We start from the raw sequence: 56401 nt of genomic DNA, 5'->3' as shown, positions 1-56401 counted from the left end.
AACGTATATCAGTAAAATCCAAAAAAGGCGAATTTTTGTTTGTTGCCACCAAGTGAGCTTATTTGTAATTACTGGAATTTCTTTACTCACAAATATCTTTTCGGTCTCGTGTGTTGACTTCCATTGTGCAAATAGCTCCTGTGCTCTTGCCTCACAATCGACTCGTAATTTGTTGTTATCAATCCGAACCTTTGGGCTTTTTAAAGTGCGCCCTGGTTCGGCGTTGATAACTTCTTTTACCACGACCTTTCCGTTTTGACAATCTAGTAATGCCTGATAAGTCGAGCTATCGGCTTCTATTTTGAAAATTGTATCGTGAACGGTTTCGGTGATGGTTTTCTCTGTTGCTGTGTTATTCTGCACCACAGCTGATTTAGTGCTTCCGCAGGAAATCAGCAAAATGGTGAGAACAAAAAACAAACAACCTTTGCTAATTATGTTTTTCATTTTACTTCAGTAAATGTTTATACTCTGGTATGACATCAAAAGAAGGGCACTCTTTAATTCTTTCCCAACTTTCAATAATGCCGTTACCGTTTTTGTCTGGAGACACATCTCGGTGTCCTCTAATTCTTAATTGTGATTTAGAACCTCCGTTAATCTCAACCCATTTAATCGCTGTTTTAATAGCGTTTAAAAGAGCTTCTTTTTGTTTTGGCGTTCTTGAATCTAATGCCTTGGTTACGTTTGTTTTTTCAACACCTCCTATATATGAAATATTGATTGCGTTTGTATTGAAACCTTTTACGCCGTTAGAATACTTAGTAAATGGTTGTAATTGGTGTACTTTCCCGTCTAAGTCAATAATCAAATGATAACCAGGAGAATTCCATCCTAAAGACTTCCAAAACTTTTGAATCGATTCAATAGAACCATATCCAGCAGAGCAGTGAATAAATATGTCTTTAATGTCTTTTCCTGTTCTCATTAGACTTTTCCGTTTAATTGTTTAAATTTTTTCAACTCATCGGTTAGATGTTCAATTTCACTAAGTAGCATTTGTATTTTTGCGTCCTGATTATTAATCGTTGTAATGGCGTTTTCTAAACGTTTCATTGCGTCGTCTAATAAACTTTTGTAAAACTCGGCGGCTTTTACTTCAGCATCAATCTCCGCCATTTTTGCCTCTGCGTTTGTTTTTCTTCTTGCAAAAAACCAAGTAACCAGTGCGGTTACAATTGTTCCTATAAATGGTAAAATATATTCTAACACGTGTGATAAGTTTTAAAGAAAACTGCCGCCTAAAGACGGCAGTTTTGGTTTATACTAATAGATAGCTCCGATTGCTTTTGAATCAAAAGGCATCGCAATAAAGTAATGTCTGTAATTGATTAAGTTCGTTTGAGCTTCAGGATCATTCTTAGCCTCTTTAAAGTATTGCTTAGTCATTCCCGTTTTCTTAGCAATTTGACCTATCCAGAAAGCAAAAGAACCTTGACGGTCTCCCGCATCTTTAACTGCTCCAAATGCTTTTTTAACTCCAGTACTGGCGTATAATGGGTTACCGTTATACTGGTATAATTCAAATCCAGCAATAACTGGAGCGGGCATACCTGTGTTGTAGTTCACTAATTTGTCACCGAAGTTTTTACGGTCAACTAACAAATCATTCCAGTGTGCAGTTGATAAAACTAAACGTCTTCCTTCAACTGGAACTTCGGCTGCGTCTAAAGCATCTTTTAAGTTTACTAAATCGTCGTAAACTAAAGAAGCTGGACCTCCTGAAACTCTAGGCGTACCCGTTGCAGCAATTACTGGAGTATTCGCAGTATTTGAAGCTGGTGCAATTGCGTGAGCCGCTTTTTGGAATTTCTTAGCATTAATAGACACCGTGTGCGATTTTGTTGCTGGATCAATAACATCGTAAGACGCCCCAATGATTTTATCATCAGAAATTGATGTTGCCTTAGTTTGGAATTTATCTAAACTAACAACAGTTTCGTCGTCTGTGTACGCTTGAATCGCTAAAGGATAAGCCGTATTATTGATTAATACATCAGGGTTAAATGATGTACGTGGAATGTGGATAACATTCAATTCTGACGCATCTCCTGAACCCATTTCTAACACGTTTGTGTCAAGTTCTGGAATACCGTCCAACCATGGAGCTACGTTTTGAGTAGTCAAGTTTTGGCGCACTCTAGCTAACCAAACATCTGCAAAATTTGCTGGCATCTCTTCTCTTTTTAGTTAAATAATTTTTTGTACTCGTCTGGGTTGTCGTTTTTGAATGCTAACTGAGCATCAAGTGATAACTTTTGGAAGTCGTCCATTGTTTTAACTTCAGTTCCTACAGCTCCAGTTGGTGATGTAACACCAGCAGAGAAGTTTTGTTTTGGCATAATAGAACCAATAACAGTGTCAAGCGCACTTTCAGAGGCTAAACCTAAAGCAACCATTTCGGCTTCTTTATCTGCTCCAAATTTGCCTTCTGTAATGGCTAATTTTACCTTTTTCTCAATAGCTAACTTTGCAGCTGCTTCTTGTGCTTCTTTAGCAGTTTTTGCCGCTAATTCTAAAGCCGCATTTTGTCCTTTAACTTTCTCTAATTCCGCAGAAAGTGAAAGAATTTTTGACTCCACTTCGGTTGCATCTACACCTTCAGCAGGTACTTGGTCTTTAAAACCTAATACCATCAAAGCGGCTGCGCTTAAAATGATTTTTTTCATGTTATCGATTTTTAAATTTAATTCGGGATTAATGATGCTAGGAATAACCGAAAGGCTTAGCTCTTGGATTTCTTTTTCGTCCATAACTTTACCATCTTCATAAAATAGCCTTACCGAGTTTGCGTTAGATGGAACTGGAACCACCGACACTTCAACAAGCTCGCATTTGGTTAAGACAACTTTACCCCCTATAAGAGATAAGTTTTCACGGTCAAACACAATGCCCATTGAACATCCTTTGATAAATCCACGCTCTACCTTTCCAGCAATTAACGCCGCATCCGTGTCTTCGGTGTCGAACTCAGGTAAACCAGTAAGGATTGCTCCTTCTTTTTTAACATCATTCCATTTACCGATAACATTCCAGTTGCTGTTCCAGTGATCTGATAACATTACTGGGTTTTTCATAAATCGAGTTAAATCAATACCTTCAGTTAGGATTGAAAATCCGTAGCTGTTCTCTTGAGTTTCGTCGTTAAAAATGAATGCTTGTAGTGGTTTCGGTTTTGGCATCTTATTTCAATTATTACTAAGCTTTTTATCGCCTTTTGAGATGACAAAGTTTAGTTAGATAGATTTCTTAAAAAAACCAAAGTGCGGAAGTCGAACGCTTGTGTTTGCAGTACTTACAAAGCTGTAAAGCTATTAAACGACTGTTTTTTAAAAGTGGGTATTTTTTGGAGTTTTGGGGTAAATATTAGAAGTATGGCTAGAAAAAAACAAGTGGAATATGATTTAGCAAAACGCTATTACATCAATGATGGAATGTCTCAAAAAGAAATTGCTGAGCGCTTGAATATATCTGAAAAAACAGTTGGTACTTGGGTTAAAAAAGACAATTGGGAAAAGGAAAAAACATCTTTATTGGTAACTAAAGACAAACAAATTTCTGATTTATACAATCAACTTTCTGCAGTAAATGAGGAAATAAAAACACGTCCTGTTGTTCGTGATATTCCTAGTCATTTGACAAAACCATATAAGTTGAAAGATTCTGATGGAACAGAACGTTTAGAGTATCCTGTTTATGAACCAAAAGACTTTCCGATATTAATTGGAAACTTTCCAAACTCAAAAGATACCGACATGATTAGTAAGCTTACTACGGCTATTAAAAGGCTGGAAACAGAGACTAACATCGGTGAAACGATTAATGTTTCTAAAAACTTAATTCTATTTATTAGAACTATCGATTCAGCATTTGCTAATGAATTAACAAAATATGCGGATGCCTTTATTAAACAAAAAATGACAGATGGCACTAAGTAGAAAAGAAAAAGAGCATTTAATTGGATGGGATGATTTTGTAATAAATCAGTATAGGGCTACGCCTGTTGATTTGAACGAAAATGCTTCTGATAAACTTAAAAGAATTTCAAAGTTAGAAGCAAATCCAGAAGAATGGTTTAAGTTTTACTTTGCAAACTTCTACACCTCAGAACCTGCGCCATTCCATGTAAAAGCAACTAAACGGGTTCTTGCAAATCCTGAGTGGTATGAAGTTCGTTCTTGGGCACGTGATTTATCAAAGTCTGGTAGAACAATGATGGAAGTTCTGTACTTGACAATGACAGGTAAAAAGAAAACCGTTGTTCTTGTTTCCGCTACTAAAGATGACGCCGATCGTTTATTAAAACCTTATAAAACCATTCTTGAGATTAATGACCGATTAAAGAATGATTATGGTGAACAAAAAGCATTAACTGGTTGGGAAGATGGTGATTTCACGACAAAAAAAGGTGTCTCTTTTCGTGGTGTTGGAGCTGGACAATCGCCTCGTGGAACTCGCAACGATGCTGCACGCCCTGACCTTATATTGATTGATGATATTGATACAGATGTTGACTGTAATAATCGAGAAACTATTGAAAAAAAGTACAGTTGGATTGAAACTGCCTTGATTCCTACACGTTCCATTTCAGTACCGTTATTAATAATTGCTTGTGGTAACATTATAGCAAAGTACTGCTGTATAACGGAAATGGCTAAAAAGGCAAACATTCACGAAATAGTCAATATTCGAGATAAAAACGGAAAATCAACATGGCCGCAAAGAAATACTGAGGAGTTAATCGATTTAGCTTTCAGAACAATGACAACAAGCGCCATTCAAAAAGAATACTTTAATAATCCAATTCGTGTCGGTAAGCTGTTTAAAAAAGTGTATTGGGGTAAATGTCCGCCATTAAAAAGTTGTGAATTCGTTTTAACTTATTCCGATCCAGCAACTAGCAATAAGGACAATAAAAATAGTTCTAGAAAGTTTACAGGTGTGATTGGTTACAAAGCTGGAGTTTTCTATTTATACAAGTGTTGGCTTGATAACATGACACAACGAACATTTGTAAACAATGTTTATGCGGCTAATGATTGGGTAAAGCAAAATAAAGTAGATACTTTCAAAAACTGGATTGAAAACAATTCTCTTCAGGATCCATTTTGGGAACAGGTTTTAAAACCGTTATTCAAAACGGTTGCTAAATTAATGAATAGAGTTCCTTTGTTTATGTCCTTAGACAAAAGAAAAAAGGACGATAAATACACTAGGATAGAGGGTACACTAGAACCAATGTATAAACAGGAATGTTTAATTTTTAACATTGATGAAAAAGATAATCCAAGTATGAAGTTGATGGAGGAGGAATTCCTAGGGGTTGCGCCAAATTCGAAAATGATGGACGGACCTGATGGATTAGAAGGAGCAGTTTGGATTATTCAAAATATTTCAAATAAAGAAAATACTGATTATCATGTTGGGCACATTCCTAACAGAAAATTTTAAAAACCATGTTTATAACAAAAGAAGACTTAGGTAACGTTATCTACGATTACCAATTAGACCAAATAACAGAAGGCGACGACGATATTGTGGCACAAGGAATTGCGGCTGCTATTGAAGAGGCTAAAAGTTATTTAACACCAAACCCAGATAACAAAAAGTGGTTGGATGGGCGTTTGCTTTATGATGTTGATGCAATTTTTGGAGCTACTGGATTAGACCGCAATTCCTTAATTCTACAGCATTGTTGCACATTAGCAAAATGGCACATTGCAGAGCTTTGCAATGCCGACTTCATTTACGAAAAGGCAAAGGAACGCTACGACAGAGCCATTGCATGGTTCACTAAAATAGCAAACGGAACAATTAACCTTTCTTCACTTCCGCAACTAGATAGAACCGAGGAAAGTGCTGGCGACACACAACCATTTCAATTTGGATCAAGAGCAAAATTTAATCATGATTATTAATTATGGAGAATAATAACAATAAAATACCTGTATTCGAATTAGCAGGGCAAGGCGTTTGGAAGGTTAAAGGAACAGGCAAAAATTATGTTTCTGGAATTGTTCCAAAAACAATTACGCAAACTCGAAAAGATATTAAAGAGTGGCTGTCTGCTCAACAATTAGCAACTGCAGCAGAAAACGCCAAACGTTATCCGTTGTATAATTTGTATGCCGAAATTCAAAAGGATTTACACCTACGCTCGCAAATTAACAACCGTATGTTAAAGTCGCTTTCCAGAGCCTTTGTAATTAAAGACAAAAACGGAAAGATTGACCAGGAACTTACCGACCTTTTGAACAATCAAAATTGGGTGTATGGAATCAACAAAGCTATTTTAGAAACAGTTTACAACGGACACTCTTTAGTTGAGCTAAACTATGAAAATGAAAAGCTTACTACTACATTAATTCCACGTCAAAACGTTGACCCTGTAAATGGTTTGATATTCTTTGATTATACTGATGACGGTAAAAAAATAGAGTATCGAAAACAAAAGGAATACGGCTCTTGGTTGATGGAGTTTGGAGATAATAAAGACTTAGGACTTTTGAATGGATGCGTGCCACACGTTTTATTCAAAAGATTTTCTCAAAGTTGCTGGAGTGAACTAGCCGAAATATACGGAGTTCCGCCTCGTGTGATGAAAACAAACACACAGGATAAAGTAATGGTTAACCGAGCTAAACAAATGATGACCGACATGGGTTCTGCTGCTTGGTTCATTATTGACGACTCTGAAAGTTTTGAGTTTGCGAAAGGCGTTACGACAAACGGAGATGTTTATAAAAACTTAATTACGCTTTGTAATAATGAAATGTCGATGGGCATTTCTGGAGCTGTTGTGGGTCAAGATACTGCCAACGGTTCCAATGCAAAAGAAACGGCAAGTATTTCAATTGTTCAGGATTTAGTTGATAGTGATTTAACACTATTGGAGCAACACTGGAATACAACCGTTATTCCTGGTCTTGTACTTTTAGGAATTATTCCTGAAGGCGTAAGTTTTGGTTTTGATCCAACGGAAGATTTAACAGAGCTTTGGAAAATGACAGTGCAGGCTGCTAACTTTTTTGAGGTAAACCCAACTTGGGTAAAGACTAAATTTGGAATTGAAGTTGTAGGGGCTAAAAAAGCGGAACCCGCTAACAAATTATCGCTAAGTATCGAAGACGGTTTTTTCGTTTAAGCCCTGATTATTTCGGGGCATTGCATACACGATTAAATTATTTATATGATTGTGGTTGTAACGACTGTCAAGCCGAAAAAAAGCGTTTAAATCTTTCTTTAAACGATACGTTTAAACGCTTTTTAAACACCTCGTTAAAGGCTTTTAAACAGTTGCACAAGAACAAAGGCTACAAACCTGAAGACCTGAAAAAAGAAAAAGCATACCAAAACCTAATCAAGGGAACGTATGATATTTTAAATTTAGGAATCAAGGACAACGATATGCCCGAGCAAATGAAAAAGGCTTTACAAAGCGATGCTTTTTTGTTTGGAGGTTTAAAAGCCAATGCGCAACTTTTTGAAGCTTCGCAGTTGCTATTAAATGAGGACGGAACAATTAAGCCGTACAAAGAATTAGCGAGCGAGTTCGACAGATTAAACGTGTTGTATAATCAAACGTACTTGGAGGCAGAATACCAGTTTGCAATTAACTCGTCGGAAATGGCTGCCAAATGGTCTGAGTTAGGAACTTCGGAGCGTTACAACTTACAGTATAGAACAGCGAGCGATGACCGTGTGCGTGATAGCCACAAAGCATTGCACGATATTACGTTACCAAAAGAAGACGCTTTTTGGAATAGCTTTTATCCTCCAAATGGTTGGCGTTGTCGATGCACAGCTGTGGAGGTTCTAAAAGATAAGTACGAGGCGAGCGAATCGGATAAGTCAATTAAAGCGGGAGAGAAAGCGACAACCGAAATTGGAAAGGACGGCAAAAACCGACTTGAGATTTTTAGATTTAACCCGGGCAAAGAACAAAAGTTAATGCCGCCAAAACATCCATACAATAAAGTAGCTGGAGCAAGTAAATTGAAAGATGGAAATTAAAGACTTTACTAAAAATATTCTCTCTGATATTCGAGTGGACTTAACGGAAGAGTTTGACCGAAACTTTGAACGGAAAGGATTTTTTACAAACAAATGGCGAGGTACAAATTTACCTAATAGACGTGGCTCTTTAATGGTTCGCTCTGGGAACTTGCGTCGCTCAATTAGAAGTAAGCAAAGTTCAAACGATATAAACTGGAGTAGTTCTTTGCCTTATGCATCTATAAATAACGACGGCGGAGAAATTGAAGTAACTGAAAAAATGAAACGCTTTTTTTGGGCAATGTATTACAAAGCTTCAGGAGCGTCAAAAGGAAAAGGAGAACGTGCGCAACGTTTGTCTGCAGAGGCGCAACAATGGAAAAACTTAGCACTTCAGAAAGTTGGTGCTAAAATGAAAATAGAGCAACGACAGTTTATTGGCGACCATCCAATCGTAAGGCAAAGAGTTGAGGATATTGTGGACTTAAATGTACAAGAATTTAAAGATTATATTTTTAACCAAATGAAAAAATAATGCAAGATATTATACAAGCTATACAGAACAAAGTTGCCGAAGTAACGGCGCTTAAATATGTAGACGAGGATTGGGGACAATTAGACGACTACAGTCCAAACCCGCCCGCACAGTTTCCTTGTGCGCTTATTGATATTGCTAGTTTAGTTTTTGAAAACATAGGTCGTGATAATAGTGCTACTCCCGTTAATAGACAAACTGCTGCAGGAAGTATAACCATTACAATTGCGAACCTAAAATTATCAAACACTAGTAGTAGAGCACCGCAAGGTCAAAAGGATAATGCGTGGTCGGTTTTTGGTCTTCTTGATGATGTGCATAAAAAAGTGCACGGATGGAAACCTACGGCAAATACTGGGGCATTAATGAGAAAAAGCCACAAACGAGTGCGCCGTGATGATGGAATACAGGAGTATCAAATTGTTTACGAGATAAGCTCGGCAAATATTTAGTCGGGAAATAGTCTTACTTGTGCTTTTTGAATGGCAAGTTGTTTGGTTTCCATTTCTTCCAGTTCTCTAAGTAGCTTATTTATTGGCGTACAAAGAACCTCGTATAAAGTAGTGCGGGAAATTGGGTAAACAGGGTAAATGTATTCACTAAGAATTTTAGTCGTAGGCACGTGCGGATGATCCTTAACTGAATCCTGATACAATTCTTTAATTTTTTTGTATCGGAGTAGCTTATTCTTTTGAATACCAATTGCTCTATTGTTGTTCCCTACTGACATATAGCAAAAGTAAGAAAATATTTCACACAAAAAAACCCGACGTAATCAGTCGGGTTTTTAATTTATTAAAATAAAAGTTCAATGTTTTGTTTTATTTCTTTAAATTTAATACTTCTAAACATAGGTTTGTCTTTTTTCTTTTCAGTAAGTGTGGCCATTTTTACTGATTCTTTTCTAAAAGTCAACTCTTTAATTAAATTATCCACTATAAATTTTTCTATTTCTTCTGTACTTTTTGAAAAATCAATATCAAAACCTCCAGCCATTTCTATTGTTATTGTTGCCGTTTTAGAGTCCATTTAATAAGATTTTAAAATACTGTAGGTTTCTTCATTTCGGACTATTTTATACTTGAGCTCTTTATTCACTCGGTATTGTGTGTCGGTTGTGGTAAATGTTTGGTTCCAGAAAGGTTTAAGGTTTTGCTCCGTACTTGTTACATCATAAAATGTATATCCGCTTTCAGTTGCTTTCCAAACTACCAATAAGCACTTTGCTTTTTCTTCGGGTGTAAACTCTTGCTTTTCCTCTTCGGTCATTGATGCGGGAGTATAAACCACAACTTTAAATTTGTCCTCTCGTAAAGTTCTATCAGTTACTTTGTAAAAGTTAAATTTATCCGCTGCAAGAACTGAAATTTTGTCGGAGGTAGCTTTTATCTCTTCAACTGTATTAGATTGCACCATTGCGTTAATGGTTGCTTTATCTTGTGCAAATGCTCCAAAGGTTATGAGCAATAAAAGGGAAAATAATTTTTTCATGGTTGTTTTATTTTTGATTTTGTATTATTATTGGAGGCATAGGAGAATTAGTAATCACTTCATTTAATTTTTTAATTAGAATGTCTTGATTAATAACAAGTTTTTCAATAATATTATATGGATTTTCATTTCTAATTAAACTTTCAATAATTGCCATAGTATAGGCATTATTATTATATGTTTTATCAATAAATCCTTGAGTGAAATTGTTTATTATTTCTTCTCTTTTTTTTTGGTATTCTTCTTTAGTTAATTCCATTTTTTTTGCTTTTGACAAATATATTAAATTTCTAATAACTCTTTAATTACTTTTCCAACATACGGTCTGGGATGATATACAGATTCGTATTGTTCAAAGCCAACGTTTTTAGCAATTTGAAGTTCTTGCTTTACTTGATCCATCATTTGCTTACGTCTGTAGATGCTTTGCGTTACTTTTTCTAGTTCCTGAAAGGCTTTTGTTGCCTCTATTTGTTGCGATGTTATCATAATTAGTATTTAAAATCTGTCCAGTGAATAATTTTACCCGAAAACTCGTCATCTTTCATTACCGAAATAAAATAATTTTCAAATTCCTCTATAGAGTCAAAGCCATCATTAATTGCAAGTATTTCTATTTCGTTTGGTGCTAGCTTTCTTCCGTTAATTGAAAGCTCAAACCCATTACCACATTGTGGTAAATATGTCATAAAAACCCTTTGAATACTCACTACAGGCAGAACTGGAGCAAAGCGAAACATATCTTTTTGACGGCAATTGATAAAGAAATCAATTTTAGTACCAACCTTCCATCGGTTTTTTTTGTCTTCTCTGATGGTGTGGAATTTTGGCTTTACTTGGTAAATATTTTCAAGTGTCCAACCATAAGTTGCATCGCTTTTTCTAGCAAATTCAACTACGCTTGTCAGAAGGTCGCCTGATGGATCTATTTCTTTTCTTAAAAGACCGTTTAATACTTTCTCTACAAAGTAGGTAGGCTTTCCGTTTAATTGTTGGCTAAATGGTAGAATCATTAATCAAAAAGTTTAGACGTTGAATCAATCATATTTTGAGCCTGTTCATCAGTAAAAGTATCAAATACTTTATCTCTGGAAATTTCATTGGTAAAACTATGGGTTTTGTTTATACAACAACTTTTCAAGTTAAATGTAAAAATTAAACTAGGTTTGTCGTCATCTTCATTCCATGATTTTTGTAATAAAACTTGATGATTTTCTAATTCAATAATTCTGAAGTAAATTTCTTTTTGCATGTTGATTTATTTTAATTTGTTAAATGCTCTACGAACTACATAAGAGCGAGTGAATGAAATAATAAAGAATATCAAGGTTATTTGAATATTCGTGCTGTGGCTTATTTGTATGCCGTATAGTGGAAATACTAATAGCTGTACTAGGTAACTTACCACTAAGCCAATTATCGTATTGGCAACGCTTTCTAAAATGCTGTGTTTTTTACTTTGTTTTGTCATCTTCTTTTTTAGCTTGTTTAAATCCGCTTATTTTAACCCCGTTTATTCGGTTCTGGAAGCGTTGGGATTGTATTAATAAATCAATTTCTTTTAGTTCGTTATCAGAGCAGTTGTCCAGGAACTGCTCTGGTGTAATTTCAATGTGCATTACTTTGGTTACTTGTGGCATCTTTTATAAAAATTTGTTGGCACTACGTTTCTTGTTTGGCTCTGATAGTTTTTAATTGCGTAACAACTTCCCGTTAGCTCTTTAATAGCTGGATTTAATTCATCTAATGAGTTTCCGAAATCCTTAATTGCCGTTGCACCTTTTTTGAGTTCTCCAATTGCGTTACAAATGGCTTGCATTTTCTTTCTTTTAAAGTATTCTGCTCTCATTTTTTTCCAAAATGTATCAACTTGCACGCTCGTTAATCCTGTTTGAAATAGAATAGCATTAATTCTATTTACTTTGGCTCTTAAATCTTCCTGTTCCATAGTTATTGTACTTTGTTATAATCGTCCTCAAAATATCTGCGGTTGATAAATGTTGATAAATGCGCTTTTGCTATTTGTTTTCGGTATAGGTATTTGTTGTATCCTGGTATCGATGTAAAGCACTTTATTATTTCATGTTCTTTTAGCTTTTTAAATGACTTCTCAGCGTCAAAACGTTTTACTTTATAGTCGTATAGGTTCCAGAGAGCATCAAAGGTTATAACGGCGGGCGATGTGGTTATTTCAAATACTTTCTTGTACTTATCTAGCTTAATCCACTTGGTTTTTATTATTTCTTCAGTTGCTGGAAAGTTGCTACTAAATAACCAAATCATTTGCTCCGTGTTTAGCTCTCCTTCCACAATTTCAAAAACCTTTAAATTGCCGTTTAAGTCGTATTTAAACAAGAACTCGAGACCTATTGTTTTGCCTTTTGCTCTGTATGTGGTTTGCAGTTCCATTACGCTAGCTTTTGATTTAGTTGATCAATTGTTTTTTGAATTTGACCTTTGATGTATGGCTCAGTCGCATACTGAATTTGGTCAATTAATAATAATTCTAACATATCCGCTTCATGATGTTTAAGTGAAAGTTTGACTTTCTTTTTTTGTGAAAACAAAGATGTTTTACCTTTTAAGCTACATACTTTACTATCAACTTTTGCAACAACATCAAGGGCAATTGATAAAGTAGACTTTTCTCTTCTTGTGTGAGATTTACTGTTATAAACTGGCTGTAAGGCTCCCGCAATTATTATATATGTTTCTGCCAATAGGGATAGTTCTACTTTCATTTAGTTTGCTTTTTTTGGTGTCGACATATTCATCAACTTGGGTTTGTAGCTGTGAAAGTGTCATTGTGTGAATCTTTTTTATTTGGTCGTTAATTCTTAGCATTTCCTCCATTAACTTTGGTTTGTTTTCTGAAGGGCAAAAGGGCAAATAATCCTCGTAGGATTTGTATTGCTCCAGTAGTCGGTTACGTTTGGTTATGTTGTTCATCATAATTGATTTTACATGCACAATTTTTACAGTTTCCTTTGCAATTGTTGGTTGCCTTTTTAATTGGTTTGTCTTTTAAGAGTAAAAACATTAAACTTGAAACGCCAAAGCATAAAAGGCTTATGTGTTGAAGCGTGCAAATAAACTGGAGTGCAACTCCAAGTGTAAAAATGATTATTGCGGTTATTAAAAAAATGGTTCTTATCATTACATTAGTTTTATTAGTGTTTCAATATCGGCAAGTGTGATAATTTTGCCTTTTAGTTGCTCTCCGTTAAACTCCAAGTAGGCGTTTTTTACTTTATTATTATTGTCAAACTCGTAGGTAATGTCTAACTCGCAGTCGTTTTTTTTAATTTGCCACCATCGGTAATATTCGTTGTTGTCTAACTTATCTCCTTTGAGTTCTTTAAATCCTAACTCAACGATTTTCATAATTGATAAAAGGTGCATTTTCATCTGCATTCTGTTTTAGGTTCTGTTAGTGGTTCGTTACAATCGGCACAAACTTCGATAGTGGTTTCGCAAGTGGCGAAGGATTCTAAAACCTGAGTTAATGTATTTGGATGTTTACACTCTTCAGTAATTTTATAGGAAGTTGCCCGTGTAAAAAGTTCCTTTGCGCTGCACCATTTCTCGCATTGGTTTGGATCTGTGCAATCGCATTTATCGGGGTCATTTGCAGCCGAAATGAATAAACATCCCATTATAAAAGTGAATATCCCGAATAGTGCCAATAAAATGAATATTATTATAAAAAACTTTTCCATACTACTTATATACTGATTTAACGATTCCTTTAAATGCTTTGATAATCTTTTCTAGCTCTTCGGGTTCCATAGTCTTTAAAGGCTTTTTAACTGGCGATTTATTACTCTTTAAAAAGGCATCTAAGCGTTCCAAGTCTGGAACCTCTCCGTGGCGTTCGTGTGGCTTTACCCACTGCGCCTGTCTCATTAATGAAAGAACTGTTCTGTGCTTTGGGTTGTTATTGTCAAAAATTGCCCAGTTTTCTGCCTTGTGTGGCTTTTGTCCTATTTGAACGAGAATTTTGTTTGCCTCTTCAAAAGTTAAGTCGTTTGTGGAGGTTTTTTTTACGTCTTTTGTTGCCCATTGCACAAACTCTTCTTTGATGTCCTTGTTTGCCGTATTTATGGCAATGGCTCGCTTTTGTTCTTTAGTTGCGTTCATAAGCCTGTATTACTTGAAAGGTTAAAAAGTGAAAGCCATTAATCATATAACCGTTTTTAGTGTACAAATTAGAAAAGGACAGCACTAAAGGTTGACATCGTTTGTATTTTTCGTTCAGCTCTTGTGCTTTGGCTCTGATTTCGTTTTGTAATTTGATTAACTCTTTTGCCTTTACTAAAGTTCCCTGAAGGCTTTTTAAGTAAGCCATAAATTCCTCTTGGAGTTTGTTTTTTGTTTGGGTGGCGTGCCCAGTGTAAACAAAGTAATGCGTTGCGTTCATAGTTGTTTGTTTTTAAACGGCGGAGTGTTGCGGTTCCCAATTTTTATGATGTTTGTTTTTTTATCATTTGCAAGCTCCGCCGTTGGTTATTATTTTACTCTTTAGTTGAATTAACAAGTGATTCATCTTGCTCCTGATTATAGATTCCTATAAAAACTATAATCCAAACTATTACACATAAAGTTCCATAAATACCAATTAGCCAACTTGGTGCATTGAAATAGTACAATAGGAAAGCGTGTAACATAGTTGGAGTAAGAGGCAATTTAATGCTGTAATACTTTCTAGGTATTATTTTTTGAGTTCTCATTGTTGTTTGATTTTTAAAGTTTTGTTCCCGAGACAGGATTCGAACCTGTACGATAGTCGTATTCCACGATTGCAAGGAATTGAACCTTCCACTATCTCGCCCTACCAGTGGGCTAGCGTCTACCAATTTCGCCACTCGGGAGACCAATTAACCAACTAAACTTTCTTATTGCCGTAGAAGCGCTGGTTGTCTTCTGCGAGCTTATTGTGTCTTCTGAAGGTTACGAATTCCTCTTCGGTTAACTCTTCACGGGAAATCCAGTTGTTATTGGAATCTTTGTACACGTTTTTGCCGTTTACTTCATATTCCTCGCCCTTTCTTATTTCTCTAATTTGAACTGCCATCTTCTTTATCTTCTTTACTGAAAAAATCGAACTTATAACCCTCTGCAAAATCAACACTTGAAATATTCAAAGGAATTGGTGTCTTTTTACCCTCTTCTATAAGGCAAGCCTCAATATACCACGATGAGCGAACAGGCTTAAATGCTTTTGATATGATTTCCACTCCATCTGAGAACTCAGGGTTGTTAAATTTTTGGGTTAACTTTTGAAGCTCCAGCACTCGGTTACTTTTTAAGTTTCCGTTGGCATCTTTTTTCAATAAATCAAAAACCATTTCTACAAGTGCTGCAGTGTCTGTGTCCTTTGCTAACGATGTGATAAAGTTTTTAACTTTTTCAACTCCTGCGTGTGCCGTGTCGTCCCAACCATCGTTCACTCGGTAACCAATAGTAATTTGAGATGTATCCGTTGAAAAGGTGTGCGAGCGTTGTTTTTCTTTTAATTCGTACACCTCATTTTTAAGTGAAAGAATGTTTTCAAAAAATTCAAAGGTTTCCTTTTTGGCAACTGATAGAATTTCGGAAGCGTGGCACAATCTAAAAATTGCTTTTGGAACAGTCTCTGCAACTAAAGCTTTGTAAGCCTCACGTTGTTCGTTTTTGTGGTTTTTCTTTTTTGCCAATGCGTCTAATAGTTCCTGCTCTGTTAATTGGCTTACGTCGATTGGTTTTTCTAATGTTTCTGTGCTCATTTCTGTTAAAATTTGTGGTTCGATTACTTCGATGTTATTAATTAAATTCATTACTTTAATTTTTTTAGTTTGTTCTCTATGCTTTCTGGAACATTGTATACGAAAACTTCCTTAAGTTTTTTTTCAGAAAACAAGTACTTTCTTCTATCTAGAAGCGATGCAATTTCCTGATTGATACAAATTCGCTCTCCTGGAGTAAAAATTGTTTTCTTTAGTTCTGTATCTATTACAAGGGCATCCTGTAGTTCCTCAATACGTTGGCTGATTTCTTCTAAATGCATCTTATTGTTTTTTTTGTTGTTCCTTTAATTCTCTAAGGTCGCTTTCTACGCATGTTCTAAACGGGTTATCGTGGTTGTGCTTTAGCCATTCCTCTAACTCCGTTATTCGTTCGCTGAGTGTTTTTATTTTCTGTGGCATACTAGTTTTGATTTAATGCTGTGAAAACTGGAACTCCGTTGCTTCTTATGCTTTTAGAACCAGAACATTTTAAACTATCCAGTAAAGCTGTTGGCTTAATACTAAACAATCGATATGTTGTTTCTTTGTAGCAATTTTTTAGGTCTTGTGTTGATATTGTAGGAGAGCCAACATATCTATCTGTTAAGTTGTGAAACTCCTCTTCGCACTTTAATAACTCGATGATAAACCATTTGTTTACCATTGCATTTGCGAGTACGGTTTGATATTGTTTGTGATTTATGGTAACGCTTTCGCACCAACGAGAGTAAATCCCAAAAATCATTAATTCGTATTGGTCCTGGTCTAAATTTAATTTTGCTAAGGTTGTCATGATGTTGTTATTGTTTTAAATTGAAATCGTATTGAGCAGCACCTTCCGCCCAGATAATGTATGGTTCTTTATCTCCTCCAAGTCGACTTAAACACATCGCCTTGTAACCTTCTACTCGTATTTTGATGTCAGCATCATATTTTACGAAGTTTGCCAATGCTCCCTTTGGGTTTTTTCCGTCAGCGTGGCTAATGAAAATGAATAACTTGTTTGGGAACTCCTCTTTTAAACTTTGATATTCTTTTTTTGTCATTCCAGTGTACTGGATGGAGTCAATAAAAATTATATCAGGTGATTTCTTTTTGCGTAGCCTTTCTTTTAAGTTGTCAATGTTTTCTCGATTTCCAATTACGAACTTTCGAGCTACTTCTTTCATGTTGTTATTTATAACTGCCGTTTGAAATGATTTACGAGCTCCCTCTTCCAGTGTGTTATAAAATACTTTTCCTGACATTGTTAGCTCTTTAGCAAGTTGAAGCGAAAAGGCTGTTTTTCCGTTAAAGGATTCGCCCCAAACAATCCAAACGCCTGAGCATTCGGGGCTGCCTAATAACTTGCCAAAAAAAGGCGACAATTGTAATTCTTTGAACTTCATTTTCTCTATTTCGTCAACCGAAATGGCTCTTTTAATCTTGCTCATTTACCTTTCGATTTTTGTAAGCGTGAATAGAACGTTTAACTCTTCTTAAATCTCCGTCGCACTCGTTAAAGATTTGTTTTATTGCTTTTGTTTCTTCCACTCCGTTTGCCATACATATTTGCGCAACGTCTGTGGCATTAACACCTCTTAACTCGATGAACTTTCTACCTATACGTGAGTTAATTTCTTTGTATCCTTTTCGGTTTAACTTGATGCCTTTTTGGATTCGTTTAGATAAATGATCCGTTGCACAAAGAATGATTCCGCAGTGGTCTTCTAATCGGTTGTAAAGTGTGATAAAGAAGTAAAGCACTGTATCTGGTAATTTGTCCGCCTCGTCTAAAATGATAAGCGGATTTTCAGAAGATTTTAATTTCTTAACAATTTCATTCATCATCTCGGCAACTGTGTACCCTGTATAGTCAACACCCATCGCCGTTAATAATTGCACTAAGAACTCTTTACGGTTCCAATATTCTGCACAGCTCAATAAATAGGCGTTTTTGTGGTCTTGTATGTAAAGGTCAAAGGACTTAGACTTACCAGAACCAGCATCGCCAGTCATTGCAAAAACGTTGGCGTTTTCTTGAGCATCTGTTAAAAGCTTTGTGATTAGTTTGTAGTCTGTAGTTTCAACAAAAGACCAAGTTTTTGCACTGGCACCTATTTGGCTTGCGATATTTCTCCACATTGCCTCAGAGATGTTGTCCCAGTTATCGTTCATAATTTGTGAAAGCAATGCAGATGATACTCCAGCTAAAGAGTTTGCCGCTTTGTTTTGGCTTCCTTTCTGCGCGATGAAAGTTCTAAGACTTTCCTGAACTTGTTTTTTAAAATCTGTTGTCATACTTTTGTTTTAGTTTAGTTATTAATTCGGACTGCAATCCGTGTTTTTTACATAATGTTGTAGATGTCTACGTCTCCGTTTTCGTCTAGTAAAACCGCTTCGCTCACTTTCTTTTGATAGGTACCGATTGCGGTTTTTTGCTTTTTAGCTCTAGAGCTTTCAATTCCTGCAAGTGCTGGCTCATTCAATCCGTAGTCTGCATTTCGTCTGCCTTCTTGCTCTAAAATCTCTTCGACTTTATCTCGGTTAGCTATTCTAATTTCTTTTAGCTTATCGCCAACTGTTTTAAAGTAACCCGCTTCAAACTCTTCCTGTTCTTGTTTCGCTCTATGTAGCACAACTTTGGTTTCGGCTTCTTTAACCAGTCTTAAACCTAGAGGCGTTTTTTCGTAAAGCATAATCAAACTCATGTCGTCTGGATCAAACTTGATTGTGAACTTTTTATTGATGTTCTCATTTAACCACTGTAAGTCTGGCGTTCTATCTCCGTTGTACACCATATAGTCAAATTGTACATTTTTCTCTTTGAAGGTTATGCCTCCAGATGTACAGGTAACTTGTTTTTCTCTTTCAATCCAAAAGAAGTCTACCATTTGAAGTGGCGATACTTGAGGTGTGTCAGGGTTTTCAGAGTTATAGTACATTTCCAATCTTGACACTCCTGTTTTTGGATTTGGTGCCGAGTTCCATTGCTCACGACACTTTGTATAAATTGACATTATTTCGCTTAGCGTTGGTAAGTTGTGAATGTTGGCTCCAATCATTTCCGAGTTTTGACGGCTCGAAACTTTTTTCGCTGTAATGTTTTGTCCTGTAAAGAACCAGTACTGCGCTAAATATTGTTGTTGGAATCTACCAAATGCACTTTCAATTGTTTTAGACTTACCGTTATATGGTTGCGTTTTGATTGCTAAATGTGAAATCTTATTTAAGAAATTACCACTTTCTAATTTTTTGTGTCCGCCCTGGTTATCAAATGAAATTTGGTAAGGTTTAACTCCCGCCGTTTTCATTGCCATTTTATAAGCGTGGTATTGTGCTTGGTAATCTTCCGTTTTTGAAATATGGTAACCCAAGAAAACCTCAGAGTAAGCATCCATAACTTCATACACTTGCATTGTAGCCGTTTTGCCGTTTTCGTCTTGGTAGTAGAAGTTTAGTTTTGTACCATCTGAATACCAAAGTGAATCTCTCATTGATGGAAGAGCCGTTTTGTGGTGATACGTAAACTTTTCTTTTGCTTTTAGCTCTCCGTAACGGTAACCATACCACAAGTATTCTAAAGGCGATAAGTAATTGATCAGTGACTGTTCCGTTTTCAGTTCCTTCCATCCACGCTCTTGTGCCTCTTGGTTATACTCACGTAGTAATTGATTGAAGCTCGTACACTTTTGCACTCTATCGCACCAACGTGCAAATATCCAACGACCTGCCTCCTCATTAATTTTCTCGGCGTTTTTAGAGCAAAAGTTTTTGTGTATTAAAACTGTGTAACCATCGTTTAAATACTGATTAAGCTTGTCTTTAAGTCTTCTATGGTTAGTTGGTAACGTATGCGGATAAGTGTGCTTTGGAAGTTCAGAAACAACCTCTGCAATTTTTTGCCAAACGTTTAATTTTGCTCCAGCTAATGCTTTGCGTTGCATTGCTTTGTTTTGATAAATAGTGTTGATTGCGTTTAAGATGTTCGCATTAGTGCAATACTCTTTGATATTCTTTTCAGGAAGTGCCTCGCCAGAATCTAACGTGTAATTTTTAAAGAACTCGTAGGCTTTTTGGTCTTGCTCGATATAATCAATAAATGAAATCGTGGTAACCTTTGCGTAAGGGTCGCCCGCTATTTCAATTACTTTATTTTTTATATCTGTTCTCATTGTGTTAAATTCGATTAATGCTTTTCTTCCGTTTCCGCCTGTTTGTAGTTTTATAATGTGACCTCTTGAACAGAGCTGCTTATAATTTGGCTCGCTGACTATTCCAGAGGATGTAAGCCAACTGGCTTGCACACATAAAACTCTATTTTCAAAATATTCAAACATGGTTTATCCTTTTTGTTCTAAAATTTCCAACATTTTTTTTGCGTCTTCAACTATTGACTTAGCTATGTCCGTATTTTGTTCTCTTTCTCCTTTTAAAACAAGTCTTACATAAGCATCTGTGCATTGATACTTAGAGGCTAATGCAGATTTATTTATTAATTTTCTTTGCTTTGATGTAAATTCTGTCATAATATTTAGTAGCTTTGTTTTGAAATCTGAAACAAATATCGAAAGTTCTTTCGAATTAAAAAAATAAATTCGAATATTTTTTCGATATTTTTTTCTAATTGCCTATTTATGAGTATAATAAATGATAAAATTAACCAGATAGCCATCCAGTACTACAAAGGAAACAACTCTTTGTTCGCTGATGCTATGGGAACAAGTGAGGCAAACATTAGAAATTACAGGAAATCAACAACCCCTAAACTTGATTTTATATTGAAAATTAAAGAAGTCCTCGAAATAAGTTTCGACTATTTGTTACAAGATGATCACGTGCCTAATAATGTTCTTTTAGAGCCTAAAGCCGTTTATAAATTAAAGACCGACAAAACAATTGATTCCCAGAAGGTACCATTGTATGATATTGAGGCAACTGCAGGAGTGGTTGGACTATTTAAAAACGATAATGGAAATAAAAAGCCTATCGATTTTATTTCAATACCTAATCTTCCAAAATGTGATGGCGCTATTTATGTAACTGGAGATAGTATGTATCCGCTTTTAAAAAGTGGTGACATCATTATGTATAAAGAGCTCAATAATAGTATAGAAAGCATATTTTTTGGAGAAATGTATTTGCTTTCAATAAATTTAGAAGGTGAGGAATATGTAACCGTAAAATGGATCCATAAATCAGAAAAGGGAGAAGAGTATATTAAGATTGTTTCTCAGAACTCACATCATCAGCCAAAAGACGTGCATTTAAACTCAATAAAGGCACTTGCGCTAATAAAGGCATCTATTAGAATCAACTCAATGAGCTGATTTTTATATAAAATTTACTCAAATAACACTTAAACCTCTGATAATTAGCGGTTTTTGTTGTTTTTATATGTTTTAATAAAGGCAATAAGTATTACTTTAAACTTGTTTTTGAATACTTTCATCTTGTTTTTTTGTAATACATATCTTTTAAAAGTTAATTTTTTTTATTGTTTTGTAACTGCAACTGTAACCCCAACTGTAACCGCAAATCAAAAATTTAATAAAATGAATTGTTTTTGTTGTTCTTTTGATTCCAACTTTTAAAAGCCAATTAAATAGTTGTTAATTGGTGTTTAAACAGCAAAAAAAGAGCCTTATTTATCAATAAAATAAGGCTTTTTTGTATGTTTGTACCGTAGAGTAGTAGTAAAGCGTTTAAATGCGTTTAAAATGCTTTTGTGAATGGAACTAAAATAGTAGTAGATAGAGTACTAATGCACGTTTTATTTTATTGCACATTTTGACCTTTTTTGGTCTGATAGCCTTATTTTATTAGACTTTTCGACCTTTTTTATATTATTTATTTATGTACAATTTATTTTATAGCCCTTATTTAGATAATGAATTAAGCTACTCTTTTGAGTAGCTTTTTTTTATTCGTAATTTTGAAAAAAAAAATACCATGCTAACGGTTCAGAATGTTTCCTTTTCCTATATAAATAAGCCCAATTTGCAATCCATCTCATTTGGCTTAACTAAAGGGAAGAATTTAGCGATAATTGGCGAAAGTGGTTGTGGGAAAAGTACTTTGTTAAAGGCAATTTACGGATTATATGATTTGAATGAAGGACAAATTTTTTGGAATACTACTGAAGTTTTAGGTCCAAAATTTCATTTGATTCCAGGAATGCCTTTTATGAAATATTTGGCACAAGATTTTGATTTAATGCCTTTTATTACCGTAGCAGAAAATGTTGGGAAGTATCTTTCTAATTTTTTTCCAGAAGAAAAACAAGCTCGTATAGCTGAATTATTAGAAATTGTTGAAATGACCGAGTATGCCAATGTGAAAGCAAAGTTATTAAGCGGTGGTCAAATGCAACGTGTAGCTTTGGCAAGAGTATTAGCATTAGAACCCGAAGTTTTATTGCTTGATGAACCGTTTAGTCATATTGATAATTTTAGAAAAAACAGCCTTCGGAGAAAATTGTTTGCTTATCTAAAAAATCGAGACATAACTTGTATTGTTGCCACACATGATAGTACTGATGTGTTAGCATTTGCTGATGAGGTTGTCATCATGAAAGAAGGTAAAATTATTGAAAGTGGTATTCCAAAAAATATTTACAATCATCCTAAGAATAAGTATGTTGCTTCTATGTTTGGTGATGTTAACGAAATTATTTTCCACAATGAAACGCTTTTGGTTTATCCGCATCAATTAAAAGTGGTTTCTAATTCGGATTTAATGGTAGAAATAATCACATCTTACTTCAGGGGAAGTCATTATTTAATTGAAGCTAAATATGGAAATCAAACGTTGTTTTTTGAAAACGAACAAATTATTGAAAAAGCACAAATGGTTTTTCTTACCATAAAATAGACCTCTAAATTTTTCAATTCAAAGGTCTATTTTCTGAGTTTTTTCCTAATTTTTTAGATATTTTTCTAAAAATTGGTCTTGTTCCCAAAGCAAGTGTAAAATATTGTCTTTAGCTGCATAGCCATGAGATTCTTTTGGTAAGATAACCATTCTCACAGGTGCACCTAAATTTTTCAAAGCCTGAAAATAACGTTCTGTTTGTAAAGTAAACGTTCCTGGATTATTATCAGCTTCCCCATGCGTCAATAACAAGGGTGTTTTCATTTTATCGGCATTCATAAAAGGCGACATAGTGTTGTAAATTTCAGGAACATCCCAATAATTGCGTTGCTCACTTTGAAATCCAAATGGTGTTAATGTTCTGTTGTAAGCGCCACTTCTGGCAATTCCACAAGCAAATAAATTAGAATGTGTTAATAAATTTGCAGTCATAAATGCACCATATGAGTGACCGCCAATTGCTACTTTTTTGCGATTAATGTATCCTAATTTATCCACTGCATCAATTGCGGCTTCTGCATTGGCAACTAATTGCGGAATAAAAGTGTCATTTGGTTCTGTAGTTCCTTCTCCAATAATCGGGAAAGCGGCATCATCTAAAACGACATACCCTTTGGTTACCCAATAAATGAAAGAACCATAATTTGGAAATGTAAATTCGTTAGGGTTTTTATCGTTTTGTCCAGCTGAATTCTTGTCTTTGTATTCTGCTGGATAAGCCCAAATTAATAAGGGTAGTTTTTCTTTTTTTACTTTATCATAGCCAACAGGTAGGTATAATGTTCCCGAAAGTTCAACACCATCTTTACGCTTGTACTTAATAACTTCTTTGTGAACATTTTTGATGCTTTCAAATGGGTTTTTGAAGGAAGTAATTGGTGTTAACTTATTGTTAGATTTAATGTTTCTAAAATAATAATTTGGATATTCGTTTTTAGATTGAATCATTACTAATACATCACCTTTCTTAAAATCTTCAATAGATAACAAGTCTTCTTTTTTGTCTTTCATTTTTGAAGTGTAAAGTCTCTTTTTTTGCAGAGTAGTAAAGTCATATTCATCAATAAATGGGAATTGCCCATCTTTTGTAAATCCAGCTCCCATTAAATAACCTTTGTTGTTTTCAACTGCAATTACATATCTTCCAAATTTATTTTTTATCATTTCAAAATTTCCAGGATCAGAATAGATGTCTTGTGAATTACGGTCTTCAATAATTTTTGGAGCAATTGTTAAATTTGAGGGATTAAATAAATAGGCTTTTGTATTTCTCGTATCATACCATGAATCAGCTACAATTGCAATTTTTTCGTTAGCCCACATTATTCCTGCATAACGTTGTTTTGTTTTTATTAATGAAGTTGGATTAGAAGAAAAAGGTGCTTCCCATACAAATACTTCATCTCTAAATTCAGCCGGTTTTGCTTGGTTTCCACCATCTAAAGCTTCTACAAAATATAAAGTGGCTGGTTGATCAGCTCTCCAATTCATGTTTCTTCTTCCTGTTCGTACGGATGAAAAACCTTTTGGCATAATTTCAGTTAGAGGTACTTCGTTGACTAGTTTAATTTCTTTTCCATTCAAATCATAAACTACCGATTTTTGAGGAAAACGACTAAGAGGAACAATATAAGAATAGGGCTTTTGAATCGTTGTTAACATTAAATAATTTCCGTCTGGCGAAAAGCTTTCACCTGCATAAATTGCTGCCGATTTAAATAAAGTAGCATTTCCAGAAATTGAAATTTTGTATAATTCAGACGTTACTAAAGCGTCAAAATTAGCTTCATCGGTTTTGTTTTTTAATAAATCTTGATAGGTTCTATTCTGCGATTTTGATCCATCACTTACTGATACGGTTGGTCCTTTAGGTAAATCTTTTTCACTATCAATTAAAGCAGGGCGGTTTTTAGGCAATATTTTTACTAATAAAGTTTCATTATCTTTCATCCAATTATAAGGACTTCCTAAATTAGCATTCAAATTATCCGTTGTGATTTTTTTGGCTGAAGCCGAAACAACATCAATAATCCACAATTCAACGCCAGTCAATGTGGTATTTGTAAATGCAATTTTCTGTTCATTTGGCGACCAAGAAACATTCGTAATTAATGCATTTTTTGGTAATCCACTCACTTGCATTTCAACTTTATCTTTAATTTTTCTAATTTTTAAGTTATTGATATAAGTTACTGTACTTGAAATATTCGTAATTGGATTGATACGTAAACCACCCAAACGCATCTCTTCTTGACTCAAATCTTCAAGGGTTTTATAAGTGTTTCTGTAACTTAAAAGCATGTATTCTTTCTTTGAATCCATACTTACGGATGGTGCTCTTTCATAATCCGCTAAAGCTAAAATTTCAGCTGATGGTTTTTGATAAGTTAGGTTTTCTTGTGCAAAAGTTAAACCACTAATCAATAAGAAAAGAAGTATTATTTGTTTTTTCATTGTGGTAAGAATTAGTAAAATTAGTGCCACTAAAATACTTTAAAAAAAACATCCAAAAAGTAATTTCATGTTAATTATTTTGTAAATTTATACATTGTGATTTTGTCATTTTTTTTAAAATATACATTTCTTTTTTAAGAAATCGATAAATTTGCATCTTGTTTTTTAATTTAAATTTAAAATATGTACCACTCAAAAATATCAGGATTAGGTTATTATGTGCCAGATAATATTGTTACTAATAACGATTTGGCGCAAAAAATGGATACCAATGATGAATGGATTCAAGAGCGAACAGGAATTCAAGAACGTCGCCACATCATAAGAGGTGAGGATACGACTACTTCAATGGGTGTAAAAGCAGCTAAAATTGCTATTGAGCGATCAGGAGTGGTAAAAGAAGATATCGATTTTGTTATTTTTGCTACTTTGAGTCCGGATTATTATTTTCCTGGCCCAGGCGTTTTAGTACAACGCGATTTAGGTTTAAGAACGGTTGGCGCTTTAGATGTTCGTAATCAATGTTCAGGATTTGTGTATGCTATTTCAATTGCGGATCAATACATTAAAACCGGAATGTATAAAAATGTTTTAGTAATCGGTTCTGAACTACATTCAACAGGTTTAGACATGACAACTCGCGGTAGAGGTGTTTCGGTAATTTTTGGAGATGGCGCTGGAGCAGCTGTGCTTTCAAGAGAAGAAGATTTATCAAAAGGAATTTTATCTACACATTTACATTCTGAAGGACAACATGCCGAAGAATTATCCTTAATTGCTCCAGGAATGGGGAAACGTTGGGTAACCGACATTATTGCCGATAACGATCCAAATGACGAAAGCTATTATCCGTACATGAACGGACAATTCGTATTTAAAAATGCTGTAGTTCGTTTTAGTGAAGTCATTAACGAAGGGTTACAAGCGAATAATTTACAAGTTTCTGATATTACTATGTTGGTGCCACATCAAGCGAATTTGAGAATTTCACAATTCATTCAACAGAAATTTCGTTTAACGGATGACCAAGTTTTTAACAACATACAAAAATACGGAAATACAACTGCTGCTTCCATTCCAATTGCTTTAACAGAAGCTTGGGAACAAGGCAAAATCAAATCAGGCGATTTGGTAGTTCTGGCTGCTTTTGGTTCAGGATTTACTTGGGGAAGTGTGATTATTAGATGGTAGTAAGAGAAAAGAGGCAAGAAGCAAGAGAAAAGATTAGTATAAAAAAAGCGTTCTGAAATTTTCAGAACGCTTTTTTATTTTTGCCTAATGCCTAATGCCTAATGCCTAATCACTAAATTAAAACATTCCGCCACCACTTTGAGTTTCATTAGCATCTCTTTGTTTTCTCGCTAAAGCTCGGTTTTTTCCACCACCAAAAATGTAATTGAATCCTACATAAAACGTTTGACTTTCCCAGTAAAAAGCACCTTGTTGACGGTAAGGAATATTTCCATCAAATGCAAAGTTCATATTTTCAAAAACATCATTGTAACGAGCTGTTATTGTTCCTTTTCCTTTTAAAATGTTGTAGGTTGCTCCAATATCCATTTTGTACATTGGTTCTCTGTCATATTGTAATCCTCTGTCTTTTCCTCTATACATTCCAAATAATTGAAAACGCAAATCTTTTGTAGCTGTAAAACTATTGTTGATTCTTGCATTAAAAGTAGTTACATCAACTTCTGCATTTTCTAAGGCATTTGTGCTAGCATTTTGTACGGTTCCTTTAGCGGTTTTAAAATATACATCGGCACTTGCATTAACAGACCACCATTGTGTAAATTTTAAATTTCCTGAAGTTTCAATTCCAAAAGCGTCATTATTATCAAAATTATCATAGGATAAAATGTTTCTATTTACATTGTTTGGGTCATTGTAAACGACTCTTGAAATTTCATCCGAAATACTTCTGTAAAACACACCACTCGTAATCGAACCAATTTTTGTAGTTCTCGTATAATTCACTTCAAATGAATTGGTGAATTGTGGAACTAATCCTGGATTTCCTCTAGATTCCATCAATGGGGTTGTCCATTCTCTAATTGGACTAATTTGTCCAATACTTGGTCGGTCAACTCTTCTCGAATAATTAAAATTGAATGAGTTTTTATCGTTTGCAGTATACGTCACAAATGCAGACGGATAAGCCGTAAACAAGTCGTCAGAAATGTTTTGAGCATCAGTAAAACTAGGATTTGTTTCATTTATTGCAAAATTGGCATCTAAGTCAAAATATTCTAAACGAACACCAAGTTGACCGCTCCATTTTCCAATTTGCTTCCCAAAATTTGCATAAGCCGAATAAATATTTCTTCCGAACTCAAACGAATTATTTGCACTAGTAAAACTCGGATTAATATCATTAAAACGATTACCCGAATTTTGAATTCTAGTTTCAACACCCAATTCTAATTTTGTACTTTCAGTTAACGGGTTTACATAATCGGCATTAAACTGAAAATAATCAGTAGTTCCTTTTACTAAATTGGTTCTGTCAAAATTAAAAGTTGGATTCGAAATCGTTTCATCATACACAGTGTTTTCGTTACTAACGGTATGAGAATAGTTGAATTGAAGTTCTAAATTTTCATCTTTTTTATCAAAATCATGTTTAAAAACCATATCATACGTCTGATTTTTGTCATCACCCGTATTGCCAAAAAGTTGTGTAGTATTTCTGTTGTTAATTGCATCATCATATACGACAGTTGTTAAACCGCTACCAGAACCATAAGTAAAACTTTGGTTGGTGTAGGCCGATAACGTGTTTTTGTCGTTGATGTAATAATCCATTCCAAATTTAATTAGATGCGAATTGTTTTTATTTTTAAATTGAAATTCTTGACGATTTTCTTGATTCGTTCTTTCGCTATTTACAAAGCCATTGTTTGCATTTATGCCGTGATTAAAGCCATAATTGGTATAAAAATTCACTTTTCCAACACGGTAATTCATGTTTAAAGCTGAATTGGTTTTTGGTGTAATTCCAAAAGTTACTCCAGTATTTAATGAGCCATTAAAACCATCTTGCGAATTTTTGTGTAAAATAATATTAATTATTCCGCTCATTCCTTCTGGATTGTATTTTGCCGAAGGATTGGTAATCAATTCAATTTGCTTAATCGATGCCGAAGGAATTTGTTGTAACAATTGCTCCACCGAAACATTTGAAGGTTTTCCGTCTACTAAAACCCTAACATTGCTGTTTCCTCTCATGCTAATCTCTTTGGTTTGAGGATCAATGCTAACGGTTGGAATGTTATTCATAATTTCAGAAGCTGTAGTTCCTGAAGCAATTAAATCTTTTCCAACATTGATTACTTTTCTATCGATTTTTTGCACCATATTTGAACGTTCAGCCACTACTTCAACATCATTTAATTGCGCTACATCTTCAATAATTGCAATTGTGCCTAGATTTAAATTAGCATCAGTACTTAAATCGATATTTTTCACAACAGTGGAATAGCCAATAAATTGAATTTCAACCGTGTATTTTTGTAATGCTAATTTGTTGATTGTGAAATTTCCGTCGTCGGTGGTTACACTTCCTGTAACAATTTTATCATTATCTTTTATAATAATGTTTACATAAGGTAAGGCTTCATTTGTGTTTTTGTCGATTACTTTGCCTTTAATACTTCCTGAATTTTGTGCAAAACTATAAGCAATAGAACACAAGAAACAGGTGATAATTAGTTTTAGTTTCATTTGTTTTTATTTAATTAGAATGATTGATGATTGTGGTTAATAGACTTCAACAATTGTTAATTGTTACAGCATTTTTGTTATTTTTATTTTTTTTAACATTTGGAGGTAAATTCTAAAATTTTATTTCATCATTCTATTGTCAAAATTCTTACCTTTGCACGTTCTAAAAAAAGGCAAAAATGACATTACATCACACATTAACATCACACATCCAAAAAGCGGTTCTTGAATTGTTCAATATTTCTATCGAAAAAGTTGAATTTCAAGCTACAAGGAAAGAGTTTGAAGGTGATATTACGATGGTGGTTTTTCCTTTGGTTAAAGCTTTAAAAGGTAATCCGGTTGAAATTGGAAATCAGATAGGAAGTTACTTAGTGGCAAATGTAAATGAAGTGGCTAAGTTCAATGTTGTAGGTGGATTTTTAAACATCGTGATCTCGGATGCTTTTTATGTGGAATTTTTCAATACAATTAAAAACAACGAAACGTTTGGTTTTGTAGTTCCAAAAGAAGAAGAAAAAGCGGTAATGGTCGAATATTCTTCCCCAAACACGAACAAACCGTTGCATTTAGGTCACATCAGAAACAATTTATTGGGTTATTCGGTTGCCGAAATCATTAAAGCTTCTGGAAAAAAAGTATACAAAACACAAATCATTAACGATAGAGGAATCCATATCTGTAAATCGATGTTGGCTTGGCAGAAATTCGGTAACGGACAAACCCCAGAATCAACAGGATTGAAAGGGGATAAATTGGTTGGGAATTTCTATGTGGAGTTTGATAAACAATATAAAAAAGAAATTTCAGCATTAATCGCTCAAGGTAAAACCGAAGAAGAAGCAAAGAAATTGGCTCCTTCTATTTTAGAAGCACAACAAATGCTTTTAGATTGGGAAAATGGAAAACCAGAAGTTATTGCACTTTGGAAAACGATGAACCAATGGGTATATGATGGTTTTGCACAAACGTATAAAAATCTTGGCGTAAATTTTGATAGCTATTATTATGAATCAAACACCTATTTACTTGGAAAAGAAGTAGTGCAATTTGGTTTAGAAAAAGGCATTTTCGAGAAAGATCCAGATGGTTCAGTTTGGATTGATTTAACGGCGGATGGTTTAGATAGAAAAATCGTGCTTCGTTCAGACGGAACAGCGGTTTATATGACACAAGATATTGGAACAGCAATCCAACGTGTGAAAGATTTTCCTGATGTTGGCGGAATGGTTTATACGGTTGGAAACGAACAAGATTATCATTTTAAAGTATTATTCTTAATCTTGAAAAAGTTAGGATTTGATTGGGCAGATAGCTTGTATCATTTATCCTATGGAATGGTAGAATTGCCTTCAGGAAAAATGAAATCTCGTGAAGGAACAGTTGTAGATGCAGATGATTTAATGGCAGAAATGACTACAACAGCGCAAACTATTTCTGAAGATTTAGGAAAATTAGAAGGTTATTCTGAAGATGAAAAAGCGGTTTTATTCAAAACAATTGGTTTAGGTGCGTTGAAATATTACATGTTAAAGGTTGATCCGAAAAAACAAATGCTATTCAATCCAGAAGAATCTGTTGATTTTGCTGGAAATACTGGGCCATTTATTCAGTATACGTATGCTCGTATTCAATCGATTTTAAGAAAAGCAGATTTTGATACTTCGATTTCAATTTCAGGATTAGAATTACATGAAAAAGAGAAAGAATTAATCAAACAAGTGCAATTATTTCCTGAAGTAATTCAAAATGCAGCAGCAAATCATAGTCCGGCGTTGATTGCGAATTATACCTATGATTTGGTAAAAGAATTCAATTCGTTTTACCAGCAAGTTTCGATTTTAGGAGAAGAAAATCACGATAAAAAAGTATTTCGAGTACAATTGTCAAAATCTGTTGGAAACACGATAAAAAATGCATTTCAGTTATTAGGAATTGAAGTTCCTGAACGAATGTAAGGCAAAGTACGAAGTTGAAAGTACAAAGTTGGAAGTTAGGAGTTTAATTTTATACTATTTCAAATCGAAGAAATTGCTTATATGACTTATATGTTTAAAATTTAAAAAGATTTTTTTAAACTTGATTTTTGATTTTGAACTTGTTTTTTTTTGAATTTTTAAATTTGAATTTTATTTGTTAATTGGATTTTGTTATTTGTTATTTAATTTTTTAAAGTGAATACATCAAAATATTTTTTTCAGTCATTAGCAGTTGTTGTAGTTTCAACGCTGTCATTTTTGGCATTTAAAACTTTTTTACCTAAAAAGTTGTTTTCTGAAGACATTGCCTCTTCAAAAAATATTGTTGTAGATAGTTTATTATTAGAAGCCATTGCAGAAGATGGCGATTTAAAATCTGAAGATACACTTTCAAATATAACTATTGATTATAAAATTACTAACGGAATTAAATTTCCAACAGAAACCTTTGAAAATTATACTGGAAATCAATATTTAGCAACATTCTTTGAAGAGTTGTTTCAGTTAGAAACGAAGAAAGAAGGTAATGTTCGTATTGCTTATTTTGGTGACTCAATGACTGATGGCGATTTAATTGTAAAAGATTTTAGAACCTATTTACAAGAAAAATTTGGTGGACAAGGAGTTGGTTTTGTTAATATTACATCAGAATCTGCGAGTTCACGAAGCTCTGTTACGCATGAGTTTTCAGGAAACTGGAAAACACAGTCGTATTTAAAAGTAAAGCGTCCGTCTAGACCTTTTGGAGTTAACGGACATGTGTTTTTTGCAAATGATACAGCAAATATTGCTTGGGTAAAATACAAAGCAACTAAAACAAGATTTGCATCCGAATTGCCTCGACCAACATTATTCTATGGAAGTTCTTCTAACAAAGACGGAAAAGTGTTTTTTGTAGCGGGTGACACAATTGTTAAAAAGTTAACACCCAATAATACAATCAATACACTTACATTGTCGGAAGGAAGTTTGAAAAGTATAAAAGTAAATTTCAAAAAAGCAGATTCCATTCCAATTTACGGATTTAATTTTGACGATGGAAAAGGAGTTCATGTGGACAATTTCTCAAATCGTGGAAACTCAGGTTTGCCTTTAGGTAGTTTTGATATCAATACGATGCGCGCTTTTCATGCCAAATTAGATTATGATTTAATTGTGTTGCAATATGGTGCTAATGTTTTGAATTATGGAACATTAGACTATACTTGGTATGAAAAAAGAATGACAAAAGTTGTGAATCATTTGAAAGAATGTTTTCCTGGAGTCGCTATTTTAATTGTTTCTACCGCAGATAAATCAACCAAATATGACTTGGAAATGAAAACCGATTCTGCCGTTGTTCCTTTAAATAGAGCACAAAAAAAATATGCTATTCAATCAGAAGCAAGTTTCGTAAATATGTACATATTAATGGGTGGTGATGGTTCTATGGTAAAATGGGTAGAAGAAGTTCCTTCAAAAGCCAATAAAGACTACACGCACTTTAATCACAGAGGAGCAAAAGAAGCTGCAAATTTAATTTTTACTCAGCTTAATCAAGGCTATGAAAAATATAAAGCATTGCGAAAAAAGAAAAAACCAGCGGCTCCAATTAAAAAAGATTCGGTACTAATTAAAAAAGATTCTGTCAATGAAGAGTAAAATACTACTGTTACTTTTCGGGCTTTCTTTTTTTGGTTTTGCTCAAGAAAATGATAGTTTATTGGTTCCAATAGATTCTGTAGCATTTGATGTTCCAGTTGTCGATTCAATTGACGTTATTTTTTCAGGAAATGATGTTCAAAATGTATCTGCTGTGAGTGCTTTTTATGAAAAGTTATATCAGCTAGAGCAAACTAAACAAGGAAAAATAAATATTGTTCATATTGGCGATTCACACATTCAAGCCGATTTATTTACAGCTAAAATTCGTTCGCAATTTCAAAGTATTTTTGGAAATGCTGGTTTTGGATTTACTTTTCCATACAGTGTTGCTAAAACGAACAACAGTGCACCTATTCGATATAGTGCTTCAGGAAGTTTTCAAAGTTATAGAAATTTGTATGCCGATAGTTCAAAACCAGTTGGATTGAGCGGATTTTCATTGGAAACAAAGTCAGCTGATTTTGCCATTCAATTGATGGTAAAAGATGCGCAATTTAATTTCACAAAATTAAAAGTAATTACACCTCAAAATGTAAATTTATTTGATGTTTCAGTGTCTAATAAAAGCATTGTTATTGAACGAAAAGTGCCGAAAAAAATCACGCATAAAGTAAAACCGGGTGAAGTTTTAGGTGGAATTGCCAATAGATATAATGTTTCTTTAAAAGCATTAAAAAAAGCAAACGGTTTAAAAAGTGATATGATTCGTGATGGGAAAATATTAACCATTCCAACGAAAGGAACACAATCAAAAACAATTACAAAAACAGAATATATACCGATAGATTTGCAATCGACTCTGTTTTCAAACGATTATAGTTCTGAATCACCTTTGGATAAAATAGCATTAGTTCCGAATCAAGAAATAAACGAATTTGCGTTAAACGGATTGGTTTTAGAAAACGAAAATTCGGGTGTGGTTTATCATTGTATTGGAGTTAATGGAGCAAAAGCTTCGGATTACAATAAATTTCCACTATTTTATGATCAATTGCCAGCATTGAATCCCGATTTAGTGATTATTTCTTTGGGAACCAATGAAAGTTTTGATAAACAATCGGGGGAACAATATTATGAACATCTGGATAAAATGATTGTTTCAATTAAAGAGAAGAATCCGCAAACGGCAGTGTTAGTAATGACATCGCCACCATCTATTTTGCATAGAAAATATACCAATACTTTTATCGAAGATTATTCGGCGAAAATCAAAGAAAAAGCAATTGAAAAAAAATATGCTGTATGGGATATGTTGTATGTTTTAGGTGGAAATAAAGCGATTTATAGAATCGCAGCAAAAGGATATATGGCAAGGGATAAAGTACATTATTCAAAAGCAGGCTATGAAAAACAAGCCGAATTATTTTTTGAGGCTTTTATACAATCATATGAATTATTCAAATCAACAAAATAGCAGTGAGCGCACTTTTTAGTTTACAAAATTGGTTTCTTGAAACAGTTGGAATTGTTGATTTAGAAACGCTTAAAAATTGGTTTACCTACAATCCAAAACAACCGCTTTTATTCAATAGCGCTTTGTTTTTAGGTTTGTTTTTAATTTTTTATGCTATTTATATTTTATCGCGAAAAACACACTATTTCCGAATCACTTATGTAGTGTTGTTTTCGCTTTTTTTCTATTATAAATGTAGTGGAATTTACTTTTGGTTGCTGATTTTTTCATCAGTTGTAGATTATGCTTTATCTCGATTAATTTTTGAGGAAACGAAGCAAGGTTATCGTAAGTTTTATATGATTCTGAGTTTAATGATAAACTTAGGAATGTTAGCTTATTTTAAGTACACCAACTTCTTAATTGATAATTTCAATACGCTTTTTGATGGTACAATGAAGTTCGAAGATATTATTCTTCCCGTTGGAATTTCATTCTATACTTTTCAAACATTAAGTTATACAATTGATGTTTACCGACGCGAATTAGAACCAACGAAAAGCTTCATAGATTTCTTGTTCTTCGTTTCATTTTTCCCGCAATTAGTAGCTGGACCAATTGTAAGAGCAAGTGATTTTATTCCTCAAATTTATGAGAGATTAAAGCTTACGAAAGAAGATTTCAATCGAGCTTTGTTCTTAATTATTGGTGGATTAATCAAAAAAGCAGTCATTTCAGATTACATTTCGACCAATTTTGTGGATCGTGTTTTTGATGCACCAAATAGTTACACCGCTTTCGAAAATTTGATGGCTTCGTATGGCTATGCGATTCAAATTTATTGCGATTTTTCAGGGTATTCTGATATTGCAATTGGATTGGCTTTATTGATGGGATTTTGGTTGCCTGATAATTTCAGAACGCCTTATCAATCAGGTTCTATTACCGAATTTTGGAGAAGATGGCATATTTCACTTTCCACTTGGTTACGCGATTATTTGTACATTTCAATGGGTGGAAATCGTAAAGGAAAAATCAGAACCTATTTCAATTTGTTTATGACCATGTTGTTGGGTGGATTATGGCATGGTGCTTCTTGGAAATTTGTAGTTTGGGGTGTTTTACATGGATTAGCGTTAGTAGTTGAGAAATTTTTTGGACAGTTTATTAAATTACCAAAAAACATATTCATCAGAACCATTCAAGTGGTTTTAACGTTCCATTTTGTGGTTTTTTGTTGGTTGTTTTTTAGAGCAAAAGATTTTGAAACTGCCTTTCAAGTGATTCAAAATATTGGAAAATTAACCTTCGATTTTAATCAATGGCAAACTATCATTTTAGGCTATAAAAACGTCTTTTTATTGATTGCTATTGGAGTAATTTGGCATTTTATTCCTGTAAAAGGAATTGCTTTTATGCAAAAAACGTTTAGTTCAATTCCATTATTAGTGAAAGCTATTCTATTAGGATTGATTTATTGGGTTGTTTATGCTACGGCTTCTGCTGGAGCCCAACCTTTTATTTATTTTCAGTTTTAAGTTAAGTAACACATGTTACAAATTGCTCTCTTTTAGAAGTGTATATTTGTTTTTTTAAATGAAATGAATAAAAAAGAAATATATACAGTTGCTATTGGAGTTATCATTGGTCTAATTTCTGGTTACGCTTATTATCATTACGTTGGTTGTGCATCGGGAACTTGTTCTATTACTTCAAAACCATTAAATAGTACTTTGTATGGTGGAATAATGGGCGGATTGCTTTTTAGTATGATTGGTGATTTTTTTAAGAAGAAAAAGCGCTAATTTCTTGTGTAACAATTGTTACTAAATATTTTTAAAGTTTACTTACATTTGTTAAATGAAATTCTCGGTTCACATGTTATGTTTTTACTTGTTGCTTCTGCTGACTTTGCCATCGGTTAGAGCGATGAAAATGTTTGTGAGTCAAGAATGTCAAAATACTTGTCATAATGCTGAGGCATCAAATTCGGGTTGTGAAAAAGGTAAAGTAATCATGAATTTGAACTTTAGTCCAACGCAATTTGTCGCTGAAATTTCACTTAAAGAAATCATTCTAATTCCCGATTTTTATACTGAAAAGGAAAAATCAAACTACGAAAAGATTTTTATCCCAAAATACCAACATTCTATCTGGCATCCGCCAAAATTTTTCATTTAAAAAATTTAAAAAGTTTATTTATGGTTCCTTTTTTTGATAGGAACTCAATTTATAATTTTATACAATGAAAAAATATTTCATCGTGTTATTGTTGGCTTTTTTACAGTCATCATTAGCACAGACTACATTTGATTACAATGTAGTTTTAACTCCAGTTGCAGTTTCAGGCTTACCAGGATTGCATTCCTATGCTTTTGCACAACACAACGGAAAATGGCTAATTATTGGCGGAAGAAAAGATGGTGTTCATGCACGTCAGCCTTTTAATGCTTTTCCAGGAGCGCAAAATAATACGGATTTATATGTGATAGATATTGCAACGCAACAATCGTGGTCGGCTTCAGTGAATTCACTTCCAACAGGAGTGAAAGAGCAATTACAATCTACGAATATGAACTTTTATCAAGATGGTGATGTTTTGTTCATTATTGGAGGTTACGCTTATGCCACATCGGCTGCAGACCATAAAACGTTTGATAATTTAACTTCGGTTGATGTGCCTAATTTGATAAATGCCATCATTGCAGGAACGCCAATAACATCCTATTTCAAACAAATTTCAAATGCTAATTTCGCTATTACTGGAGGTCAATTAGCAAAAATTGGTTCCACGTTTTATTTAGTGGGCGGACATCGTTTTGATGGAAGATATAACCCAATGAACAACCCAACGTTTACACAAACGTATTCGAATGCTATCCGAAAATTCACGATTGATAACTCGGGAACAACTTTAAGTTTTGCCAATTATGAAGTAATTTCAGATGCTGTTCATTTGCACCGTCGCGATTATAATTTATTGCCTCAAGTTTTTCCTGATGGAGAATTAGGTTATACCATTTCATCTGGTGTATTTCAAATTGCAGTTGATTTACCGTTTTTATATCCAGTTGACATCAAAGCATCTGGTTATTTTCCACAAACCCAATTCAATCAATATTTGAGCAATTACCACAGCGGAAAAGCGTGTTTATATGATGCTACTTTAAACCAAATGCACAATTTGTTTTTTGGAGGCATGAGTCAGTATTACTATCAAGCTGGAAATTTAATTCAAGACAATACCGTTCCGTTTGTGAAAACAATTAGTAGAACTACTAGAACCGCAACAGGTGATTTGTATGAATACCAATTGCCTGTTGAAATGCCAAATTTAAAAGGAGCTGGAGCCGAATTTATTCCGAATAAAATGCTGCCTCATTATTCAAATGAAGTGATACAATTGTCGAATATTACAGCGAATGAATTCGTAATTGGCCATTTGTTTGGAGGAATTCAAAGTACTTCACCTTCAGCATTCACTGACAATCAAACCGGATTGACTGCTGCTGATCCAACGGTTTATGAAGTAAAATTGGTAAAAAACACACCATTAAATGTACAACAAATCGATGGTAAAAATCCTTTTTCGGTTGTAATTTCACCAAATCCTACAACTTCAGATACCATTCGAGTAGAATTTACGATGCCATATGAAACTTCAGTAAATTATATGTTTTCGACATTAGATGGAAAAGTTGTTGAAGAAGGTGATATCGAAGGAATTCGTGCAGGTAAAAGCGGTATGAATTTTGATATTTCTTCAGCAAATACAGCATTTGTGATTATTACTTTTGTATTCGATGATAAGTTTTATATTTCAGAAAAGGTAATAAAAAAACAATAACTGTTAAATTAATAAAAAATTAAGAGTACTATTTACAAAATTATATATATTTGTCATAGTGCAATACACAGAAAAAGATTAAATAACAATTTAAAAATAAATACAATGAAAAAATTAGTTTCTATCATGGCTGTTGCCGCTTTTATGTTATCAATGAATGTTAATGCTCAAGAGCCAAAACAAAAAGCTAAAAAAGAGAAAGCAAAAACTGAAAAATCTTGCTCAACTGAAGAAAAAAAATCTTGTGGTACTGAAGCAAAATCTGGTGGATGTTGTTCATCTAAAAAAGCTGATACTAAAAAAGCTGAATAATTTTATTCAAAATACATTCAAAACGCCCCGATTTTTCGGGGCGTTTTTTTATGTAACAAATGTTGCTGTACAACAAATACTTAACGCCTAATTTTGATATATTAAACCAATCAAAATGTCAAAAATAGTTGTTTTAGGAGCAGGAATTTCGGGTCATACCGCAGCCGCTCATTTAAGAAGAAAGCTATCCAAAGAGCACGAAGTGTTAGTAGTTTCACCTAACAGAAATTATCAATGGGTGCCATCTAATATTTGGGTAGGAATTGGAAGAATGAAATCAAAGGAAGTAATTTTTCCTTTAGAGCCACTATATAAAAGAAAAGGCATTGGATACAAACAAGCCAAGGCCGTTTCCTTTCATCCAGAAGGCGATAGTTCAGAAGTAAAACCCTATATTTTAGTAGAAGGTGTTTTTGGCGGTAACTTAGGCAAACAAGAAAAAGTAACCTATGATTATTTAATCAATGCTACAGGTCCAAAACTTGCTTTTGATATGACCGAAGGCTTACAACCAGCAACTAATAAGGTATATTCGGTTTGTACTTATGATCATGCTGAACATGCATCGGAAGCACTTCACAAACTAATAGACCAACTAAAAAAATCGGATAAAAAAGTGAAAATTTTAATTGGAACAGGTCATGCAAAAGCTACTTGTCAAGGTGCTGCATTTGAATATATTTTGAATGTAGAAAAAGAATTGCAAAAGTTTGGCGTTCGTGATAAAGCAGAAATTACTTGGATTTCGAATGAATACGAATTAGGTGATTTTGGAATGGACGGTATGTTGATGGAATACAACGGTTTCAATATGAAATCTAAAGATATGGTGGAAATGATTTTTGAAGATCGCAATATCAAATGGATTTTAGGAGCTGGAGTAACAAAAGTGGAAGATGGTTTAGTTCATTATGAAAATTTAGAAGGTGAATATAAAACAGAAACTTTCGATTTTGGGATGCTAATTCCCGCTTTTTCAGGACATGGTTTTCAAGCGTATGACAAAAACGGGCAAAATATTACCGAAAAATTATTTAGAGGTTTTATGGTAGTAGATGCCGATTATACACCAAGACCTTATGAAGAATGGACAGTTCAAGATTGGCCAGAAACCTATCAAAATCCGAGTTATCCAACTATTTTTGCACCCGGAATTGCTTTCGCACCTCCTCATACCATTTCAAAACCACGAAAAAGTAAAAACGGAACCGAAATTTTTCCTTCACCACCAAGAACTGGAATGCCTTCTGGAATTACAGCAAAATTAGTGGCAGATAACATTATTGATTCCATTAAAACTGGAAAAGAATCTTTGCATCACAAAGGTTCTATGGGAAATATGGGAGCTGCTTGTATCGCATCAGCAGGTTACGGAATGACTCAAGGAAGCGGTGTAAGTATTACAACCTATCCAATTGTTCCCGATTATAAAAAATATCCAAATACAGGCGGACGAGATATCAAAAAAACCTTTGGAGATATTGGTTTAGCGGGCCACTGGGTGAAATTAGCATTACACTACGCTTTTCTTTACAAAGCAAAAATGAAACCTTTTTGGTGGTTAATTCCTGAATAAATTTTAAAATTATGACACAAAGAATATCAAATGTACAGCGTTCCAAAATGCAAAATCCATTGATTCAATTATTCAAATTCTTTTATTTAAACATTAGGATTTTAAAAATTGTAGCTGGAGGTCACGGAGGAACAAGAACGTAATAATCATTTTTGAAGATGATGATTGTTTTTAGTTTTATTGGTTAGCAAAAGAGCATCTGAAGAGGTGCTCTTTTCATTTGTAACAAATATTGCAAACCTATGTAACTCTTGTTACCGACTACCTTTTTTTCCGAATGTACATTTGTGACATAAAATAAGAATAAAACTATACTATGAAAAAAGTCAATTTATTAATCGTATTAGGAATGGTAACTGGTGCTGGTTTTGCACAAGATACGCTGACGATTTCAAAAAATGATTTGTTGCAAAAAGTCACAGAGAATAATTTACAAATCAAAGTGGCTGAAAAATCATTTCAATCGGCTAAAGCAGATTATCGTCAATCAAATGCACTTTTTTTACCTAATATCAATGTTTCGCATACTGGAATTTCTACAACGAATCCGTTAATGGCTTTTGGTTCGAAATTAAATCAGGAAGTTTTAATCGCTTCCGATTTTAATCCTGCGTTGTTGAATGATCCTGAAAAAACGCAAAACTTCGCAACTAAAATCGAAGTACAACAACCTCTCTTTAATTTAGATGGTTTATATGGAAGACAAGCCGCTAAAGCAAAAATGGACGCTTTTCAATTACAAACTGAACGAACTAAAGAATATTTAGAATTGGAAGTTTCAAAAGCATATATGCAATTGCAATTGGCTTATAAAGCAGTGAAAGTCTTAGAAAAAGCGAATGTAACCGCACAAGGCAATTTAAAAATGGTTGAAAACTACTTCAAAAACGGAATGTTGCAAAAAACCGATTTGTTAAACGTTCAAGTTCGTATGAATGAAATTACAAATCAATTACAATATGCCAAATCAAATGTGCAAAACGCATCCGATTATTTAGCGTTTTTATTGAACGAAGATATGACTGGAAAAACCTACAAGCCAGCAGAAGCTTTAGATAATTCAATTGCAATTGAAAGTATAAATACAATAATTTCTGATGCAAGAAAAGATATTCAAGCGATGCAAAAATCGTCTGAAGCGTACAAAAAGTTGTTTCAATCTTCAAAATTCGGATTCTTACCTCGATTAAACGCTTTTGGAAGTTATGAATTATATGATCAAAATATTTTCGGAACTTCAGCTAAAGGGTATTTAGTGGGTGCGCAATTATCATGGAATGTTTTTGATGGATTTAAAACCATTGGAAAAACGCAAAAGGCAAAAGCTGATTTTGAAAAAGCCGAAATTGAAACTGAACAATACAAAAAGCAAAGCCAGTTAGAATTGAGTAAAACCAATCGTCAATTGCTAGATGCAGAAAACAAAGTGAATTTGTCCAAATTGGCTTTTGAACAATCGCAAGAAGCTTTTAGAATTCGTCAAAATAGATTCACACAAGGATTAGAAAAAACAACCGATTTATTAATGGCTGAAACGCAAATGGCACAAAAAGAATTAGAGCATTTGCAAGCCGTTTTCGAATATAACTTTACCAAACAATACTTACAATTTTTAACTAAGTAAGAGTAAGACTAGAGTAGTAAGAATTAAGACTAAAAACAACAACATTATGAAAAAAATAATAGCAATACTAACAATCGCATCACTAATCTTAACCTCTTGTGGAAGTGATAAAAAAGAAAATGTAGCTGATTTACCTGTAATTCCTGTAAAAGTGGCTGGAAATTCTGGAAATTCTAATAGCCCATACATAACAGCAAGTGGAAAAATTGAATCGGAAAACAGTGCCAATTTGAGTACTAGAATGATGGGGTATGTGACCAAAGTAAATGTAAAAGTGGGACAAAATGTTTCGGCTGGACAACTCTTAGTAAGCATCAATAATACCGATTTACAAGCTAAAAAAGCACAAGTTGACGCATCCATCACACAAGCAACTGCAGGGTATAACAATGCTAAGAAAGATTATGATCGTTTTGTGAATTTGTTTGCACAACAATCAGCTTCGCAAAAGGAATTGGACGATATGACAGCACGTTACGAAATGGCAAAAGCTGGTTTAGAAGCAGCCAAACAAATGCGTAATGAAGTGATGGCGCAGTTTTCTTATTCGAATATTACAGCTCCATTTTCAGGAACGGTAACTAATACTTTCGTAAAAGAAGGCGATATGGCCAATCCAGGAATGCCTTTAGTAAGTATTGAAGGCGCTTCAAGATTGCAAGTAACGGCAATGGTTTCAGAAAGTGATATTTCGAATGTAAAAAACGGAATGCCAGTTAAAATCAACGTGAAATCTTTAAATAAAGAAGTTGCTGGAAAAGTTTCTGAAGTGAGTTTATCTGCAAAAAATACAGGTGGACAATATTTGGTGAAAGTAACTTTAGACAAAATGGATAAAGAAATTTTATCGGGAATGTTTGTCAACGTTCAATTTCCAACCGCTAAAAAAGAAACAACTACTGCGAAATCTGATGTAGTAATGGTTCCAGAAACTGCTTTAGTAAAACAAGGTCAATTGACAGGAATTTACACTGTAGGAAGCGGCAATGTCGCAATTTTAAGATGGTTACGAATCGGAAAAACATTCGGGAATCAAGTAGAAGTTTTATCAGGATTAGCAGCAGAGGAACAATATATCGTTTCAGCTGAAGGAAAATTATTCAACGGAGCTAAAGTTCAATTAGCCAATTAATCAATTAGCCAATATGTCAATTAATTGGCACATCGACACATTGTCTCATTAACAAATTAGAATCATGCAAGAAGGTATATCAGGTAAAATAGCCAATTTTTTCATCAACTCAAAACTAACCATTTTATTGATGGTAGCGTTGATGATTATTGGTACATACAGTTCGTTCTTAATTCCAAGAGAAGAAGAACCACAAATTAATGTTCCTATGGCCGACGTAATGGTGGGTTATCCAGGTGCAAGTCCAAGCGAAGTAGAAAGTAGAGTGATTAAACCGCTTGAAAAAGTAATTTCAAACATCAAAGGAGTAGAGCACATTCACAGTATGGCCATGAACGGTCAGGCCATGATGGTGGTGCAATTTTATGTGGGTGAAAACAGCGAAGATTCGTATGTAAAATTATACGACGAATTGATGAAACACCAAAATATGTTTCCACAAGGTGTTTATCAACCCATGGTGAAAACGCGTTCTATTGACGATGTTCCGATGTTAGGATTAACACTTTGGAGCGAAAAATACGATGATTTTCAATTGCGTCAAATAGCAGAAGAAGTTACTTCGGAAGTTGAAAAAGTAAAAGACGTTGCGATTACGAAAGAAATTGGTGGAAGAACACGCGAGCTAAAAGTAGTTTTAGACAAAGATAAAATGGGCGAAAATGGTGTAGATGCGTTGAGCATTATGCAAATGATTCAAGCCAATAACGGAAGTTCGCAATCAGGAAGTTTTGTGCAAAATGACACCGAATATTTAGTCACTACAGGTAAATTTTTAGCCTCTTCGGAAGATGTAGAAAACTTGGTGGTTGGCGTAAATAACAATATGCCCGTTTATCTAAAACAAGTTGCATCCATTCAAGACGGACCACAAATACCTAAGAATTATGTTTCTTTTGGATACGGAAAAGCGAATGAAAAATTCTCAAAACACAATTCAGAATATCCTGCCGTAACCATTTCTATTGCAAAAGTTAAAGGTGCTGATGCAATGAAAATTTCAGAAAAAATTCTGGAACGAGTAGAAGCTTTAAAGAAAAATGTAATTCCGTCTGATGTACACGTTGAAGTTTCTAGAAACTATGGTGAAACAGCATCGCACAAAGTAGGTGAGCTGTTATTACACTTAGGTGTTGCCATTATTGCAGTAACTGTTTTAGTAATGTTAGCTATGGGCTGGAGAGGCGGATTAGTAGTGTTTTTCTCCGTTCCATTGACCTTTGCATTGACTTTATTTAGTTATTACCTATTGGGATATACGTTAAATCGAATCACGCTTTTTGCCTTAGTTTTTGTGGTAGGAATTGTAGTGGACGACAGTATTATTATTGCCGAAAACATGCACCGCCATTTTAAAATGAAGCGACTGCCGTTCAAACAAGCGGCTATTTATGCGATTAACGAAGTAGGAAACCCAACCATTTTAGCGACTTTTACTGTAATTGCAGCTATTTTGCCAATGGCTTTCGTGTCAGGCATGATGGGACCATACATGAGTCCGATGCCAATTGGTGCTTCGATTGCGATGATATTATCGTTGTTTGTAGCTTTGACCGTTACACCTTATTTGGGTTATCATTTATTACACGAAAAAGACGAACAAGAACACAAAGAAGAACAAGGTTTAGAAACCTCATGGATTTATAGAATTTACAAAAAAATTGAAGAACCACTTTTAGATAATTCTAAAAAACGTAATCTAATGTTTTTGGTAACAGGTGTTTTGTTAATCGGTTCGGTTTTAATGTTTTTTACGAAATCAGTTGCGGTGAAAATGTTGCCTTTTGATAATAAAAACGAATTCCAAGTCGTAATCGATATGCCAGAAGGAACTACGTTAGAACGAACTGCAGCGGTTACAAAAGAAATTGCGCAATATCTTTCAACAGTTCCTGAAGTAGTGGATTATCAAAATTATGTAGGTGCATCTGCTCCAATAACATTTAACGGTTTGGTGCGTCATTATGATATGCGTGGTGGAAGCAATATGGCTGATATTCAGGTGAATTTACTACACAAAGAAGATAGAGATTTACAAAGTCATGATATTGCAAAAGTGGTTCGTCCAGAAGTGCAAAAAATTGCAAAAAAATATGGGGCGAATGTAAAAATCGTTGAAGTGCCACCAGGACCACCTGTTTTATCTACGTTAGTTGCTGAGGTGTATGGACCAAATTATGAAGACCAAATCAAAGTTGCGAACCAAGTTAAAACCATTTTGGAAACTACTTCTGATGTAGTAGATACCGATTGGATGGTAGAAGCACCTCAAGTAGAATACAAATTAGAAGTAGACAGAGAAAAAGCCATGTTAAACGGAATTGCTCCGCAACAAGTCGTGGGTAACTTAACGTATTTGTTAAGAGAAATGCCAGTTTCTAATTTATACGATGAACGTTCAAATAATCCTGTGGGTATAACGCTTTCATTAGAAGACAAAGACAAAACTTCGATTCAAGATATTCAAAATTTGAAAATAAAAGGCAGTCGAGGCAATGTAGTTCCTGTTAGCGATTTGGTAAAAGTTACAACTGATACATTACAAAATACGATTTACAGAAAAGACCAAAAACGCGTGGTGTATGTTTTAGCTGATATGGCGGGTGCATTAGAAAGTCCGGTGTATGCGATTTTAGGAATGAATGAGAAGTTAGAAAAAATGCAATTGCCAAAAGGGTATAAAGTAAACGAATTGTACATGGATGCTCCAACAGATGAAAGTGATTTCACCGTAAAATGGGATGGCGAATGGCAAATAACCTTAGAAGTATTCCGTGATTTAGGAGCTGCTTTCTTAGTCGTAATTATTGTGATTTACATGTTGATTGTAGGTTGGTTTCAAAACTTCAAAACACCTTTAGTAATGATGGTGGCAATTCCACTTTCATTGGTTGGAATTGTATTAGGTCACTGGGTTTTAGGTGCATTCTTTACAGCAACTTCGTTCATTGGAATGATTGCTTTAGCCGGAGTTATGGTTCGGAATTCGGTCTTACTGATTGACTTTATCGAAATTCGTTTGAACGATGGAATTCCAATGAAACAAGCTATTATTGAAGCTGGAGCTGTTAGAACTACACCAATTTTATTAACTACTGGAGCGGTTGTAATAGGTGCGTCAATCATTTTGTTTGATCCAATTTTCCAAGGATTAGCGATTTCGTTAGTTGCAGGTGCAATTGTTTCTACCTTATTAACATTAATTGTTGTTCCATTGATTTATTACATCACGGAACGCAAAAAATGGGAGAAAAATAATTAAATTATGACATTCTGAACTCGTTTCAGAATCTAAAAAATAAAAACATGAAACTAGTAGTAATCACAGCAATAGCAGAGTTTGAAAAAGACATCAAAAAAATGCTTAAAGAAGCGAAAGTTAAATCGTATTCGTACAGAGATGTAAAAGGTTTTAGAGATGCTTCAGAGGAAAGTGTAGAATCTAATTGGTTTGGTTCAGAAATGAATGAAACAGAATCAATCGTTTTTTATGCTTATGTTTTAAAAGAGAACGTGACTATTTTATTTGATTTAGTCAATAAATTTAATACGCATCAAGAGTCAACTTCACAGGTCCATTTGGCCGTTTTAGCAGTAGAACAATATAATTAAAATCAAAGAGTATGATAAACAGATTAATAAGAGCAATAGCAGGAACCTTCATTATTTTAAGTGTGCTGTTAGGAATGTATGTGAACGAAAATTGGTTTTGGTTTGCCATTTTTGTTGGAGCCAATTTATTACAATCCTCCATTACCAAATGGTGTTTAATGGAAGATATTTTGAGAAAAGTTTTCAAAATAAAAGACTAATCACAAAGACTAAAAACGCCATTCGATTTTGATGGCGTTTTTGTTTTCTTAACTTTTAAACTAAATGAAAGTATCATTTTTTAATAATACTAACAGCTGTTCCAGTTATCGTTACAGTTACATAATTACTTGTTGTTAGTTCAATATCCACATTAATTCCAACTACAGCATTTGCGTTTAGTTTATTAGCGTTGTCTTTAAGTTCTTGAAAAGCTTTTTCTTTTACTTCTGAAATGCTTTCACTTATTCCTGCATAATATTTTTGAATATTGAAAGTCATTTTCATTTTTTGCATGTTCACAGAAATTCCTGAAACTATGCCTAAGTATTCTGCAATGCTAAAACCTTCTATTGAATTGGTTGTTGTTAGAATCATGTATTTAGTTTTATTTTTAGTTATTTTTTTGAGTGTAAAAAGCAATTATTTTTTTAATTATGCTTATTGGTAAATGTAAAAAAAAAGTATCAACATTTTTCCAAAAATATTGAAATCTCATTTTCAATTACAAAAATATATAACTATAATTCTTTAAAAAGTAAATCTTAAAAAAGCATTTGGAGTTCTTTCTAATGATGAAGTGTTAACTTGTTCAACAATATTGGTATTGTTATTAATTCGATAATGTTGATTGACGCTTATTTTATTATTCAATACATTTTGTATGGAAAAACCTAGATTTAGTTTTGATTTTTTGCCCATATTAAAAGCATAAGAACCTGAAAAATTCACCTGAAAATAGTCTTCTAAATTGGATGAATTTGGCATTTGATAACCCACTGTAGGTGTTTCTGGATAGGTATAAATTGGGGTTGAGCTTGAAGGAAAAGTTGTGGGTCTTCCGGTAAACCATTGTGCACCAATAGCTAGTTTTATGTTTTTAAAATCAGAAATAATGGCTGATTTTAAAGCATGTTTGATTTCAAAATTATTAGAAAAAGTTGCTGGATTCAATGTGTTGAAATCATAATTATTTTCTTGAAAAGTATAACTTATCCATGCAGTAATGGGTTTGAATTGTTTTTGAATTAAAAATTCGGTTCCATAAACGGTGTAATTTCCGCTAGTTTTTACAAATTCAAATTGGTTTTGAAACCCTTGACTCATACTGGTAATTCCATCTACTTTTTTGTAGAAATTTTCCAAAGTTAGCAACCAATTGTTTTTGTTAAATGAAAATCCTAATGATGCTTGATTGCTTTTCACAATTGGAATATCTTCATTATTTGATAAAGTCCATCTTCGTTTTTCGATGCCTAAAAAATCTTGCTGTAAATCTACAATTTGTGAAGTAGTTTGATGTTTGCTTTCACCCATAATTTCCAATTGAAAAAACGGAGTGAATTTATAATTTAACTGAATTCGCGGTTCAAAAATAAAAGTAGAAAACTCCTGAATATAATTTTGTCTAAAGCCAATTCGACCATTAAATTTATCGTTGGCAGAACGGTATTTTAGTTCAGCAATTAGTGCGTGATTTTTTAAAACTTCTTTAATTTTTCTCGAAAAAACAGGCGTATTTACAATATCTACATTTCGAATACCAATTTCATTGAATTGATAGCCATTTAAAAAGGTAAATTTATCCGATAAAATATGACTGTTTTGCAATTTTATTCCTGTATCTAAAATAGTGTTTTCTTGATTAAAAATTTGATTGTTTTCAATCGATTCATTTTCAGAATTAATGTTGTAATAAGAAGCATAAATCGAAATTTCGCTGCTGTTTTTTACGTTCCAATCGGTTTTTAGCAAAGCGTTAACGCCATACGTTTGTTGTTCTAAACAGCTGTATTTTGAAGTTGTAAGATTATTCTCTGTTTTAGTTTGCAACACATCTAAAACGTTACTAATACTCAAAATATCAACAAATAAATCTGTTTTTTGTTTTATTTTTTGATGATATTGTGCGGTAAAATCGTAAAAGTAAAAATCTTCATTTGAATTGTATTTAATATTTTGATTGTCAAAATAATTAGTAACGATAGTGTTTTGAAAAATTTTATTGAAGTAATTTGTGTAGGTTGGAGAAGTTACTAAATCTGTGTAAGATCGTCTTCCGCTAATTTCAATATTTGATTTGTTTGACGTTTTTACTTTTGTATAAAAATCGGCATTAATTAAGTTGATTCCAATAGCGCCTTTAGTGTTTTCTATTGAATCAGCATGGGTTGAAATTAGTACAGAACTCGAAACCCCATCGCCATAAAAAGCAGAAGTTCCGTTTTTAGCAATATTTATTTTGTGGGCCAAATTGGGATTTAAAGAAGAAATTAATCCAAAAAAGTGACCTGTTTGATATAATCTAATGCCATTCCAAAGAAATAAGTTTTGGTCATGTGTTCCGCCTCTTACACTTGTGTTTGAAATGCTTTCATCGGTTGCATTTATTCCCGGAATTTGTTGCATGGTTTGAAAAACGTCGGGTTCTGTTAAGCCAGGAAGTTGACCAATTTTTTTCGGTTTTATTTCATATGTTCCATTACTTTTTTTAGTAATACCTTTGGTTAAATACGTTTGAGCAATTACGTTTTCTAAAGCTGTTGTTATATTTTTTAAATATAATTTTGGACAATTTTCAACATACAAAAAAGACGATTGAATGAGTTCCGATTTGTAATTCAAATGTGAAATTTCAATTGTATTGGCTGATTTTGTTTTTAATTCAAAAAAGCCATTTTTATTAGTAATTGTATAGGTATTTGTGCCTGTAACCAAAAGGGTTGCGTTTTGTATAGGTTCTTTAGTTTCTTCGTCTAAAAGATAACCACATAACGGTTTGTCTAGCTTTTGATTGTTGATGACAGAAATATATTTTTCAGAAATAAATTCAAATTTTAATTGTGTTTTTTCAGAAATATAGTTTAGTTTTTCTTGAAGTGTAAATGAGTTTGCAGGCGGAATTAATTTAAAAATAGCAATTTCTTCTTCAATAAAATTAAAATTTACATTGTGTTTTTTGCTAATATTTTCAAATATGTTTTTCAATACAATAGCCTTGTCTTTATTCTGTGCACGAAGCGGCAAAACAAAGACAAATAAGCTAAAAATAACTATTAAAAAACGATTATAATTCATTTACTTTTTTACTAATTCAAAACTCGTTTCGCTTGATTTTTTAATTTGTAAATGATAGGTTGAGGCAATTATTTGTAATGCTATTTCTAAATTATCACTTGGGATTTTTCCAGTAAATAATTGTTCTGTTTTAATGGTGTTTGTTTTTATTTTTACATTATATGTTTTTTCAATATCAGCAATAATGGTTTGTAACATTTGATTTGTAAAACGCATTTCAATAGTATTTGAAGTCCAATTTGGTTTTAGTAAATTGGTCTTTCCTTCAATTTTAGCTTCATTTTCAAAAGAAACTTGCATACCTTTTGTTAAAATAAGTTCCTCATTTTTGTAGTTTACTTTTACTTTTCCCTCGTAGCAAGTAACTTCAAAGGTATTGTCTTTTGAGTTTACATTAAATTGTGTTCCTAAAACAGTGACTTTCCCTAAATTAGTGTTTACTTCAAATGTTTTTCCTTTTGCAACTTTAAAGTAAGCTTCACCTTTTAAATCGATAATTCTGTTGTTTTTCCAAAACCATTTTTGGTATTTGATTTCAGAATTATTATTTATTGCAACTTCTGAATTATCGGGTAATTTTATGACAGGGACTACATCATTTGTACCATAATAAGTCACATTGTTGTTTTCATATGCAAAGAATAATCCTAACCCAATTACTAACACAGCAGCAATACGAGCGAGCCAATTTTGTTTTAGTTTGATAACTTTGGTTGTTTTTTTAGTAGTAACAACGTTACTTAACATTTTATCTTGGTCGAATTCAGGAGTTTTCAAGCGAGCCGAATTTTCTTTGATTTTTTCATACAAAGCAAAGTCCGGATTTTGTTTAAATTCGGCTAATTCTTCAGCAGTTAGTTCGTTGTTAAGCCATTTGGCTAATTTGTAATCTTCGTCCATAATTTTTGTATTACAATATAGTAACAAGTGTATTGTTTTTTACCCTACTTAAAATTTTCAATTTCTTTTTTTAGTTCAATTAGCGCTAGGTGAATTCGTTTTTCAACCGCTTTTACACTAATATTTAGTTCAAGTGCAATTTCGGCATATTTTTTACCGTCAATTCGATGCATCAAAAAAGCAATGCGTTGCGTTTCATTAATTTTATTAATAGCTTTTAATAGTTTAGATTCAAATTGTTCTTGTTCTAATATATGTTCTGGATTTTCGTTGGTTCTATCGCTTATACTGTTGTTTTTTTCATAAGTCAAAACCACTTTATGGTGTGCAATGGCATTTAATGAATTATTAGTAGCAATAGTATAAACATATGATTTGGCTTTTTCTAATGGAACATCTTTGCAGTTTTGCCATAATTTTATAAAAGCTTCTTGTGTGGCATCTTCTGCCTGATCAGTATTGCCAAATTTGTAGTAAAGATAGTTTCGTAAACCTTTTGCATGACTTTTAAAAAAAGTTGAAAAAATATTTTCTTGACAAATAGAGGTGTTTTCGGACATTATGAGTTGAATTACTAAAATAAAATAAACTTTTGGTAGGGTTTTTTAAAAGTAGGTTGTTATATCTGTACCTACAAATATAATGAATTTTTGATTTAAATGATTTGAGTTATGGCAACAATTATTAAAAAAGTAATTCGAAAAAATGAGCAATCGATTTATAGAATATCACAAATTGCGATATGGATTTTTAATTTTTTATTAGTACTAACATTGCTCGTTTTAAAATTATTTTAAAAAATAGGTAGGGTAAAATTAGTTTGAATTGTTTTAGCAATATAAACCCCAAAAAAATATAAGTTATGAAACTAAAATATGTATTGAATTTAAGTCTTATAGGCTTGTTTTTAATGTCTTGTCAAACTGAAGAAAATGAAGTTATTCAAGATCCAAATCAGAATTTATCAAATGTTTCGCCTTTAACAACTTTGATGACAAGGGTGACTCAAAATCCAACATCGGGTGATAACATAATGGACAATTCAAGTTGTTTTAGTGTTGTATTACCTGCAACTGTTATTGTAAATGGTCAAAATATAGTAGTTTCAACACAAGCCGATTACCAAACAGTTCAAGATGCCATCGATGCTTTTTCAAACGATGATGATATTGTAAATTTTATTTATCCCATAACAATTCAGTTTCAAAATTTTTCAACCCAGGTTTTACAAGATTCAGATGATTTAGATGATGTAATAGATGATTGTGGTGAAGACGATGGTTTCGATGAAATAGATTGTATAAGTTTTAATTTTCCAATAGTAATTAATGTTTACAATGCTAATAATCAACTTGCAAATACTATTACAATCAATAATAACACAGATTTGTATAATTTCCTAGAAAATTTAGAAGACAATGAATACGTAGCCATTCAATATCCTATTTCTTTAATTGATTCAAATGGGGTTAATGTTACCATAACGAGCAACGATCAATTAGAAGATGTCATCGAGGATTCAATTGACGATTGTGATGATTCTCCTTCTGGAGGAGGTAGCTCTACATTAAGTTCAATTATTGTTGAAGGAACATGGTATGTATCTTATTTCTTTGATGATACAGATGAAACTTCAGATTATGCAGGATACAATTTTACGTTTAATGTTTCTGGAACTGCAACGGCAGTAAAAAATACTACTACAATAAATGGATCTTGGTCAAACTACATTGACAGTGGTGATGAAAAATTAGAATTTTCATTTGACGGAAGTGTTCTTGATGAATTGGAAGATGATTGGGAAGTTACAGAATATTCTGCAACCCAAATAAGATTAAAAGATGTAAGTGGAGGAGGAAGTGGTACAGATTATTTATATCTAACAAAAAATTAAAATTACAAACAAACTTTAATAAATTAAAATTTTAAAATTATGAGAAAATTAACTTTAATTCCATTGTTGTCATTGATTTTTATGTTAAACGTTGCGTCTACTTGTTCAAGTGATGATAGCCCTAATTCTAGTGCAGATCCTGCACCTGTAATTAATACTGTTACATCTGGAACATGGACAGTAACTTTCTTTGAAGATGATGGTGTAGACGAAACCTATCATTTTACGGGTTATAATTTTACTTTTGGGGCTTCAAATGTATTAACTGCAACAAATGGTACAAATACATACACAGGAACTTGGTCTGTAACTAACGATGATAGTAATGATGATGATAGTCCAAGTAGTAGTGATTTAGATTTTAATATTTTCTTTGCTTCACCTGCAAATTTTAATGATGAATTATCAGATGATTGGGATATTTTATCAAGAACAGATACTAAAATTGAATTAGTAGATGTAAGTGGAGGAAATGGAGGTACAGATTATTTGACTTTAGAAAAAAACTAAATTTCATACACTTTTTGCCACAATTAAGCCAATCATTAAGATTGGCTTTTTTATTTAAAACAAACCACTTTGCAACTTTATAACTTTATGTTATCTTTGCACTTCATTACACAAAACCACAATTATGTTTGATAATTTAAGCGATAAATTAGATAAGGCTTTTCATATTTTAAAAGGGCATGGTAAAATTACCGATGTAAATGTTGCCGATACTTTGAAAGAGGTGCGCAGAGCATTATTGGATGCCGACGTTAACTTTAAAATTGCTAAAGATTTTACGACAAGAGTAAAAGAAAAAGCAATAGGTGAAAACGTATTAACTACGTTGCAGCCTGGTCAGTTAATGATTAAAATTGTTAAAGATGAGTTGACCGAATTAATGGGTGGTGATGCGGCTGGAATTAATCTTTCTGGAAATCCTACTGTGATTTTAATGTCGGGTTTACAGGGTTCTGGTAAAACTACTTTCTCAGGTAAATTAGCAAATTTTTTAAAAACTAAAAAGAATAAAAAACCTTTATTGGTAGCTTGTGATATTTATCGTCCAGCGGCAATTAATCAGTTGCATGTAGTAGGTGGGCAAATTGGTGTTGAAGTATATTCAGAGCCAGAAAATAAAAATCCGGTAGAAATTGCTCAAAACGCGATCAAGCACGCTAAAGCAAACGGTTTTAATGTTGTGATTGTCGATACAGCGGGTCGTTTGGCTGTGGATGAAGAAATGATGAACGAAATTGCAAACGTTCATAAAGCAATTGAACCACACGAAACATTATTTGTTGTGGATGCTATGACAGGTCAGGATGCCGTAAATACAGCAAAAGCCTTCAATGATAGATTAAATTTTGACGGAGTTATTTTAACGAAGTTAGATGGTGATACCCGTGGTGGAGCAGCAATTTCGATTAAATCGGTAGTAAACAAACCAATTAAATTCATCGGTACAGGTGAAAAAATGGAAGCTATTGATGTGTTCTATCCAAATCGTATGGCCGATAGGATTTTAGGGATGGGAGACGTTGTTTCCTTAGTAGAAAGAGCGCAAGAGCAATACGACGAAGAAGAAGCAAGAAAATTGCAAAAGAAAATCGCCAAAAACGAATTTGGTTTTGACGATTTCTTGGCGCAAATTCAGCAAATAAAAAAAATGGGAAACATGAAAGACTTAGTCGGAATGATTCCTGGAGCTGGAAAAGCATTGAAAGATGTAGAAATTGAAGATGATGCATTCAAACACATCGAAGCAATCATTCAATCGATGACACCTGCTGAAAGAAGCAAGCCTGCATTAATTGATGTAAAGCGAAAAAATAGAATTGCAAAAGGTTCTGGTACTAAAATTGAACAAGTCAATCAATTGATGAAACAATTTGATCAAATGAGTAAAATGATGAAAATGATGCAAGGTGGCGCGGGTAAAAACATGATGAAAGCCATGGCAGGTATGAAGGGCATGAGATAATATGCATAGACGCGATTTATCGCGTCTTTTTTATAGAATAAACACAACAAACAACACAACAAAATGCAATTATTAGACGGAAAAAAAGTATCGGAAGATATTAAAAATGAAATTGCGGCTGAGGTAGCCCAAATGAAAGTTAATGGTGAAAAAGTTCCACATTTAGCAGCAATTATTGTAGGTAATGATGGTGCTAGTTTAACATATGTAGGAAGTAAGGTAAAATCATGCGAACGTGTTGGTTTTGAATCCACTTTAATAAAAATGCCAAGCACTACTTCAGAAACTGAATTATTGAAAAAAATCAAAGAATTAAATGAAAATGATGATATTGATGGATTTATAGTTCAGTTGCCTTTGCCGAAACAAATTGATACCCAGAAAATCATTGAAGCCATTGATCCTAGTAAAGATGTAGATGGTTTTCATCCAGAAAACTTTGGAAAAATGGCATTAGATATGTCTACTTTTATTCCAGCAACACCTTTTGGAATTTTAGAATTATTAGAGCGCTACAATGTTCCAACAGATGGTAAACACACTGTTGTTATTGGGAGAAGTCATATTGTAGGTCGCCCAATGGGTATTTTAATGGGAAGAAAAGGGTTTCCAGGAAATTCTACCGTAACCGTTACACATAGTCATTCTAAAAACATCAATCAGATTACTTCACAAGCCGATATTATTATTTCTGCATTAGGAGTTCCAAATTTCTTAAAAGCAGAAATGGTAAAAGATGATGTAGTTGTAATTGATGTGGGTATCACTAGAGTAGAAGATGAAACTACCGAAAAAGGTTATAGAATTGTTGGCGATGTAGATTTTGAAAATGTATCTAAAAAGGCTTCATATATCACACCAGTCCCTGGCGGAGTTGGACCTATGACAATAGCTATGTTGTTAAAAAATACTTTATTGGCAAGAGAACAAAAAAGAAATAAATAGTAGAATTAATTACTATATAGAAAGGGTCTGAAGTTTTTCAGGCCCTTTTTTGTTGTATGCTTTTTTGTGTAGAACATATTCTTAGTGTTAAAACATATTGATTATTCTTAATAATTTTTTGTTATATTTGTTAATATAATCAAATAAATTATAAATTTATGAAAAAAACAATTATTGTCTCCAGTGTTGTTGTAGCGTTAATTCTAACTTCTTGTGCTACTTCTAGTCCTGCCCCTGTCAAATTATCTGGTCCTCAAGTTACCGCTAGTGCAAAAGAATTGGTTCGGATTACAGATGATATCGTTGCTGAATTTCAACCTTCTTTATCGCCAAATGGAAAAAAATTATTATATGTAATTAGAGATGATGCAAATGATAATTTTAATAAATGGAGTATTAGACTCAAAAATGATGTTATGCTTCCGGGATTTACTCCATTAATTGGAAACAAGACAGACAGACCATCATGGATAGATAATGAAAACTTTATTTTCACATATTATGCTTCTAAGCCTACAATAGCTGTTACAAGTATTAATAAGTTAGGGTTAACTTATATCGGACAAAATGCTTATGGTGATTTTGATGCAGACGCGAGTGTTTCTCCTGATGGAAAAAAAATTGTTTTAACCACCACTTTGCAAGATACCAGAAACATTTGTTTAGTAAATAGAGACGGTAGTAGTTTTACGGTACTTTCTGAAGGAATAAACCCAAAATGGAGTCCTAAAGGAGATAAATTACTGTACACAAAATTATCTGGAGATTTTTATCAATTATTTGAATTGGATTTGAAATCGTTCCAAAGTACACAAATCACAACAGGTGAGCAGCATTCTACAAATGGTGCTTATTCTCCAGATGGGAAGCATATCGTGTTCATTGGAACAAAAGACAAGTTTAGTCATCTTTTTGTGATGAAAGTCAATGGAACTTCTTTAACGCAAATTACTAGTGGTGCGTCAAATGAAACACAACCTTTTTGGGGTGTAGATGGTAATATCTATTTTTCTTCTACAGCAGGTGCACGTCAGCCAGAAAAAGTAAGTAACAATAAATTTGCATCTGTATTTGCTAGAACATCTAATAATAGTGTAAGTCAAGAGCAGTCTGCATTTTCATATCCATATACTGATATTTGGAGAGTACAACCTTTAATTGTAGAATAAAGAGGTTGTTTTAAAAATTTAGATTGTCAATAAATAAAAAAAGGTATTTCGTTAGAAATACCTTTTTTTTATAATAAATTTTTAATCTTGATTCGAATTAATTTGTTTTCTAAAATGCAAAAAAGCAAAAGAAATACCCAAAATAGTTAGCCATATTAGCCATGTATTAATTGGAGCGGCTGGTGGATCTTCATCTGCAGGTGGGTCGAAAGGTTGTGCTACACCTACAATGCTAGTCAATGCCATTACTAAGGTAGCATGAAATTTAAATAAATTTGATTTCATATTTCTGTTTTAGGGGGTTGGGGGCA

At 33.4% G+C, this 56401-nt stretch carries 66 protein-coding genes and 1 tRNA gene (1 of these 67 cut by a window edge); 30 read left to right on the top strand and 37 right to left on the bottom strand.

The window, feature by feature from the left end; translation table 11 throughout:
• The 5 genes in view from OLM52_RS08025 to OLM52_RS08005 are tightly spaced (at most 54 nt apart) and all read right to left on the bottom strand, a layout consistent with a single transcriptional unit that may run on beyond the window.
• Positions 1-447 carry the 5' portion of a hypothetical protein gene (locus OLM52_RS08025; RefSeq protein WP_264548022.1) on the bottom strand. The gene continues 45 nt to the left of window position 1, outside the view, so the window shows 447 of its 492 coding nt (coding positions 1-447); the start codon lies at positions 445-447; the stop codon falls past the left edge of the window.
• 1 nt (position 448) lies between these two features.
• Positions 449-928 (bottom strand): N-acetylmuramoyl-L-alanine amidase, encoded by a 480-nt coding sequence (locus OLM52_RS08020; RefSeq protein WP_264548021.1) that lies wholly within the window; start codon positions 926-928, stop codon positions 449-451.
• Positions 928-1212, bottom strand: a complete 285-nt coding sequence (locus OLM52_RS08015; RefSeq protein ID WP_264548020.1) for a hypothetical protein — start codon at positions 1210-1212, stop codon at positions 928-930. Before OLM52_RS08015 ends, OLM52_RS08020 begins: the two co-directional genes overlap by 1 nt.
• A gap of 54 nt (positions 1213-1266) precedes the next feature.
• A complete protein-coding gene (locus tag OLM52_RS08010; RefSeq protein WP_264548019.1) occupies positions 1267-2175 on the bottom strand; it encodes a hypothetical protein in 909 nt (302 codons plus the stop codon).
• A gap of 11 nt (positions 2176-2186) precedes the next feature.
• Complete coding sequence (locus tag OLM52_RS08005) at positions 2187-3182, bottom strand: HK97 family phage prohead protease (protein WP_264548018.1); 996 nt, start codon at positions 3180-3182, stop codon at positions 2187-2189.
• A gap of 192 nt (positions 3183-3374) precedes the next feature.
• On the opposite strand from OLM52_RS08005, the gene OLM52_RS08000 reads away from it, so the two are divergent.
• Genes OLM52_RS08000 through OLM52_RS07970 form a run of 7 tightly spaced genes read left to right on the top strand, consistent with a single transcriptional unit; the run spans position 3375 to position 8982 of the window.
• Entirely contained in the window at positions 3375-3938 is a 564-nt protein-coding gene (locus OLM52_RS08000; protein ID WP_264548017.1) for a phage terminase small subunit-related protein, read from the top strand.
• Positions 3925-5451 (top strand): hypothetical protein, encoded by a 1527-nt coding sequence (locus OLM52_RS07995; protein ID WP_264548016.1) that lies wholly within the window; start codon positions 3925-3927, stop codon positions 5449-5451. Before OLM52_RS08000 ends, OLM52_RS07995 begins: the two co-directional genes overlap by 14 nt.
• Positions 5452-5456: 5 nt before the next feature.
• On the top strand, positions 5457-5918 hold the full coding sequence (locus OLM52_RS07990) for a DUF1320 domain-containing protein (protein WP_264548015.1): 462 nt from the start codon (positions 5457-5459) through the stop codon (positions 5916-5918).
• Positions 5919-5920: 2 nt separating this feature from the next.
• Complete coding sequence (locus OLM52_RS07985; protein WP_264548014.1) at positions 5921-7144, top strand: DUF935 domain-containing protein; 1224 nt, start codon at positions 5921-5923, stop codon at positions 7142-7144.
• A 20-nt stretch (positions 7145-7164) separates the two neighbouring features.
• On the top strand, positions 7165-8013 hold the full coding sequence (locus tag OLM52_RS07980; RefSeq protein WP_264548013.1) for a phage minor head protein: 849 nt from the start codon (positions 7165-7167) through the stop codon (positions 8011-8013).
• Positions 8003-8530, top strand: a complete 528-nt coding sequence (locus tag OLM52_RS07975; RefSeq protein WP_264548012.1) for a hypothetical protein — start codon at positions 8003-8005, stop codon at positions 8528-8530. The genes OLM52_RS07980 and OLM52_RS07975 overlap by 11 nt, the downstream gene beginning before the upstream one ends.
• Positions 8530-8982, top strand: coding sequence for a hypothetical protein (locus tag OLM52_RS07970; RefSeq protein ID WP_264548011.1), 453 nt, complete (start codon positions 8530-8532; stop codon positions 8980-8982). The genes OLM52_RS07975 and OLM52_RS07970 overlap by 1 nt, the downstream gene beginning before the upstream one ends.
• Here OLM52_RS07970 and OLM52_RS07965 read toward each other — a convergent pair.
• The 25 genes from OLM52_RS07965 to OLM52_RS07845 all read right to left on the bottom strand — a co-directional run bounded on the left by OLM52_RS07965 (position 8979) and on the right by OLM52_RS07845 (position 20294).
• A complete protein-coding gene (locus OLM52_RS07965) occupies positions 8979-9260 on the bottom strand; it encodes a hypothetical protein (protein WP_264548010.1) in 282 nt (93 codons plus the stop codon). The two genes, OLM52_RS07970 and OLM52_RS07965, sit on opposite strands and share 4 nt — an antisense overlap.
• A gap of 65 nt (positions 9261-9325) precedes the next feature.
• Positions 9326-9559 carry a hypothetical protein gene (locus tag OLM52_RS07960; RefSeq protein WP_264548009.1) on the bottom strand — a complete coding sequence of 78 codons (234 nt, stop codon included), beginning with the start codon at positions 9557-9559 and terminating at the stop codon, positions 9326-9328.
• On the bottom strand, positions 9560-10021 hold the full coding sequence (locus tag OLM52_RS07955) for a hypothetical protein (protein ID WP_264548008.1): 462 nt from the start codon (positions 10019-10021) through the stop codon (positions 9560-9562). It lies immediately after the preceding gene.
• A gap of 7 nt (positions 10022-10028) precedes the next feature.
• On the bottom strand, positions 10029-10280 hold the full coding sequence (locus OLM52_RS07950; protein ID WP_264548007.1) for a hypothetical protein: 252 nt from the start codon (positions 10278-10280) through the stop codon (positions 10029-10031).
• Positions 10281-10303: 23 nt separating this feature from the next.
• Positions 10304-10510, bottom strand: a complete 207-nt coding sequence (locus OLM52_RS07945; protein WP_264548006.1) for a hypothetical protein — start codon at positions 10508-10510, stop codon at positions 10304-10306.
• A 2-nt stretch (positions 10511-10512) separates the two neighbouring features.
• Positions 10513-11034, bottom strand: coding sequence for a hypothetical protein (locus OLM52_RS07940; protein WP_264548005.1), 522 nt, complete (start codon positions 11032-11034; stop codon positions 10513-10515).
• Complete coding sequence (locus OLM52_RS07935) at positions 11034-11273, bottom strand: hypothetical protein (RefSeq protein WP_264548004.1); 240 nt, start codon at positions 11271-11273, stop codon at positions 11034-11036. The genes OLM52_RS07940 and OLM52_RS07935 overlap by 1 nt, the downstream gene beginning before the upstream one ends.
• 202 nt (positions 11274-11475) lie before the next feature.
• The gene (locus tag OLM52_RS07930; protein ID WP_264548003.1) at positions 11476-11661 is read right to left on the bottom strand and encodes a hypothetical protein; all 186 of its coding nucleotides are present in this window, start codon (positions 11659-11661) and stop codon (positions 11476-11478) included.
• Positions 11649-11969 carry a hypothetical protein gene (locus OLM52_RS07925; RefSeq protein WP_264548002.1) on the bottom strand — a complete coding sequence of 107 codons (321 nt, stop codon included), beginning with the start codon at positions 11967-11969 and terminating at the stop codon, positions 11649-11651. Before OLM52_RS07925 ends, OLM52_RS07930 begins: the two co-directional genes overlap by 13 nt.
• A gap of 2 nt (positions 11970-11971) precedes the next feature.
• The gene (locus OLM52_RS07920) at positions 11972-12430 is read right to left on the bottom strand and encodes a hypothetical protein (protein WP_264548001.1); all 459 of its coding nucleotides are present in this window, start codon (positions 12428-12430) and stop codon (positions 11972-11974) included.
• Positions 12430-12762, bottom strand: coding sequence for a hypothetical protein (locus tag OLM52_RS07915; protein WP_264548000.1), 333 nt, complete (start codon positions 12760-12762; stop codon positions 12430-12432). The genes OLM52_RS07920 and OLM52_RS07915 overlap by 1 nt, the downstream gene beginning before the upstream one ends.
• Positions 12763-13177: 415 nt before the next feature.
• Positions 13178-13429: a hypothetical protein gene (locus tag OLM52_RS07910; protein WP_264547999.1), complete on the bottom strand. Its 252-nt coding sequence runs from the start codon at positions 13427-13429 to the stop codon at positions 13178-13180.
• Positions 13426-13677 carry a hypothetical protein gene (locus OLM52_RS07905; RefSeq protein WP_264547998.1) on the bottom strand — a complete coding sequence of 84 codons (252 nt, stop codon included), beginning with the start codon at positions 13675-13677 and terminating at the stop codon, positions 13426-13428. The genes OLM52_RS07910 and OLM52_RS07905 overlap by 4 nt, the downstream gene beginning before the upstream one ends.
• 64 nt (positions 13678-13741) lie before the next feature.
• Positions 13742-14161, bottom strand: a complete 420-nt coding sequence (locus OLM52_RS07900) for a hypothetical protein (RefSeq protein ID WP_264547997.1) — start codon at positions 14159-14161, stop codon at positions 13742-13744.
• Positions 14148-14441: a hypothetical protein gene (locus OLM52_RS07895; RefSeq protein WP_264547996.1), complete on the bottom strand. Its 294-nt coding sequence runs from the start codon at positions 14439-14441 to the stop codon at positions 14148-14150. Before OLM52_RS07895 ends, OLM52_RS07900 begins: the two co-directional genes overlap by 14 nt.
• Positions 14442-14535: 94 nt before the next feature.
• Positions 14536-14751 (bottom strand): hypothetical protein, encoded by a 216-nt coding sequence (locus OLM52_RS07890; RefSeq protein ID WP_264547995.1) that lies wholly within the window; start codon positions 14749-14751, stop codon positions 14536-14538.
• 24 nt (positions 14752-14775) lie between these two features.
• Positions 14776-14892, bottom strand: a tRNA-OTHER gene (locus OLM52_RS07885).
• Between the two features lie 14 nt (positions 14893-14906).
• Positions 14907-15095, bottom strand: coding sequence for a hypothetical protein (locus OLM52_RS07880; protein WP_264547994.1), 189 nt, complete (start codon positions 15093-15095; stop codon positions 14907-14909).
• Positions 15079-15837 carry a DUF3164 family protein gene (locus OLM52_RS07875; protein ID WP_264547993.1) on the bottom strand — a complete coding sequence of 253 codons (759 nt, stop codon included), beginning with the start codon at positions 15835-15837 and terminating at the stop codon, positions 15079-15081. The genes OLM52_RS07880 and OLM52_RS07875 overlap by 17 nt, the downstream gene beginning before the upstream one ends.
• Positions 15837-16067, bottom strand: a complete 231-nt coding sequence (locus tag OLM52_RS07870) for a hypothetical protein (RefSeq protein ID WP_264547992.1) — start codon at positions 16065-16067, stop codon at positions 15837-15839. Before OLM52_RS07870 ends, OLM52_RS07875 begins: the two co-directional genes overlap by 1 nt.
• A 140-nt stretch (positions 16068-16207) precedes the next feature.
• Complete coding sequence (locus OLM52_RS07865; RefSeq protein ID WP_264547991.1) at positions 16208-16579, bottom strand: hypothetical protein; 372 nt, start codon at positions 16577-16579, stop codon at positions 16208-16210.
• A gap of 7 nt (positions 16580-16586) precedes the next feature.
• Positions 16587-17219, bottom strand: a complete 633-nt coding sequence (locus OLM52_RS07860) for an ATP-binding protein (protein WP_264547990.1) — start codon at positions 17217-17219, stop codon at positions 16587-16589.
• The gene (locus tag OLM52_RS07855; protein WP_264547989.1) at positions 17206-18066 is read right to left on the bottom strand and encodes an ATP-binding protein; all 861 of its coding nucleotides are present in this window, start codon (positions 18064-18066) and stop codon (positions 17206-17208) included. Before OLM52_RS07855 ends, OLM52_RS07860 begins: the two co-directional genes overlap by 14 nt.
• Before the next feature lie 47 nt (positions 18067-18113).
• Positions 18114-20105 carry a hypothetical protein gene (locus OLM52_RS07850; RefSeq protein WP_264547988.1) on the bottom strand — a complete coding sequence of 664 codons (1992 nt, stop codon included), beginning with the start codon at positions 20103-20105 and terminating at the stop codon, positions 18114-18116.
• Between the two features lie 3 nt (positions 20106-20108).
• Entirely contained in the window at positions 20109-20294 is a 186-nt protein-coding gene (locus OLM52_RS07845; protein ID WP_264547987.1) for a hypothetical protein, read from the bottom strand.
• Positions 20295-20402: 108 nt separating this feature from the next.
• On the opposite strand from OLM52_RS07845, the gene OLM52_RS07840 reads away from it, so the two are divergent.
• Together OLM52_RS07840 and OLM52_RS07835 are read left to right on the top strand one after the other, a co-directional pair.
• Complete coding sequence (locus tag OLM52_RS07840) at positions 20403-21095, top strand: helix-turn-helix transcriptional regulator (RefSeq protein ID WP_264547986.1); 693 nt, start codon at positions 20403-20405, stop codon at positions 21093-21095.
• A 622-nt stretch (positions 21096-21717) separates the two neighbouring features.
• Positions 21718-22638 (top strand): ABC transporter ATP-binding protein, encoded by a 921-nt coding sequence (locus tag OLM52_RS07835; protein ID WP_264547985.1) that lies wholly within the window; start codon positions 21718-21720, stop codon positions 22636-22638.
• 45 nt (positions 22639-22683) lie between these two features.
• Here OLM52_RS07835 and OLM52_RS07830 read toward each other — a convergent pair whose 3' ends face one another.
• Positions 22684-25092: a prolyl oligopeptidase family serine peptidase gene (locus tag OLM52_RS07830; RefSeq protein WP_264547984.1), complete on the bottom strand. Its 2409-nt coding sequence runs from the start codon at positions 25090-25092 to the stop codon at positions 22684-22686.
• 183 nt (positions 25093-25275) lie between these two features.
• Between OLM52_RS07830 and OLM52_RS07825 the strand changes: the two genes are divergently transcribed.
• Positions 25276-26283 (top strand): 3-oxoacyl-ACP synthase III family protein, encoded by a 1008-nt coding sequence (locus OLM52_RS07825; RefSeq protein ID WP_264547983.1) that lies wholly within the window; start codon positions 25276-25278, stop codon positions 26281-26283.
• 117 nt (positions 26284-26400) lie between these two features.
• On the opposite strand, the gene OLM52_RS07820 is transcribed toward OLM52_RS07825, so the two are convergent.
• Complete coding sequence (locus OLM52_RS07820) at positions 26401-28815, bottom strand: outer membrane beta-barrel family protein (protein WP_264547982.1); 2415 nt, start codon at positions 28813-28815, stop codon at positions 26401-26403.
• Positions 28816-28994: 179 nt separating this feature from the next.
• Here OLM52_RS07820 and argS point away from each other — a divergent pair, with 179 nt between their 5' ends.
• The 15 genes from argS to OLM52_RS07745 all read left to right on the top strand — a co-directional run bounded on the left by argS (position 28995) and on the right by OLM52_RS07745 (position 46134).
• Positions 28995-30773 carry an arginine--tRNA ligase gene (argS, locus tag OLM52_RS07815; protein WP_264547981.1) on the top strand — a complete coding sequence of 593 codons (1779 nt, stop codon included), beginning with the start codon at positions 28995-28997 and terminating at the stop codon, positions 30771-30773.
• Positions 30774-30989: 216 nt separating this feature from the next.
• Positions 30990-32435, top strand: a complete 1446-nt coding sequence (locus OLM52_RS07810) for a hypothetical protein (RefSeq protein WP_264547980.1) — start codon at positions 30990-30992, stop codon at positions 32433-32435.
• Positions 32425-33852 carry a GDSL-type esterase/lipase family protein gene (locus tag OLM52_RS07805; protein ID WP_264547979.1) on the top strand — a complete coding sequence of 476 codons (1428 nt, stop codon included), beginning with the start codon at positions 32425-32427 and terminating at the stop codon, positions 33850-33852. The genes OLM52_RS07810 and OLM52_RS07805 overlap by 11 nt, the downstream gene beginning before the upstream one ends.
• Positions 33853-33854: 2 nt before the next feature.
• Positions 33855-35369: an MBOAT family O-acyltransferase gene (locus tag OLM52_RS07800; RefSeq protein ID WP_264547978.1), complete on the top strand. Its 1515-nt coding sequence runs from the start codon at positions 33855-33857 to the stop codon at positions 35367-35369.
• A 63-nt stretch (positions 35370-35432) separates the two neighbouring features.
• Positions 35433-35636: a DUF6132 family protein gene (locus OLM52_RS07795; protein ID WP_264547977.1), complete on the top strand. Its 204-nt coding sequence runs from the start codon at positions 35433-35435 to the stop codon at positions 35634-35636.
• A 73-nt stretch (positions 35637-35709) separates the two neighbouring features.
• Positions 35710-36012 carry a hypothetical protein gene (locus tag OLM52_RS07790; protein ID WP_264547976.1) on the top strand — a complete coding sequence of 101 codons (303 nt, stop codon included), beginning with the start codon at positions 35710-35712 and terminating at the stop codon, positions 36010-36012.
• A gap of 64 nt (positions 36013-36076) precedes the next feature.
• Positions 36077-37678, top strand: a complete 1602-nt coding sequence (locus tag OLM52_RS07785; protein WP_264547975.1) for a FixH family protein — start codon at positions 36077-36079, stop codon at positions 37676-37678.
• A 105-nt stretch (positions 37679-37783) separates the two neighbouring features.
• The gene (locus OLM52_RS07780) at positions 37784-37990 is read left to right on the top strand and encodes a hypothetical protein (protein WP_264547974.1); all 207 of its coding nucleotides are present in this window, start codon (positions 37784-37786) and stop codon (positions 37988-37990) included.
• Between the two features lie 115 nt (positions 37991-38105).
• A complete protein-coding gene (locus tag OLM52_RS07775) occupies positions 38106-39566 on the top strand; it encodes an NAD(P)/FAD-dependent oxidoreductase (RefSeq protein ID WP_264547973.1) in 1461 nt (486 codons plus the stop codon).
• An 11-nt stretch (positions 39567-39577) separates the two neighbouring features.
• Positions 39578-39709, top strand: coding sequence for a hypothetical protein (locus OLM52_RS07770; RefSeq protein ID WP_264547972.1), 132 nt, complete (start codon positions 39578-39580; stop codon positions 39707-39709).
• Positions 39710-39882: 173 nt separating this feature from the next.
• Complete coding sequence (locus tag OLM52_RS07765; RefSeq protein ID WP_264547971.1) at positions 39883-41190, top strand: TolC family protein; 1308 nt, start codon at positions 39883-39885, stop codon at positions 41188-41190.
• 46 nt (positions 41191-41236) lie between these two features.
• Complete coding sequence (locus OLM52_RS07760; protein ID WP_264547970.1) at positions 41237-42322, top strand: efflux RND transporter periplasmic adaptor subunit; 1086 nt, start codon at positions 41237-41239, stop codon at positions 42320-42322.
• A gap of 64 nt (positions 42323-42386) precedes the next feature.
• The gene (locus OLM52_RS07755) at positions 42387-45584 is read left to right on the top strand and encodes an efflux RND transporter permease subunit (RefSeq protein ID WP_264547969.1); all 3198 of its coding nucleotides are present in this window, start codon (positions 42387-42389) and stop codon (positions 45582-45584) included.
• Between the two features lie 44 nt (positions 45585-45628).
• On the top strand, positions 45629-45934 hold the full coding sequence (locus OLM52_RS07750; RefSeq protein ID WP_262318733.1) for a hypothetical protein: 306 nt from the start codon (positions 45629-45631) through the stop codon (positions 45932-45934).
• A gap of 11 nt (positions 45935-45945) precedes the next feature.
• On the top strand, positions 45946-46134 hold the full coding sequence (locus tag OLM52_RS07745; RefSeq protein WP_264547968.1) for a DUF2892 domain-containing protein: 189 nt from the start codon (positions 45946-45948) through the stop codon (positions 46132-46134).
• A 73-nt stretch (positions 46135-46207) separates the two neighbouring features.
• Here OLM52_RS07745 and OLM52_RS07740 read toward each other — a convergent pair whose 3' ends face one another.
• From OLM52_RS07740 to OLM52_RS07725, 4 genes are all read right to left on the bottom strand, one after another.
• Positions 46208-46510 (bottom strand): YbjQ family protein, encoded by a 303-nt coding sequence (locus tag OLM52_RS07740; protein WP_264547967.1) that lies wholly within the window; start codon positions 46508-46510, stop codon positions 46208-46210.
• 153 nt (positions 46511-46663) lie between these two features.
• Complete coding sequence (locus OLM52_RS07735; RefSeq protein ID WP_264547966.1) at positions 46664-49210, bottom strand: TonB-dependent receptor; 2547 nt, start codon at positions 49208-49210, stop codon at positions 46664-46666.
• Positions 49211-50110: a FecR family protein gene (locus tag OLM52_RS07730; protein WP_264547965.1), complete on the bottom strand. Its 900-nt coding sequence runs from the start codon at positions 50108-50110 to the stop codon at positions 49211-49213.
• Positions 50111-50154: 44 nt separating this feature from the next.
• Positions 50155-50670, bottom strand: a complete 516-nt coding sequence (locus OLM52_RS07725; RefSeq protein WP_264547964.1) for an RNA polymerase sigma factor — start codon at positions 50668-50670, stop codon at positions 50155-50157.
• A 302-nt stretch (positions 50671-50972) separates the two neighbouring features.
• Between OLM52_RS07725 and OLM52_RS07720 the strand changes: the two genes are divergently transcribed.
• From OLM52_RS07720 to OLM52_RS07700, 5 genes are all read left to right on the top strand, one after another.
• Complete coding sequence (locus tag OLM52_RS07720) at positions 50973-52004, top strand: hypothetical protein (protein WP_264547963.1); 1032 nt, start codon at positions 50973-50975, stop codon at positions 52002-52004.
• Between the two features lie 39 nt (positions 52005-52043).
• Entirely contained in the window at positions 52044-52514 is a 471-nt protein-coding gene (locus tag OLM52_RS07715) for a hypothetical protein (RefSeq protein ID WP_264547962.1), read from the top strand.
• Positions 52515-52638: 124 nt separating this feature from the next.
• Positions 52639-53976, top strand: coding sequence for a signal recognition particle protein (gene ffh / locus OLM52_RS07710; protein ID WP_264547961.1), 1338 nt, complete (start codon positions 52639-52641; stop codon positions 53974-53976).
• Between the two features lie 63 nt (positions 53977-54039).
• The gene (locus tag OLM52_RS07705) at positions 54040-54921 is read left to right on the top strand and encodes a bifunctional 5,10-methylenetetrahydrofolate dehydrogenase/5,10-methenyltetrahydrofolate cyclohydrolase (protein ID WP_264547960.1); all 882 of its coding nucleotides are present in this window, start codon (positions 54040-54042) and stop codon (positions 54919-54921) included.
• A 158-nt stretch (positions 54922-55079) separates the two neighbouring features.
• Entirely contained in the window at positions 55080-56090 is a 1011-nt protein-coding gene (locus tag OLM52_RS07700; RefSeq protein ID WP_264547959.1) for a TolB family protein, read from the top strand.
• 81 nt (positions 56091-56171) lie between these two features.
• On the opposite strand, the gene OLM52_RS07695 is transcribed toward OLM52_RS07700, so the two are convergent.
• Positions 56172-56375: a hypothetical protein gene (locus OLM52_RS07695; RefSeq protein WP_264547958.1), complete on the bottom strand. Its 204-nt coding sequence runs from the start codon at positions 56373-56375 to the stop codon at positions 56172-56174.
• Positions 56376-56401: the final 26 nt, after the last annotated feature.

The sequence above is a fragment of the Flavobacterium sp. N2820 genome, assembly GCF_025947285.1.
Classification (GTDB): domain Bacteria; phylum Bacteroidota; class Bacteroidia; order Flavobacteriales; family Flavobacteriaceae; genus Flavobacterium.
Note: the sequence above shows the minus strand (reverse complement) of the source record. Positions and strands in the feature narration are given on the sequence as shown.

What these genes read in the sequence shown, in the direction of transcription:
- OLM52_RS08020 (WP_264548021.1), bottom strand. Translation starts at nt 928, where the DNA reads ATGAGAACAGGAAAAGACATTAAAGACATATTTATTCACTGCTCTGCT.
- OLM52_RS08010 (WP_264548019.1), bottom strand. Translation starts at nt 2,175, where the DNA reads ATGCCAGCAAATTTTGCAGATGTTTGGTTAGCTAGAGTGCGCCAAAAC.
- OLM52_RS08005 (WP_264548018.1), bottom strand. Translation starts at nt 3,182, where the DNA reads ATGCCAAAACCGAAACCACTACAAGCATTCATTTTTAACGACGAAACT.
- OLM52_RS08000 (WP_264548017.1), top strand. Translation starts at nt 3,375, where the DNA reads ATGGCTAGAAAAAAACAAGTGGAATATGATTTAGCAAAACGCTATTAC.
- OLM52_RS07995 (WP_264548016.1), top strand. Translation starts at nt 3,925, where the DNA reads ATGGCACTAAGTAGAAAAGAAAAAGAGCATTTAATTGGATGGGATGAT.
- OLM52_RS07990 (WP_264548015.1), top strand. Translation starts at nt 5,457, where the DNA reads ATGTTTATAACAAAAGAAGACTTAGGTAACGTTATCTACGATTACCAA.
- OLM52_RS07985 (WP_264548014.1), top strand. Translation starts at nt 5,921, where the DNA reads ATGGAGAATAATAACAATAAAATACCTGTATTCGAATTAGCAGGGCAA.
- OLM52_RS07975 (WP_264548012.1), top strand. Translation starts at nt 8,003, where the DNA reads ATGGAAATTAAAGACTTTACTAAAAATATTCTCTCTGATATTCGAGTG.
- OLM52_RS07970 (WP_264548011.1), top strand. Translation starts at nt 8,530, where the DNA reads ATGCAAGATATTATACAAGCTATACAGAACAAAGTTGCCGAAGTAACG.
- OLM52_RS07965 (WP_264548010.1), bottom strand. Translation starts at nt 9,260, where the DNA reads ATGTCAGTAGGGAACAACAATAGAGCAATTGGTATTCAAAAGAATAAG.
- OLM52_RS07960 (WP_264548009.1), bottom strand. Translation starts at nt 9,559, where the DNA reads ATGGACTCTAAAACGGCAACAATAACAATAGAAATGGCTGGAGGTTTT.
- OLM52_RS07955 (WP_264548008.1), bottom strand. Translation starts at nt 10,021, where the DNA reads ATGAAAAAATTATTTTCCCTTTTATTGCTCATAACCTTTGGAGCATTT.
- OLM52_RS07950 (WP_264548007.1), bottom strand. Translation starts at nt 10,280, where the DNA reads ATGGAATTAACTAAAGAAGAATACCAAAAAAAAAGAGAAGAAATAATA.
- OLM52_RS07945 (WP_264548006.1), bottom strand. Translation starts at nt 10,510, where the DNA reads ATGATAACATCGCAACAAATAGAGGCAACAAAAGCCTTTCAGGAACTA.
- OLM52_RS07940 (WP_264548005.1), bottom strand. Translation starts at nt 11,034, where the DNA reads ATGATTCTACCATTTAGCCAACAATTAAACGGAAAGCCTACCTACTTT.
- OLM52_RS07935 (WP_264548004.1), bottom strand. Translation starts at nt 11,273, where the DNA reads ATGCAAAAAGAAATTTACTTCAGAATTATTGAATTAGAAAATCATCAA.
- OLM52_RS07930 (WP_264548003.1), bottom strand. Translation starts at nt 11,661, where the DNA reads ATGCCACAAGTAACCAAAGTAATGCACATTGAAATTACACCAGAGCAG.
- OLM52_RS07925 (WP_264548002.1), bottom strand. Translation starts at nt 11,969, where the DNA reads ATGGAACAGGAAGATTTAAGAGCCAAAGTAAATAGAATTAATGCTATT.
- OLM52_RS07920 (WP_264548001.1), bottom strand. Translation starts at nt 12,430, where the DNA reads ATGGAACTGCAAACCACATACAGAGCAAAAGGCAAAACAATAGGTCTC.
- OLM52_RS07915 (WP_264548000.1), bottom strand. Translation starts at nt 12,762, where the DNA reads ATGAAAGTAGAACTATCCCTATTGGCAGAAACATATATAATAATTGCG.
- OLM52_RS07910 (WP_264547999.1), bottom strand. Translation starts at nt 13,429, where the DNA reads ATGAAAATGCACCTTTTATCAATTATGAAAATCGTTGAGTTAGGATTT.
- OLM52_RS07905 (WP_264547998.1), bottom strand. Translation starts at nt 13,677, where the DNA reads ATGGGATGTTTATTCATTTCGGCTGCAAATGACCCCGATAAATGCGAT.
- OLM52_RS07900 (WP_264547997.1), bottom strand. Translation starts at nt 14,161, where the DNA reads ATGAACGCAACTAAAGAACAAAAGCGAGCCATTGCCATAAATACGGCA.
- OLM52_RS07895 (WP_264547996.1), bottom strand. Translation starts at nt 14,441, where the DNA reads ATGAACGCAACGCATTACTTTGTTTACACTGGGCACGCCACCCAAACA.
- OLM52_RS07890 (WP_264547995.1), bottom strand. Translation starts at nt 14,751, where the DNA reads ATGAGAACTCAAAAAATAATACCTAGAAAGTATTACAGCATTAAATTG.
- OLM52_RS07880 (WP_264547994.1), bottom strand. Translation starts at nt 15,095, where the DNA reads ATGGCAGTTCAAATTAGAGAAATAAGAAAGGGCGAGGAATATGAAGTA.
- OLM52_RS07875 (WP_264547993.1), bottom strand. Translation starts at nt 15,837, where the DNA reads ATGAATTTAATTAATAACATCGAAGTAATCGAACCACAAATTTTAACA.
- OLM52_RS07870 (WP_264547992.1), bottom strand. Translation starts at nt 16,067, where the DNA reads ATGCATTTAGAAGAAATCAGCCAACGTATTGAGGAACTACAGGATGCC.
- OLM52_RS07865 (WP_264547991.1), bottom strand. Translation starts at nt 16,579, where the DNA reads ATGACAACCTTAGCAAAATTAAATTTAGACCAGGACCAATACGAATTA.
- OLM52_RS07860 (WP_264547990.1), bottom strand. Translation starts at nt 17,219, where the DNA reads ATGAGCAAGATTAAAAGAGCCATTTCGGTTGACGAAATAGAGAAAATG.
- OLM52_RS07855 (WP_264547989.1), bottom strand. Translation starts at nt 18,066, where the DNA reads ATGACAACAGATTTTAAAAAACAAGTTCAGGAAAGTCTTAGAACTTTC.
- OLM52_RS07850 (WP_264547988.1), bottom strand. Translation starts at nt 20,105, where the DNA reads ATGTTTGAATATTTTGAAAATAGAGTTTTATGTGTGCAAGCCAGTTGG.
- OLM52_RS07845 (WP_264547987.1), bottom strand. Translation starts at nt 20,294, where the DNA reads ATGACAGAATTTACATCAAAGCAAAGAAAATTAATAAATAAATCTGCA.
- OLM52_RS07840 (WP_264547986.1), top strand. Translation starts at nt 20,403, where the DNA reads ATGAGTATAATAAATGATAAAATTAACCAGATAGCCATCCAGTACTAC.
- OLM52_RS07835 (WP_264547985.1), top strand. Translation starts at nt 21,718, where the DNA reads ATGCTAACGGTTCAGAATGTTTCCTTTTCCTATATAAATAAGCCCAAT.
- OLM52_RS07830 (WP_264547984.1), bottom strand. Translation starts at nt 25,092, where the DNA reads ATGAAAAAACAAATAATACTTCTTTTCTTATTGATTAGTGGTTTAACT.
- OLM52_RS07825 (WP_264547983.1), top strand. Translation starts at nt 25,276, where the DNA reads ATGTACCACTCAAAAATATCAGGATTAGGTTATTATGTGCCAGATAAT.
- OLM52_RS07820 (WP_264547982.1), bottom strand. Translation starts at nt 28,815, where the DNA reads ATGAAACTAAAACTAATTATCACCTGTTTCTTGTGTTCTATTGCTTAT.
- argS (WP_264547981.1), top strand. Translation starts at nt 28,995, where the DNA reads ATGACATTACATCACACATTAACATCACACATCCAAAAAGCGGTTCTT.
- OLM52_RS07805 (WP_264547979.1), top strand. Translation starts at nt 32,425, where the DNA reads ATGAAGAGTAAAATACTACTGTTACTTTTCGGGCTTTCTTTTTTTGGT.
- OLM52_RS07795 (WP_264547977.1), top strand. Translation starts at nt 35,433, where the DNA reads ATGAATAAAAAAGAAATATATACAGTTGCTATTGGAGTTATCATTGGT.
- OLM52_RS07790 (WP_264547976.1), top strand. Translation starts at nt 35,710, where the DNA reads ATGTTATGTTTTTACTTGTTGCTTCTGCTGACTTTGCCATCGGTTAGA.
- OLM52_RS07785 (WP_264547975.1), top strand. Translation starts at nt 36,077, where the DNA reads ATGAAAAAATATTTCATCGTGTTATTGTTGGCTTTTTTACAGTCATCA.
- OLM52_RS07780 (WP_264547974.1), top strand. Translation starts at nt 37,784, where the DNA reads ATGAAAAAATTAGTTTCTATCATGGCTGTTGCCGCTTTTATGTTATCA.
- OLM52_RS07775 (WP_264547973.1), top strand. Translation starts at nt 38,106, where the DNA reads ATGTCAAAAATAGTTGTTTTAGGAGCAGGAATTTCGGGTCATACCGCA.
- OLM52_RS07770 (WP_264547972.1), top strand. Translation starts at nt 39,578, where the DNA reads ATGACACAAAGAATATCAAATGTACAGCGTTCCAAAATGCAAAATCCA.
- OLM52_RS07765 (WP_264547971.1), top strand. Translation starts at nt 39,883, where the DNA reads ATGAAAAAAGTCAATTTATTAATCGTATTAGGAATGGTAACTGGTGCT.
- OLM52_RS07760 (WP_264547970.1), top strand. Translation starts at nt 41,237, where the DNA reads ATGAAAAAAATAATAGCAATACTAACAATCGCATCACTAATCTTAACC.
- OLM52_RS07755 (WP_264547969.1), top strand. Translation starts at nt 42,387, where the DNA reads ATGCAAGAAGGTATATCAGGTAAAATAGCCAATTTTTTCATCAACTCA.
- OLM52_RS07750 (WP_262318733.1), top strand. Translation starts at nt 45,629, where the DNA reads ATGAAACTAGTAGTAATCACAGCAATAGCAGAGTTTGAAAAAGACATC.
- OLM52_RS07745 (WP_264547968.1), top strand. Translation starts at nt 45,946, where the DNA reads ATGATAAACAGATTAATAAGAGCAATAGCAGGAACCTTCATTATTTTA.
- OLM52_RS07740 (WP_264547967.1), bottom strand. Translation starts at nt 46,510, where the DNA reads ATGATTCTAACAACAACCAATTCAATAGAAGGTTTTAGCATTGCAGAA.
- OLM52_RS07735 (WP_264547966.1), bottom strand. Translation starts at nt 49,210, where the DNA reads ATGAATTATAATCGTTTTTTAATAGTTATTTTTAGCTTATTTGTCTTT.
- OLM52_RS07730 (WP_264547965.1), bottom strand. Translation starts at nt 50,110, where the DNA reads ATGGACGAAGATTACAAATTAGCCAAATGGCTTAACAACGAACTAACT.
- OLM52_RS07725 (WP_264547964.1), bottom strand. Translation starts at nt 50,670, where the DNA reads ATGTCCGAAAACACCTCTATTTGTCAAGAAAATATTTTTTCAACTTTT.
- OLM52_RS07720 (WP_264547963.1), top strand. Translation starts at nt 50,973, where the DNA reads ATGAAACTAAAATATGTATTGAATTTAAGTCTTATAGGCTTGTTTTTA.
- OLM52_RS07715 (WP_264547962.1), top strand. Translation starts at nt 52,044, where the DNA reads ATGAGAAAATTAACTTTAATTCCATTGTTGTCATTGATTTTTATGTTA.
- ffh (WP_264547961.1), top strand. Translation starts at nt 52,639, where the DNA reads ATGTTTGATAATTTAAGCGATAAATTAGATAAGGCTTTTCATATTTTA.
- OLM52_RS07705 (WP_264547960.1), top strand. Translation starts at nt 54,040, where the DNA reads ATGCAATTATTAGACGGAAAAAAAGTATCGGAAGATATTAAAAATGAA.
- OLM52_RS07700 (WP_264547959.1), top strand. Translation starts at nt 55,080, where the DNA reads ATGAAAAAAACAATTATTGTCTCCAGTGTTGTTGTAGCGTTAATTCTA.
- OLM52_RS07695 (WP_264547958.1), bottom strand. Translation starts at nt 56,375, where the DNA reads ATGAAATCAAATTTATTTAAATTTCATGCTACCTTAGTAATGGCATTG.